Source organism: Streptomyces sp. NPDC093111 (assembly GCF_040683955.1).
In the GTDB taxonomy this organism is placed as follows: domain Bacteria; phylum Actinomycetota; class Actinomycetes; order Streptomycetales; family Streptomycetaceae; genus Streptomyces.
In genome coordinates this window covers 1-55,643 of the sequence record NZ_JBFBNW010000004.1, presented here as the reverse complement: position 1 = coordinate 55,643, position 55,643 = coordinate 1, and the positions used below count along the sequence as shown (strand labels likewise).

53 protein-coding genes (1 of these 53 running past the window's edge) are annotated in these 55,643 nt (G+C 73.1%); 32 read left to right on the top strand and 21 right to left on the bottom strand.

Annotation, left to right across the window (positions count from 1 at the left end):
- Window positions 1–943, bottom strand: the 5' portion of a protein-coding gene (locus tag AB0Q96_RS07350; protein WP_365322602.1) for an ATP-binding cassette domain-containing protein. It extends 80 nt beyond the left edge of the window; the window shows 943 of its 1,023 coding nt (coding positions 1–943); it begins with the start codon at window positions 941–943; the stop codon falls past the left edge of the window.
- A gap of 137 nt (window positions 944–1,080) precedes the next feature.
- Here AB0Q96_RS07350 and AB0Q96_RS07345 point away from each other — a divergent pair, with 137 nt between their 5' ends.
- From AB0Q96_RS07345 to AB0Q96_RS07330, 4 genes are all read left to right on the top strand, one after another.
- Entirely contained in the window at window positions 1,081–1,770 is a 690-nt protein-coding gene (locus AB0Q96_RS07345; RefSeq protein WP_365322600.1) for an ABC transporter permease, read from the top strand.
- Window position 1,771: 1 nt separating this feature from the next.
- Entirely contained in the window at window positions 1,772–2,425 is a 654-nt protein-coding gene (locus AB0Q96_RS07340) for an ABC transporter permease (protein ID WP_365322598.1), read from the top strand.
- 61 nt (window positions 2,426–2,486) lie between these two features.
- Complete coding sequence (locus AB0Q96_RS07335) at window positions 2,487–3,479, top strand: ABC transporter substrate-binding protein (RefSeq protein WP_365322596.1); 993 nt, start codon at window positions 2,487–2,489, stop codon at window positions 3,477–3,479.
- 130 nt (window positions 3,480–3,609) lie between these two features.
- Complete coding sequence (locus AB0Q96_RS07330) at window positions 3,610–4,704, top strand: hypothetical protein (protein ID WP_365322594.1); 1,095 nt, start codon at window positions 3,610–3,612, stop codon at window positions 4,702–4,704.
- Between the two features lie 20 nt (window positions 4,705–4,724).
- Here AB0Q96_RS07330 and AB0Q96_RS07325 read toward each other — a convergent pair whose 3' ends face one another.
- Both AB0Q96_RS07325 and AB0Q96_RS07320 read right to left on the bottom strand, forming a co-directional pair.
- Window positions 4,725–5,867, bottom strand: a complete 1,143-nt coding sequence (locus AB0Q96_RS07325) for an NADH-quinone oxidoreductase subunit D (RefSeq protein ID WP_365322592.1) — start codon at window positions 5,865–5,867, stop codon at window positions 4,725–4,727.
- Window positions 5,868–5,925: 58 nt separating this feature from the next.
- Window positions 5,926–6,903, bottom strand: coding sequence for an SAM-dependent methyltransferase (locus AB0Q96_RS07320; protein WP_365322590.1), 978 nt, complete (start codon window positions 6,901–6,903; stop codon window positions 5,926–5,928).
- 97 nt (window positions 6,904–7,000) lie between these two features.
- Here AB0Q96_RS07320 and AB0Q96_RS07315 point away from each other — a divergent pair, with 97 nt between their 5' ends.
- Window positions 7,001–8,203, top strand: a complete 1,203-nt coding sequence (locus AB0Q96_RS07315; RefSeq protein ID WP_365322588.1) for a sensor histidine kinase — start codon at window positions 7,001–7,003, stop codon at window positions 8,201–8,203.
- A gap of 14 nt (window positions 8,204–8,217) precedes the next feature.
- Entirely contained in the window at window positions 8,218–8,898 is a 681-nt protein-coding gene (locus AB0Q96_RS07310; protein ID WP_365322586.1) for a response regulator transcription factor, read from the top strand.
- 15 nt (window positions 8,899–8,913) lie between these two features.
- Here the strand turns inward: AB0Q96_RS07310 and AB0Q96_RS07305 are convergent, their stop codons facing one another.
- On the bottom strand, window positions 8,914–10,002 hold the full coding sequence (locus tag AB0Q96_RS07305) for a DUF5937 family protein (protein WP_365322584.1): 1,089 nt from the start codon (window positions 10,000–10,002) through the stop codon (window positions 8,914–8,916).
- A 100-nt stretch (window positions 10,003–10,102) separates the two neighbouring features.
- On the opposite strand from AB0Q96_RS07305, the gene AB0Q96_RS07300 reads away from it, so the two are divergent.
- A complete protein-coding gene (locus AB0Q96_RS07300; protein ID WP_365322582.1) occupies window positions 10,103–10,237 on the top strand; it encodes a hypothetical protein in 135 nt (44 codons plus the stop codon).
- Between the two features lie 25 nt (window positions 10,238–10,262).
- On the opposite strand, the gene AB0Q96_RS07295 is transcribed toward AB0Q96_RS07300, so the two are convergent.
- A complete protein-coding gene (locus tag AB0Q96_RS07295; protein WP_365322580.1) occupies window positions 10,263–11,450 on the bottom strand; it encodes a beta-eliminating lyase-related protein in 1,188 nt (395 codons plus the stop codon).
- 206 nt (window positions 11,451–11,656) lie between these two features.
- On the opposite strand from AB0Q96_RS07295, the gene AB0Q96_RS07290 reads away from it, so the two are divergent.
- The 10 genes from AB0Q96_RS07290 (at window position 11,657) to AB0Q96_RS07245 (ending at window position 19,500) form a co-directional block, all read left to right on the top strand.
- Entirely contained in the window at window positions 11,657–12,526 is an 870-nt protein-coding gene (locus AB0Q96_RS07290) for a DUF2520 domain-containing protein (RefSeq protein ID WP_365323285.1), read from the top strand.
- The gene (gene panC, locus AB0Q96_RS07285) at window positions 12,523–13,530 is read left to right on the top strand and encodes a pantoate--beta-alanine ligase (RefSeq protein ID WP_365322578.1); all 1,008 of its coding nucleotides are present in this window, start codon (window positions 12,523–12,525) and stop codon (window positions 13,528–13,530) included. The genes AB0Q96_RS07290 and panC overlap by 4 nt, the downstream gene beginning before the upstream one ends.
- Window positions 13,527–15,236 carry an L-aspartate oxidase gene (locus AB0Q96_RS07280; RefSeq protein WP_365322576.1) on the top strand — a complete coding sequence of 570 codons (1,710 nt, stop codon included), beginning with the start codon at window positions 13,527–13,529 and terminating at the stop codon, window positions 15,234–15,236. Before panC ends, AB0Q96_RS07280 begins: the two co-directional genes overlap by 4 nt.
- Window positions 15,233–16,246 carry a carboxylating nicotinate-nucleotide diphosphorylase gene (nadC, locus tag AB0Q96_RS07275; RefSeq protein WP_365322574.1) on the top strand — a complete coding sequence of 338 codons (1,014 nt, stop codon included), beginning with the start codon at window positions 15,233–15,235 and terminating at the stop codon, window positions 16,244–16,246. The genes AB0Q96_RS07280 and nadC overlap by 4 nt, the downstream gene beginning before the upstream one ends.
- Window positions 16,246–17,052, top strand: a complete 807-nt coding sequence (locus tag AB0Q96_RS07270; RefSeq protein ID WP_365322572.1) for a type III pantothenate kinase — start codon at window positions 16,246–16,248, stop codon at window positions 17,050–17,052. The genes nadC and AB0Q96_RS07270 overlap by 1 nt, the downstream gene beginning before the upstream one ends.
- 105 nt (window positions 17,053–17,157) lie before the next feature.
- Entirely contained in the window at window positions 17,158–17,760 is a 603-nt protein-coding gene (locus AB0Q96_RS07265) for a hypothetical protein (RefSeq protein ID WP_365323283.1), read from the top strand.
- 14 nt (window positions 17,761–17,774) lie between these two features.
- Window positions 17,775–17,951: a hypothetical protein gene (locus AB0Q96_RS07260; protein ID WP_165961975.1), complete on the top strand. Its 177-nt coding sequence runs from the start codon at window positions 17,775–17,777 to the stop codon at window positions 17,949–17,951.
- A gap of 131 nt (window positions 17,952–18,082) precedes the next feature.
- On the top strand, window positions 18,083–18,505 hold the full coding sequence (locus AB0Q96_RS07255) for a BlaI/MecI/CopY family transcriptional regulator (protein WP_365322570.1): 423 nt from the start codon (window positions 18,083–18,085) through the stop codon (window positions 18,503–18,505).
- Window positions 18,506–18,514: 9 nt separating this feature from the next.
- A complete protein-coding gene (locus AB0Q96_RS07250) occupies window positions 18,515–19,030 on the top strand; it encodes an amino-acid N-acetyltransferase (protein WP_132917747.1) in 516 nt (171 codons plus the stop codon).
- Between the two features lie 131 nt (window positions 19,031–19,161).
- A complete protein-coding gene (locus AB0Q96_RS07245; protein WP_365322567.1) occupies window positions 19,162–19,500 on the top strand; it encodes an Lsr2 family protein in 339 nt (112 codons plus the stop codon).
- Here the strand turns inward: AB0Q96_RS07245 and AB0Q96_RS07240 are convergent.
- Window positions 19,479–20,087: an SCO3374 family protein gene (locus AB0Q96_RS07240; RefSeq protein WP_365322565.1), complete on the bottom strand. Its 609-nt coding sequence runs from the start codon at window positions 20,085–20,087 to the stop codon at window positions 19,479–19,481. The two genes, AB0Q96_RS07245 and AB0Q96_RS07240, sit on opposite strands and share 22 nt — an antisense overlap.
- A 473-nt stretch (window positions 20,088–20,560) precedes the next feature.
- On the opposite strand from AB0Q96_RS07240, the gene AB0Q96_RS07235 reads away from it, so the two are divergent.
- Entirely contained in the window at window positions 20,561–23,083 is a 2,523-nt protein-coding gene (locus AB0Q96_RS07235) for an ATP-dependent Clp protease ATP-binding subunit (protein ID WP_365322563.1), read from the top strand.
- Between the two features lie 72 nt (window positions 23,084–23,155).
- Here the strand turns inward: AB0Q96_RS07235 and AB0Q96_RS07230 are convergent, their stop codons facing one another.
- Both AB0Q96_RS07230 and AB0Q96_RS07225 read right to left on the bottom strand, forming a co-directional pair.
- Window positions 23,156–25,921, bottom strand: coding sequence for an NACHT domain-containing protein (locus AB0Q96_RS07230; RefSeq protein WP_365322561.1), 2,766 nt, complete (start codon window positions 25,919–25,921; stop codon window positions 23,156–23,158).
- Window positions 25,918–26,271 (bottom strand): trypco2 family protein, encoded by a 354-nt coding sequence (locus tag AB0Q96_RS07225; protein WP_365322559.1) that lies wholly within the window; start codon window positions 26,269–26,271, stop codon window positions 25,918–25,920. Before AB0Q96_RS07225 ends, AB0Q96_RS07230 begins: the two co-directional genes overlap by 4 nt.
- A gap of 464 nt (window positions 26,272–26,735) precedes the next feature.
- Between AB0Q96_RS07225 and AB0Q96_RS07220 the strand changes: the two genes are divergently transcribed.
- A complete protein-coding gene (locus AB0Q96_RS07220; RefSeq protein WP_365322557.1) occupies window positions 26,736–27,425 on the top strand; it encodes a M23 family metallopeptidase in 690 nt (229 codons plus the stop codon).
- Between the two features lie 17 nt (window positions 27,426–27,442).
- On the opposite strand, the gene AB0Q96_RS07215 is transcribed toward AB0Q96_RS07220, so the two are convergent.
- Window positions 27,443–28,024 carry a helix-turn-helix domain-containing protein gene (locus AB0Q96_RS07215; protein WP_365322555.1) on the bottom strand — a complete coding sequence of 194 codons (582 nt, stop codon included), beginning with the start codon at window positions 28,022–28,024 and terminating at the stop codon, window positions 27,443–27,445.
- Window positions 28,025–28,113: 89 nt separating this feature from the next.
- Between AB0Q96_RS07215 and AB0Q96_RS07210 the strand changes: the two genes are divergently transcribed.
- Window positions 28,114–29,712: an MDR family MFS transporter gene (locus AB0Q96_RS07210; protein ID WP_365322553.1), complete on the top strand. Its 1,599-nt coding sequence runs from the start codon at window positions 28,114–28,116 to the stop codon at window positions 29,710–29,712.
- Window positions 29,713–29,884: 172 nt separating this feature from the next.
- On the opposite strand, the gene cseC is transcribed toward AB0Q96_RS07210, so the two are convergent.
- The 6 genes from cseC to AB0Q96_RS07180 form a co-directional block, all read right to left on the bottom strand.
- Window positions 29,885–31,198, bottom strand: coding sequence for a two-component system sensor histidine kinase CseC (gene cseC, locus AB0Q96_RS07205; protein ID WP_365323281.1), 1,314 nt, complete (start codon window positions 31,196–31,198; stop codon window positions 29,885–29,887).
- Window positions 31,199–31,243: 45 nt separating this feature from the next.
- Window positions 31,244–31,948, bottom strand: coding sequence for a two-component system response regulator CseB (gene cseB, locus AB0Q96_RS07200; protein WP_365322551.1), 705 nt, complete (start codon window positions 31,946–31,948; stop codon window positions 31,244–31,246).
- A gap of 18 nt (window positions 31,949–31,966) precedes the next feature.
- Window positions 31,967–32,641, bottom strand: a complete 675-nt coding sequence (locus AB0Q96_RS07195; protein ID WP_365322549.1) for a hypothetical protein — start codon at window positions 32,639–32,641, stop codon at window positions 31,967–31,969.
- Window positions 32,629–33,210, bottom strand: coding sequence for a SigE family RNA polymerase sigma factor (locus AB0Q96_RS07190; RefSeq protein ID WP_365322547.1), 582 nt, complete (start codon window positions 33,208–33,210; stop codon window positions 32,629–32,631). The genes AB0Q96_RS07195 and AB0Q96_RS07190 overlap by 13 nt, the downstream gene beginning before the upstream one ends.
- 308 nt (window positions 33,211–33,518) lie before the next feature.
- Window positions 33,519–34,445 carry an A/G-specific adenine glycosylase gene (locus AB0Q96_RS07185; protein ID WP_365322545.1) on the bottom strand — a complete coding sequence of 309 codons (927 nt, stop codon included), beginning with the start codon at window positions 34,443–34,445 and terminating at the stop codon, window positions 33,519–33,521.
- Between the two features lie 33 nt (window positions 34,446–34,478).
- Window positions 34,479–35,141: a phosphatase PAP2 family protein gene (locus tag AB0Q96_RS07180; protein ID WP_365322543.1), complete on the bottom strand. Its 663-nt coding sequence runs from the start codon at window positions 35,139–35,141 to the stop codon at window positions 34,479–34,481.
- 261 nt (window positions 35,142–35,402) lie between these two features.
- Here AB0Q96_RS07180 and AB0Q96_RS07175 point away from each other — a divergent pair, with 261 nt between their 5' ends.
- Complete coding sequence (locus AB0Q96_RS07175; protein WP_365322541.1) at window positions 35,403–36,227, top strand: hypothetical protein; 825 nt, start codon at window positions 35,403–35,405, stop codon at window positions 36,225–36,227.
- 81 nt (window positions 36,228–36,308) lie between these two features.
- Here AB0Q96_RS07175 and disA read toward each other — a convergent pair whose 3' ends face one another.
- Together disA and radA are read right to left on the bottom strand one after the other, a co-directional pair.
- On the bottom strand, window positions 36,309–37,367 hold the full coding sequence (gene disA / locus AB0Q96_RS07170; RefSeq protein WP_365323279.1) for a DNA integrity scanning diadenylate cyclase DisA: 1,059 nt from the start codon (window positions 37,365–37,367) through the stop codon (window positions 36,309–36,311).
- Between the two features lie 154 nt (window positions 37,368–37,521).
- Window positions 37,522–38,931 (bottom strand): DNA repair protein RadA, encoded by a 1,410-nt coding sequence (gene radA, locus AB0Q96_RS07165; protein WP_365322538.1) that lies wholly within the window; start codon window positions 38,929–38,931, stop codon window positions 37,522–37,524.
- Window positions 38,932–39,250: 319 nt separating this feature from the next.
- Here radA and AB0Q96_RS07160 point away from each other — a divergent pair, with 319 nt between their 5' ends.
- Entirely contained in the window at window positions 39,251–40,945 is a 1,695-nt protein-coding gene (locus AB0Q96_RS07160) for a hypothetical protein (protein WP_365322536.1), read from the top strand.
- Window positions 40,946–40,963: 18 nt separating this feature from the next.
- On the opposite strand, the gene AB0Q96_RS07155 is transcribed toward AB0Q96_RS07160, so the two are convergent.
- Window positions 40,964–41,767 (bottom strand): hypothetical protein, encoded by an 804-nt coding sequence (locus AB0Q96_RS07155; protein ID WP_365323277.1) that lies wholly within the window; start codon window positions 41,765–41,767, stop codon window positions 40,964–40,966.
- 149 nt (window positions 41,768–41,916) lie between these two features.
- Between AB0Q96_RS07155 and AB0Q96_RS07150 the strand changes: the two genes are divergently transcribed.
- The 4 genes from AB0Q96_RS07150 (at window position 41,917) to ilvD (ending at window position 46,400) form a co-directional block, all read left to right on the top strand.
- Window positions 41,917–42,852, top strand: a complete 936-nt coding sequence (locus AB0Q96_RS07150; protein ID WP_365322534.1) for a Ppx/GppA phosphatase family protein — start codon at window positions 41,917–41,919, stop codon at window positions 42,850–42,852.
- Window positions 42,853–42,938: 86 nt separating this feature from the next.
- On the top strand, window positions 42,939–43,769 hold the full coding sequence (locus AB0Q96_RS07145; protein ID WP_365322532.1) for a sugar phosphate isomerase/epimerase: 831 nt from the start codon (window positions 42,939–42,941) through the stop codon (window positions 43,767–43,769).
- On the top strand, window positions 43,766–44,377 hold the full coding sequence (locus AB0Q96_RS07140) for a TetR family transcriptional regulator (RefSeq protein ID WP_365322530.1): 612 nt from the start codon (window positions 43,766–43,768) through the stop codon (window positions 44,375–44,377). The genes AB0Q96_RS07145 and AB0Q96_RS07140 overlap by 4 nt, the downstream gene beginning before the upstream one ends.
- A 169-nt stretch (window positions 44,378–44,546) precedes the next feature.
- A complete protein-coding gene (ilvD, locus tag AB0Q96_RS07135; protein WP_365322528.1) occupies window positions 44,547–46,400 on the top strand; it encodes a dihydroxy-acid dehydratase in 1,854 nt (617 codons plus the stop codon).
- A 128-nt stretch (window positions 46,401–46,528) separates the two neighbouring features.
- On the opposite strand, the gene AB0Q96_RS07130 is transcribed toward ilvD, so the two are convergent.
- Window positions 46,529–48,658, bottom strand: coding sequence for a PQQ-binding-like beta-propeller repeat protein (locus AB0Q96_RS07130; RefSeq protein WP_365322526.1), 2,130 nt, complete (start codon window positions 48,656–48,658; stop codon window positions 46,529–46,531).
- Between the two features lie 155 nt (window positions 48,659–48,813).
- Here AB0Q96_RS07130 and AB0Q96_RS07125 point away from each other — a divergent pair, with 155 nt between their 5' ends.
- The 5 genes from AB0Q96_RS07125 to proC all read left to right on the top strand — a co-directional run bounded on the left by AB0Q96_RS07125 (window position 48,814) and on the right by proC (window position 52,331).
- Window positions 48,814–49,089, top strand: a complete 276-nt coding sequence (locus tag AB0Q96_RS07125; RefSeq protein ID WP_365322524.1) for an SH3 domain-containing protein — start codon at window positions 48,814–48,816, stop codon at window positions 49,087–49,089.
- 97 nt (window positions 49,090–49,186) lie between these two features.
- Window positions 49,187–49,678: a hypothetical protein gene (locus tag AB0Q96_RS07120; RefSeq protein WP_365322522.1), complete on the top strand. Its 492-nt coding sequence runs from the start codon at window positions 49,187–49,189 to the stop codon at window positions 49,676–49,678.
- A 51-nt stretch (window positions 49,679–49,729) separates the two neighbouring features.
- Window positions 49,730–50,587, top strand: a complete 858-nt coding sequence (locus AB0Q96_RS07115; RefSeq protein WP_365323275.1) for an ABC transporter ATP-binding protein — start codon at window positions 49,730–49,732, stop codon at window positions 50,585–50,587.
- Window positions 50,584–51,348 (top strand): ABC transporter permease, encoded by a 765-nt coding sequence (locus tag AB0Q96_RS07110; protein ID WP_365322520.1) that lies wholly within the window; start codon window positions 50,584–50,586, stop codon window positions 51,346–51,348. The genes AB0Q96_RS07115 and AB0Q96_RS07110 overlap by 4 nt, the downstream gene beginning before the upstream one ends.
- 173 nt (window positions 51,349–51,521) lie before the next feature.
- Complete coding sequence (gene proC / locus AB0Q96_RS07105; protein WP_365322518.1) at window positions 51,522–52,331, top strand: pyrroline-5-carboxylate reductase; 810 nt, start codon at window positions 51,522–51,524, stop codon at window positions 52,329–52,331.
- A gap of 31 nt (window positions 52,332–52,362) precedes the next feature.
- Here proC and AB0Q96_RS07100 read toward each other — a convergent pair whose 3' ends face one another.
- Window positions 52,363–52,971 (bottom strand): cysteine hydrolase family protein, encoded by a 609-nt coding sequence (locus tag AB0Q96_RS07100; RefSeq protein WP_365323273.1) that lies wholly within the window; start codon window positions 52,969–52,971, stop codon window positions 52,363–52,365.
- 84 nt (window positions 52,972–53,055) lie between these two features.
- On the opposite strand from AB0Q96_RS07100, the gene AB0Q96_RS07095 reads away from it, so the two are divergent.
- Window positions 53,056–54,051, top strand: a complete 996-nt coding sequence (locus AB0Q96_RS07095; RefSeq protein ID WP_365322516.1) for a helix-turn-helix domain-containing protein — start codon at window positions 53,056–53,058, stop codon at window positions 54,049–54,051.
- Here AB0Q96_RS07095 and trpS read toward each other — a convergent pair.
- The gene (gene trpS / locus AB0Q96_RS07090; protein ID WP_365322514.1) at window positions 54,018–55,016 is read right to left on the bottom strand and encodes a tryptophan--tRNA ligase; all 999 of its coding nucleotides are present in this window, start codon (window positions 55,014–55,016) and stop codon (window positions 54,018–54,020) included. The genes AB0Q96_RS07095 and trpS overlap by 34 nt on opposite strands.
- Window positions 55,017–55,643 lie beyond the last annotated feature (627 nt).

The window sequence follows — 55,643 nt, the reverse complement described above, 5'->3', positions numbered from 1 at the left end:
AGGGGTCACCGGGGGCGTGCACGGCGATCCGGCCGGCGTCGTGCTGGAGGAGCAGGGCGAGGGCCTCCTTGAGGGAGCCGCCCAGGGCGAGCGCCGGGACCGCGCCGCCGGGACCCGCCGCCGCGCCGTCCGGACCGTTCGCCGTACCGTCCGCCGCGCCGGCGCCGGCGGGTTCCAGGTCGGTCTCGGTGACCGGGGTGACGGCGAGCCGCTTGAGGCCGCGGTCCGCGCCGACGAAGTCGGCGACGTACGGGGTGGCGGGGGCGCCGAGCACGGTGGCCGGGGTGTCGAACTGCTCGATGCGGCCCTGCCCGTAGACGGCGATGCGGTCGCCGAGCCGGACGGCCTCCTCCAGGTCGTGGGTGACCAGCAGCACCGTCTTGCGGACGGTCGCCTGGAGGTTCAGGAACTCGGTCTGGAGCCGCTCGCGGACCACCGGGTCGACGGCGCCGAACGGCTCGTCCATCAGCAGGACGGGCGGGTCGGCGGCGAGCGCGCGGGCCACCCCGACCCGCTGGCGCTGGCCGCCGGAGAGCTGCTCGGGGTAGCGGTGCCCGTGGACGGCGGGGTCGAGGCCGACCAGGTCGAGGAGCTCAGCGGCGCGCTCGCGGGCCTTGGCCTTCTTCCAGCCGAGCAGCGCGGGCACGGTGGCGGTGTTGTCGAGGACGGTCCGGTGCGGGAAGAGGCCGACCTGCTGGATGACGTACCCGATGGTGCGGCGCAGTCGTACGGGGTCGACGGCGGCGACGTCCTCACCGCCGAGCAGGATCCGGCCCTCGGTGGGCTCGACGAGCCGGTTGACCATCTTCATGGTGGTCGTCTTGCCGCAGCCGGACGGGCCGACGAGGGTCACCAGCTCCCCCTCGGCGACCTCGAAGGAGAGGCCGTCGACGGCGGTGGTGCCGTCCGGGTACCGCTTGGTCACCTGCTCGAACCGGATCATGGTTCCCCATTCTGACCCTTCGCGGCCCGCATTGTGTGAAGGAAGTATTTCCACATTGTGGCGCCCTCGGTGATTGTCAGTGACCGGGGTTAGGGTCGCGGACAGATGTTCGTGAGGCGTGGGGGAAGGGGGTGCGCATGGCCACGGCGAACTGCCTGGTGACGAACGACTGGATCTGCGGGGAGTATCTGCGCACCCGTTCCCAGGAGCTGACCGACGCCACCGTCCAGCATGTGGGAATCACCGTGGTGTCGGTGCTCCTCGGGATCGCGGTCGCCTTCCCGCTCGCCCTGCTCGTGCGGGCCCGGCCCCGGCTGGCCGGCGCCGTCCTCGGTCTGACCACCCTGCTCTACACGGTCCCCTCGCTCGCGATGTTCTCGCTGCTGCTGCCCCTGCTCGGGCTGTCCTCGGCGCTGGTCGTCACGGGCCTGGTGCTCTACTCGCTGACCATCCTGGTGCGCGGCGTCCTGGCCGGCCTCGCGGCCGTGCCCGCCGACACCAAGGAGGCCGCGCGCGGCATGGGGTACGGCACGGGCAGGCTGCTGTGGGAGGTCGAACTCCCGCTCGCGCTGCCCGCGTTGATGGCCGGTGTCCGGATGGCGACGGTCTCCACGATCGCGCTCACCACGGTCGGCTCCATCGTCGGCCGCGGCGGCCTCGGCAATCTGATCGAGGACGCGCTGCCCACCTTCTTCAAGGCCCAGGTGCTCACCGCCTCCGTGCTGTGCGTGCTGCTCGCCGTCGCCGCCGACCTGCTGCTCCTCGGCCTCCAGCGGCTCCTGACGCCCTGGAGCCGGATACGGGCCGAGCAGGCGGGGGGTGCCTGAGATGGGGATCGTCGCGGACACCTGGTCCTGGCTGACCACCGGCGCCCACTGGGCGGGTGAGGGCGGCGTCTGGCACCGGCTCGCCGAGCACCTGTACGTGAGCGGGGCCGCGCTGCTCCTCGCCTGCGCCGTGGCGCTGCCCCTGGGCCTGTGGCTCGGGCACCTCGGCAAGGGCGGCACGCTCGCCGTCAACCTCTCCAACGTGGGCCGGGCGATCCCCGTCTTCGCCGTCCTGGCCCTCTTCATGGTCTCGCCGCTGCGCAACGCCGGCTACGTGCCGACGGTCGTCGCGCTCGTGCTCTTCGCGATACCGCCGCTGCTCACCCACGCCTACGTGGGCATGCGCGAGGTGGACCGCGCGGTCGTCGAGGCCGCGCGCGGAATGGGCATGTCCGGCGGGCAGCTCTTCCGCGGGGTCGAACTGCCCTTGGCCCGCCCGATGCTGATGACGGGTCTGCGCTCGGCCGCCGTGCAGGTGGTCGCGACCGCGACCATCGCCGCGATGGTCGGCCAGGGCGGCCTCGGGCGGATCATCACCGCCGGATTCAACACGTACGACACGCCGCAGGTGGTCGCCGGCGCCGTGCTCGTGGCCCTGCTCGCGCTCCTGGTGGAGGCGCTGCTGGTGGCCGCGGACCGGCTGCTGCGCCGGTGACGGACGCGCGGGGGACCGAAGCGCCGGTGACGGACGCGTCGGTGACGGACAAACGACTGGGATGGGTGATCTTGTGAGCAGGACCTCGCGTATCGCGGGTGCGGTACTCGGCACGGCGGCGCTGACGGTCTCGCTGGCCGCGTGCGGCGGCGACAGCCTGGAGAAGTCCCAGGCCGGCGGCGGCGCCTCCGCGGGCGGCGGCGGGGCCAAGGGCTCCCTGGTCGTGGGCGCGGCCGCGTTCACCGAGGCGAAGGTCCTCGGCGAGCTGTACGCCCAGGTGCTCGACGCCGCCGGATACGACGCGAGCGTCACCACGGTGAAGAACCGCGAGCTGTACGAGCCGTCCCTGGAGAAGGGCGAGATCGACGTCGTACCGGAATACGCGGCGACGCTCGCGGAATTCCTCAACGCCAAGGTGAACGGGCCGAAGGCGCCCGACGACAAGCCGGTCGCCTCCGGTGACCCGGCCGCCACCACGGAGGCGCTGCGGAAGCTGGCCGAGCCGCGCGGACTGAAGGTGCTCGCCGTCGGCGGGGCCGTCGACCAGAACGCCTTCGCGGTGAGCCGGGAATTCGCCGAGAAGAACAAGCTGAAGACCCTTTCCGACCTCGGCCGCGCCAAGCTGAAGGTGAAGATCGCGGCCGGTGACGAATGCGAGATCCGCCCGTTCTGCGCGCCGGGTCTGAAGAAGACGTACGGGATCGACGTCACCGGCGTCGACCCCAAGGGCGTCGGGACCCCGCAGGCCAAGCAGGCGGTCAAGGACGGGGTGGACCAGCTGGTCCTCACCACCACGACGGACGCCACCGTCGAATCCTTCGGACTCGTCTTCCTTGAGGACGACAAGAAGCTGCAGAACGCGGACAACGTACTGCCCGTGGTCAATGCCAAGGACGCCGGATCTCCCGAGATCGCCGCCGCTCTCGACAAGCTGACCAAGGTGCTGACGACGGCGGATCTCGCCGAACTCAACCGCAAGGTCGACGCCGAACGTGCGAAGCCGGAGGACGTGGCGAAGGCCTATCTGGAGTCGAAGGGGCTGCTCAAGAAGTAGGCACGGCACGAGGGGAATCGGAGCGATTCACTCCGGAATCGCTCCGGTCCGCCCCGCGGCGGCGAGAACTCGCCAAGAGATTGCCGGGCCGGGGCCCCATACGGCGCCTACGCACGGTAAATTTCAGGCCATGCCACGTGGACGCCACCGCCATTCCCAGCCCCTGCACAAGCTCCTGCCGCCCTCGGCGGTCGCCGGGGCGTCGGTCGTCTGTGCCGCGGGCGCCTGGCTGCTCGGTGACCCACTGGTGCTGCGGCTGCTGGTGGCCGCCGCGGCAGCCGCCGCCGTCACCGGCGCCGTCCTCATGCGCAGTTGGGACCAGAGCGCCGGCCGCACGGTCGCCGAGCTGAACCGCGCCCGCACGGCGGACCAGTGGAAGCACGACGAGCGCGTCGCCGAGCTGGAGTCCGACCTGGACGAGTCGCGCGAGCTGCGCACCCGCCTCGACGCCAAGCTGCGCGCCAAGCGCGTCGAGCTCGCCGGCCTCCGCACCGAGCACGCCGACCTCCTGCGCCGCTACGCCACCGCCGAGACCGAGCGCGCCAGCGCCCTGGAAGGCCGCCGCGTGCTCGCCCTGGAGGCGACCGCCCCGGAGACCAAGGCCCTGCCCCCCGGCGGCTCCACCCCGACCCCGGAGGCGTACCGCAAGGCGGCCGAGGCGCTGCGCAACCTCGAAGCACGGGGCGAGCACACGGACGAGACCGAGCCCGAGACGGGGACGGAGACGGACACAGCGGCCGAGACGGGGACGGAGCCCGAGGTCGAGGACACGACCGAGGACGCCACCGAGACCCCTGACGAGACCGTCGCCCACACGGAGCCCGGCGCGGAACTCCACCCGGAGCCGGTCACGGAGCCCGAGACGGCACCCGAGGCCCACACCGCCCTCGCCCCCATCCCCGCCCCCGCCGCGTCGGACGAGCACACCAAGGCGCCCGCGATGCGGCACGTGCCCGCCGCCGCCGCGATCGTCCCGTACGCCGCCCGTCGGCCGGTCCAGCGCCCCGCGGGCGGCTTCGACTACTTCGGCACCCAGAAGGCCGCCGCCGCGATCGAGGCCGTGCAGCACGCCGACCTCGCCGACGTCGTGGGCGAGGAGGTCCTCGCGGCCGTCGCGCAGCGCACCCCGGAGCAGCGGGCCATCGGCCAGGTCATCGACCTGACCGCGCACGACGAGACCGAGCAGCTCGACGTGGCGGAGCTGCGCGGAGCGGTCAACTCCTGACGGAGCCCGCCCCGCGCGCCCTACTTGTCGATGTCGCCGACGACGAAGAAGAGCGAGCCCAGGATCGCCACCATGTCGGCGACCAGCGTCCCCGGCAGCAGCTCGGCCAGCGCCTGGATGTTGTTGTACGACGCCGAGCGCAGCTTCAGCCGGTACGGGGTCTTCTCGCCCTTGGAGACCAGGTAGTAGCCGTTGATGCCCAGCGGGTTCTCGGTCCAGGCGTACGTGTGTCCCTCCGGCGCCTTGAGGACCTTCGGCAGCCGCTGGTTGATCGGCCCCCGCGGCAGGTCCTCGATCCGGTCGAGGCAGGCGTCGGCGAGCTCCAGCGCGTTGTGCGTCTGGTCGAGCAGGCACTCGAAGCGGGCCAGGCAGTCGCCCTCCGTGCGGGTCACCACCCGCAGGACGTCCTGGAGTTCCCCGTACGCGAGGTACGGCTCGTCCCGGCGCAGGTCGAAGTCGACGCCCGAGGCGCGGGCGATCGGCCCGGACACCCCGTACCCGTGCACGGCCTCCTGGGAGAGCACCCCGACGCCGCGGGTCCGGCCCCGGAAGATCTCGTTGCCGAGGACCAGCCGGTCGTAGACGTCCATCCGCGACCGCACGTCCGCGACCGCCTGCCGCGCCCGGCCCAGCCAGCCGGCCGGGAGGTCCTCCTTGAGGCCGCCGACCCGGTTGAACATGTAGTGCATCCGGCCGCCGGAGACCTCCTCCATGACGGCCTGGAGCTCCTCGCGCTCGCGGAAGGCGTGGAAGACGGGGGTGATGCCGCCCAGTTCGAGCGGGTACGAGCCGAGGAACATCAGGTGGTTCAGGACCCGGTTCAGCTCGGCGAGCAGGGTGCGGGTCCAGACGGCCCGCTCCGGGACCTCCATGCCCAGCATCCGCTCCACGGCCATGACGACGCCGAGCTCGTTGGAGAACGCGGACAGCCAGTCGTGCCGGTTGGCCAGCATGATGATCTGCCGGTAGTCGCGGGCCTCGAACAGCTTCTCCGCGCCGCGGTGCATGTACCCGATCACGGGCTCGGCCTCGCGCACCACCTCGCCGTCGAGCACGAGCCGCAGCCGGAGCACGCCGTGGGTGGAGGGATGCTGCGGCCCGATGTTCAGCACCATGTCGGTGCTCTCCGCCGCGCCCCCGATACCGACCGTCGTCTCCGTCATGCGGACCAGTATCCCCCCGAGCGGCGGGCGCCCCGGGCCGACCTCCCGCCGGGGCCGGTCACGCGCTGCCGGGCACCCGCTGGACCAGCCAGAGGAAGTCCCCGAGGCCCCCGGGCGCGGTGAGCTCCGCCGCCTCGCCCGCCGCCGCGAGGGCCCGCACGTACCCGGCCGGGTCGCTCGACGCGAGGGCCAGCGGCGGCCGTCCGCCGCTCACCCCGAGCTCCCGCAGCGCCTCCCGCTGGGTGACGACCGAGGGAGCGGGGCCCGGCACCGCCGCCGCGCACGCGTCCAGCGCCACGTGGGCCGTCAGATCGCGGCTCCCGTCCGGCACCGGCGCCACCTCGCGCCCCTGACGGAACGCGGCGAGCGTCCCGAAGGGCGGCCGGGCGTCCCGCAGGTGCGCGTAGTCGACGGCCACCGCCGTCCCCGCGGCGAGCGCCCCCACCGCCGCCGCCCACGCCGCGTCGCGCGGGCGCCCGATCTCCGCCCGCTCGCCGGGCTCCCGCAGCGGCCACCACCGCTCCAGCCACTCCGCGTCCGGACCGGTCACCACCGCGCCCAGCCGCTCCGTGCCGTCCGCCCGCACCTCGACGCGGCGGACGGCGCCGTCCGCGTCGGCCTGCGCCACGTCCACCGGCACGTTGTCCAGCCACTCGTTGGCGAAGAGCAGCCCCCGCTCCCCGTCCGGCACCCGGTCCGTCCACACGATCCGCGGGTCCAGGCCCGCCGGCCGGGCCGCGCGCTCCACCCCGTACGGGCGGACCCGCAGCCCCGGCGGGAGCGCGGCCAGCACCCCCGTCAGCAGCTCGCCCCGCCCCGCGCCCACGTCCACGAACGCGGGCTCGTCCGTGCCGAGCTCCTCCGCCACACGGGCGAGGAGCCGGGCCACGGCACCCGCGAACAGCGGCGAGGCGTGCACCGACGTGCGGAAGTGCCCGGCCGGTCCCTCCGGGCGCAGGAAGAAGCCCCCCGGGCCGTACAGCGCCCGTTCCGACGCCTCGCGCCACCCCTGCCACTGACACGTCTCATCCGTCACGTGCCCCAGTCTCCACCTTGGGGAGTACGGGCCTCACGGGAAGGATCGCCCCCACGGCTGACCCGTGCACCTGTCGGCTTTACCTACGCTGGGGCACGTGCAGCGCCTCTACGACTTCATCCGCAGACACCCGACGGGCGTCGACACCTTCTGGGCCGTCGTCCTCTTCGGGTTCTCCTTGCTGTGGGTGGGCTCCGGCTCCCCGGCGGGCACCAACGTCCCCGGGTATCTCGCCGTCGGCGCGCTCTACTCGCTCGTGATCGCGCTGCGCCGGCGCGCCCCCGAGAAGATGCTGGTCCTCACCGTCCTCCTCGGCCTCGTCCAGCTCGCCTTCGGGATCGTCCCGTTCATGGCCGACTTCGCCATGCTCGTGATCATCTACACGGTCGCCGCGCACGACGGGCCCCGCTGGGCGTCCCGGCTCGCCCTGGCCGGCGGCCTCTCCGCCGCCACGCTCTCCCAGCTGCGCTGGCCGCTGGAGCATTCCAGTTCCTCCGCCGCCACCGTCTTCTTCACGATCATCATGACCGTGCCGTTCGCCCTCGCCTGGGTGCTCGGCGACTCGCTGCGCACCCGCCGCGCCTACTTCGCGCAGCTGGAGGAACGGGCCTCCCGCCTGGAGAAGGAGCGCGAGGCCCAGGCGAAGGTCGCCGTCGCCGCCGAGCGGGCCCGGATCGCCCGCGAGCTGCACGACGTCGTCGCCCACAACGTGTCCGTCATGGTCGTCCAGGCCGACGGCGCCGCGTACGTCATGGACTCCTCGCCCGAGACCGCCAAGCAGGCCCTGGAGACGATCGCCGGCACCGGCCGGCAGGCCCTCGCCGAGATGCGGCGGCTGCTGGGCATCCTGCGCACGGGAGAGCACCAGGAGGCCGGGGAGTACGTCCCCCAGCCGGACGTCCAGCAGATCGAGGACCTCGTCGAGCAGGTCCGCGGGGCCGGCCTCGCCGTCGACTTCAAGATCGAGGGCACCCCGCGCCCGCTGCCCAGCGGCGTCGAGCTCACCGCGTACCGGATCGTCCAGGAAGCGCTCACCAACAGCCGCAAGCACGGCGGCCCCGACGTCGGTGCCAGCGTCCGCCTGGTCTACTTCGACGACGGGCTCGGACTGCTCGTCGAGGACGACGGGCGGGGCGCCCCGCAGGAGATGTACGAGGACGGCGGCGCCGACGGGCGCGGCCACGGCCTCATCGGCATGCGGGAGCGGGTCGGCATGGTCGGCGGCACCCTGGACGCGGGGCCGCGCCCCGGCGGAGGCTTCCGCATCAGTGCCCTGCTTCCGCTCAAGCCCGCTCACTGACCCGAAGGAACAGCATGTCCATCCGCGTGATGCTCGTCGACGACCAGGTGCTGCTGCGCACCGGCTTCCGCATGGTGCTCGCCGCCCAGCCGGACATGGAGGTCGTGGCCGAGGCGGGCGACGGCGTGGAGGCCCTGGAGGTGCTGCGGGGCGCCGAGGTCGACGTCGTCCTGATGGACGTCCGCATGCCCAAGCTGGACGGGGTGGAGGCCACCCGGCGGATCTGCTCCCGGCCCGACGCGCCGAAGGTGCTGATCCTCACCACCTTCGACCTGGACGAGTACGCCTTCTCCGGGCTGAAGGCGGGCGCCAGCGGCTTCATGCTGAAGGACGTGCCGCCGGCCGAGCTGCTGGCCGCGATCCGCTCCGTGCACAGCGGCGACGCGGTCGTCGCCCCGTCCACCACCCGGCGGCTCCTGGACCGCTTCTCGCCGATGCTGCCGTCCACGGGTCGGGAGTCCCGCGCCGCCGAGAGCGGCCTCGACCGGCTCACCGACCGCGAGCGCGAGGTCATGCTCCTGGTCGCCCAGGGGCTGTCCAACGGCGAGATCGCGGCGCGGCTCGTGCTGTCCGAGGCGACCGTGAAGACCCACGTGGGGCGGATCCTCACCAAGCTGGACCTGCGCGACCGGGTGCAGGTCGTCGTCCTCGCGTACGAGACGGGTCTGGTCAGGGCCGGCGGCGGGGCTCTCTGAGGCGCCTCGCGCCGCTCAGCGCAGGACCGACTCCAGGAAGTCGCTGCCCAGCCTCGCCACCACGGAGAAGTCCAGCTGGTGCAGGACGTAGCGGCCCCGGCGCTGGGTCGTCAGGAGGCCCGCCTTCTTCAGGACGGACAGGTGCCGGGAGACCTCCGGCGCCGTGATGCCGTACGCGTCGGCCAGCTCGCTCGTCGAGTACGGGCCGCGCGCCAGGTTCCGGCACAGGCGCATCCGCATCGGGTGGGCGATCGCCTCCAGGCGGGCCTTGACCGTCTCGGTGGGCTCGGCGCCGCCGACGTCCCGGGCGGCGGCCGGGTACTGGATGACCGGCTGCCAGCCGGGCGCGCTCGTCGCGAACAGGTGCGGCCAGCCGAAGGCCGTCGGCACCAGCGTCACCCCGGTGCCCCGGGCCTCCGCCCGGCCGTGCACCAGCTTGTCCACGACGATCCTGCTGCCGTGCGGGCCCTCCTCCAGGGCGAGCGCCGGGGAGGCCGCCGTCAGGGCCTCCGCGAGGCCCTTGCGGCGCAGCAGCTCCGTCTTGTGGCGGGCGTCGGCGGCGAGCTGCACGCGGACGCGGCGCCAGGTGTCGGCGAAGAACGCCTCGTCGCAGTCCTCCAGGAGGCGGCGTATCCAGGCGCGGACGGCGGTGGGCTCGGCCAGCATCCGTTCCACGAACGCGGCCTGGCGCGGGCCCCGCGCGGCGGCCAGGTCGAGGGCGCGGCGGCGGCTCTGCTCGTCGACCAGCGGGGACGGGATGCCCTCGGTGTAGCGGCTGCTGCACGAGATCTCCAGGGCGGCGCCCACGAACTTCTCGTCGTCCAGCCGGTCGAGGTCGTCCAGCTCCTCCTCCAGCGTCTCGCGCGGCTGGGCGGGCAGCAGGAAGTCGGACCGGGTGGACCGCCACATGAAGTCGGCCTCGTGGAGCCGGTCGGCCAGCTCGGGCCGCAGTCCGGCGGAGGTCGTGGTCGTCCAGGCGTGCAGCCGGGCGTGGTGGCCCGGCTCGGCCAGGGCGTGCAGGGCGTTGCCCAGCTCGGCCAGGGGCGAGGGGCAGAAGGCGATCCGCTCGTGCGGCAGTCCGGTGATGTCGATCGTCACGCTCACCCCCCTATGGTGCGGGGGCGGGCGGGGGTGCTGTCGCGCCATTTGACCAGGGGCGTCAATCGGCGGGCGGCGGCGGGCGGCCCGGGCGCACGGTGGGCCCATGAACGCCCTTCACCAGTACCTCTTCGACAGCTACCGGGCCGCCCAGCGCTGCGAGCCGCCGCCGCCCCGGCCCGGGACCCACGACGTGGCCGTGCTGCGCGCGGTGCTGCGGCGGCTGCTGCGGCGGGGGTAGCCCCGGCCGCGGCGGCCGCCGTCCCCTACCGCGCCAGCTTCCCCAGGAAGGCGCGGGCCGCCGTCCGTACGTCGTCCGCCGTCCACTCCAGGCCGGGCGCGCTGATCGTCACCTCGGTCGTCGCCACCCCGGGCGGGCCGCCCGCCGGGGCGGGGAACCAGCGCCGGAACAGGGCCGTGCCCTCCTCGGCGAGGGCCAGGGAGGCCGCCGTGAGGGCTTCGGGCGGGTACGGGAGCCAGACCTGGAACTGGTGGGTGTGCGGCTGCTCCGGGTGGACGCGGAACCAGCCGACGCCGGCCTCCTCGAACACCTCCCGCAGCACGGTCGCCGCCATCCGGGCGTGGGCCACGTACGCGGGCAGCCGGGGGAGCTCCGTCTCCAGGCCGCGCAGCGCCGACAGGGCGGCCGGGTACTGCTGGAACACGTCTCCGCCGTAGCGGTGGCGCCACAGGCGGGCCTCGGCGACCAGGTCCTCGGGGCCGGCGAGCGCGGCGCCCGACATGCCGCCGAGCGACTTGTAGAACGACACGTAGACGCTGTCGGCCAGGCCCGCGATCTCGGGGAGCTCGCGGCCGAAGCGGGTCGGCGTCTCCCAGAGCCGGGCGCCGTCGAAGTGGACCACGGCGTCCCGCTCGCGGGCCGCGTCGACCACGTCGACCAGTTCGTCCCAGGTGGGCAGCACGAAGCCGGCGTCGCGCAGCGGGAGCTCCAGCATCAGCGTCCCGAAGGGCTCCGGGTGGTCCCGCACCTCGTCCGCCGTCGGCAGCCGGGGGGCGTTCGTGGGGTGGGTCGTCCGCAGCCCGGAGACCGTCGGGAGGGCCTGGTCCTCGTGGACCTCCGGGTGGGCGAGCGGGTGGAGGGCGACGACCGGGTTCCCGGTCCGTCCGGCCCAGCAGCGCAGCGCCACCTGCTGGGCCATCGTCCCGGTGGGGAAGAAGGCCGCCGCGGGGAAGCCCAGCGCGCCGGCGACCCGCTCCTCGACCTCGGCGACGACGCCGTCGCCGTAGACGTCCAGCGGGGCGTCCGCGTGCGGGCTGCTCTCCGCCCAGTCGGCCAGCTCGCGCAGGCGCGCGGCGACCGTGCCGTCCGGGGAGGCGTCCCACAGCTTGCGCGGGGCCTCGCGCAGGGCCCGGCGCAGGGCGGTCGTCTCGTCCTCGGTCGCGTCCGGGGTCGTGTCCGGAACGCCGGTGTCGGTCTCGCGGTCTGTCTCCATGAGCAGATCATCACACCGTCGCCCACACCCTGTGGACAGCCACGGGTCCGCGCGAAACGCTGGCGTAGCATGACCAGAAATCGTCCGGTACCCCCCGCGGACTGGAACGGAAGGCCGACCCGATCGTGAACGCACCACCAGAGCGCGCAGCAGAAGCCAGGCAGCCCGGCCCCCACGCCGACCGGGCCGAGGACCGGCCCGCCCGGCTGACCGTCGGAGTCGTGGGCGCGGGACGGGTGGGACCCGTCCTCGCCTCCGCGCTGCAACTCGCCGGACACCGCCCGGTCGCCGTCTCGGCGGTCTCCGAGGCGTCCCGCCGCCGGGCCTCCATCCTGCTGCCCGACGTGCCCGTCATGGAGCCCGCCCGGGTCCTCGCCCGGTCGGACCTGGTGCTGCTCACCGTCCCCGACGACGCCCTGCCGGGGCTCGTCGAGGGGCTCGCCGACACCGGGGCGATCCGGCCGGGACAGCTGATCGTGCACACCTCCGGGCGGTACGGCGTGCGCGTGCTCGACCCCGCCCGCCGGGCCGGCGCGCTGCCGCTCGCCCTGCACCCCGCCATGACCTTCACCGGCACCTCCGTGGACGTCCAGCGGCTGGCCGGCTGCTCGTTCGGCGTCACCGCCCCCGACGAGCTGCGGCTCGCCGCCGAGGCGCTCGTCATCGAGATGGGCGGCGAGCCCGAGTGGATCGCCGAGGAGAGCCGCCCGCTCTACCACGCGGCCCTCGCCCTCGGCGCGAACCACCTGGTCACCCTGGTCGCCCAGGCCATGGAGCTGCTCCGCGCGGCCGGTGTCGGCGCGCCCGACCGGATGCTCGGCCCGCTGCTCGGCGCCGCCCTGGACAACGCGCTGCGGTCCGGCGACGCCGCCCTGACCGGGCCGGTCGCCCGCGGCGACGCCGGGACGGTCGCGGCGCACGTCGCCGAGCTGCACAAGCACGCGCCCGGCACCGTCGCCGGCTATCTCGCGATGGCCCGCGCCACCGCCGACCGGGCGCTCGCGCACGGACTGCTCAAGCCCGAGCTGGCCGAGGACCTGCTGGGCGTGCTCGCCGAGGGGGACGACCACCGATGACCATCACCCTGGTGCGTACGGGCGAGGAGCTGCGGGCGCTGGAAGGCGCCGGGCAGCGGGCCGTCGTCATGACCATGGGCGCCCTCCACGAGGGCCACGCGAGCCTGGTGCGGGCCGCCCGGGAGCGGGTCGGGGCCGACGGCACCGTCGTCGTCACCGTCTTCGTCAACCCGCTCCAGTTCGGCGCGGGCGAGGACCTGGAGCGCTACCCGCGCACCCTCGACGCCGACCTGGCGCTCGCCGCGGCGGCCGGCGCCGACGCCGTGTTCGCCCCGGCGGTCGACGAGGTCTACCCGGGCGGGGAGCCGCAGGTCCGGATCACCGCCGGGCCCATGGGCGAGCGCCTCGAAGGCGCGTCCCGGCCCGGCCACTTCGACGGCATGCTCACCGTCGTCGCCAAGCTGCTCCACCTCACCGGCCCCGACCTGGCCTTCTTCGGCCAGAAGGACGCCCAGCAGCTCGCCCTGATCCGCCGCATGGTCCGCGACCTGAACTTCCCGGTCGAGATCGTCGGCGTGCCGACCGTCCGCGAGGCCGACGGCCTCGCCCTGTCCAGCCGCAACCGCTTCCTGTCGGCCGAGGAGCGGCACACCGCCCTGGCGCTGTCCCGCGCGCTGTTCGCCGCCCGGGACCGGCTGGCCGCCCAGGCGGCGCTGCGCGCCCGCGCGCAGGCGCTGCCGGGGGCGCAGGGCCGGGGCGACGCCCGTGCGGAGGCGCTGTCCCGGATCGGCGAGGCCCGGGCGGCCGCCGACGCCCACGCGGTCGCCCAGGCGGCCGAGAGCGGGGGCGCGGAGGCCGTGCGGTGTGCCGCCCAGGGCTTCCTGGAGGACGCGGCGCGGGCCGAGCCGCCGCTCACCCTGGACTATCTGGCCCTGGTCGACCCGGCCGACTTCACCGAGGTCGAGGACGGCCACGACGGGGAGGCGATCCTCGCCGTCGCCGCGCGCGTGGGCACCACGCGCCTCATCGACAACATCCCCCTCACCTTCGGAGCCGTGAAGTGACCGGAATACGGCTGCAGGCGCCCGCCCCGGGCTGGTCCATCGACGCCGACGTCGTCGTGGTCGGCTCCGGTGTCGCGGGTCTGACCGCGGCCCTGCGCTGCACCGCCGCGGGACTGCGCACGGTCGTCGTCACCAAGGCCCACCTCGACGACGGCTCGACCCGCTGGGCCCAGGGCGGCGTCGCCGCCGCGCTCGGCGACGGCGACACCCCCGAGCAGCACCTGGACGACACCCTCGTGGCGGGCGCCGGGCTCTGCGACGCGCAGGCCGTGCGGGCCCTGGTCACCGAGGGCCCCGGCGCGGTGCGCCGGCTGATCGAGACGGGCGCCGACTTCGACCGCACGGAGGCCGGCGAGATCGCGCTGACCCGGGAGGGCGGCCACCACCGCCGCCGGATCGCGCACGCCGGCGGCGACGCGACCGGCGCCGAGATCTCCCGGGCCCTGGTCGAGGCGATCCGCGACCGGGGCGTCCGCACCATCGAGCACGCGCTCGTCCTGGACCTCCTGAAGGACGCCGAGGGCCGGACGGCGGGCGTGACCCTGCACGTTATGGGCGAGGGGCAGCACGACGGCGTCGGCGCCGTCCGCGCCCCCGCCGTGGTGCTCGCCACCGGCGGCATGGGCCAGGTCTTCTCCGCCACCACCAACCCGCCGGTCTCCACCGGCGACGGCGTCGCGCTGGCGCTGCGCGCGGGCGCGGAGATCTCCGACCTGGAGTTCGTGCAGTTCCACCCGACGGTGCTGTTCCTGGGCGTCGGCTCGGAGGGCCAGCAGCCGCTGGTCTCCGAGGCGGTGCGCGGCGAGGGCGCCCATCTCGTCGACGCCGACGGGGTGCGCTTCATGCTGGGGCAGCACGAGCTGGCCGAGCTGGCGCCCCGGGACATCGTCGCCAAGGCGATCACCCGGCGGATGCTGGAGCGGGGCACCACGCACATGTTCCTCGACGGCCGCCACTTCGGCGCCGAGATGTGGGAGCAGCGCTTCCCGACGATCCTGGCCGCCTGCCGGGCGCACGGCATCGACCCGGTCACCGAGCCGGTCCCGGTCGCCCCGGCCGCCCACTACGCCTCCGGCGGCGTCCGCACCGACCTGCACGGCCGGACGACGGTGCCCGGCCTGTACGCGTGCGGCGAGGTCGCCTGCACGGGCGTGCACGGCGCCAACCGGCTCGCCTCGAACTCGCTCCTGGAGGGCCTGGTCTTCGCCGAGCGGATCGCCGACGACGTCATCGCGCACGGCCCGCACCGCGAGGGTCTGCCGATCGTCGACGATCCGGCCGCGCCCGCCGGGGGCCGTACGGTGCTGACCCTGCTCGGCCCCGAGGTCCGGCGGGACATCCAGCGGACCATGAGCGAGGGCGCGGGCGTGCTGCGGTCCGCCGGCAGCCTCTCCGACGCCGCCGACGCCCTCGAAGCGCTGCGGCTGGACGCCGAGGGCGACCGCAAGGCGGCCGAGCCCGGCGTCGACTCCTGGGAGACCACCAACCTGCTGTGCGTCGCCCGGGTCCTGGTGGCCGCCGCGCAGGAGCGCGAGGAGACCCGCGGCTGCCACTGGCGCGAGGACCGGCCCGACCGGGACGACGCGCACTGGGGCCGCCATCTGGTGGTCCGCCTGACGTCCGACCGCCGACTGGTGGTCCGTCGCACCGCCACCGCAGACTTTCCGCCCGTAACCCCCGACGCATCCAGGGAGCCGCAGTCGTGAGCACGCCCGAAGAAGCACGTCCGCAGCCCGTGGACGTCCCCCTCATCCAGATCAACGCGCCCGCCGAGAGCGGCGGCTGCGGCGACGGCTGCGGCTGTGGCGACGCGGAGGAGTTCGAGTGCGGGCTCGACCCGGCGCTCGCCGAGCTGCTCGCCGAGGCGGGGCTCGACCCGGTCCAGGTCGAGGACATCGCGCACCTGGCCATCGCCGAGGACCTCGACGGCGGCGTGGACGTGACGACCGTGGCGACCGTCCCCGAGGAGGCCGTCGCGACCGGCGACTTCACCGCCCGGGAGGCCGGCGTGGTGGCCGGTCTGCGGGTGGCCGAGGCGGTGCTGTCCATCGTGTGCACCGACGAGTTCGAGGTCGAGCGGCACGTCGAGGACGGCGAGCGGGTCGAGGCCGGCGACAAGCTGCTGAGCGTCACCGCCCGCACCCGTGACCTGCTCACCGGCGAGCGCAGCGCGCTGAACATCCTGTGCCGCCTGTCCGGCATCGCCACCGCGACCCGCGCCTGGGCGGACGCCCTGGAGGGCACCCGGGCCAAGGTCCGCGACACCCGCAAGACCACCCCGGGCCTGCGCGCCCTGGAGAAGTACGCGGTGCGCTGCGGTGGCGGCGTCAACCACCGCATGTCGCTGTCGGACGCGGCCCTGGTGAAGGACAACCACGTGGTGGCGGCCGGTGGCGTCGCGGAGGCGTTCAAGGCCGTGCGCGAGCTGTTCCCGGAGCTGCCGATCGAGGTCGAGGTCGACACGATGCACCAGGTCCGCGAGGTCCTGGACGCGGGCGCCGACCTGATCCTGCTGGACAACTTCACCCCGGGCGAGACCGAGGAGGCCGTCGCGCTGGTCGCCGGGCGGGCCGTCCTGGAGTCCTCGGGCCGGCTGACCCTGGAGAACGCGGCGGCGTACGCGGCCACCGGCGTGGACTACCTGGCGGTGGGCGGCCTCACCCACTCGTCCCCGATCCTCGACATCGGGCTCGACCTGCGTGAGACGGGCGTCTGATGCTGCTCACGATCGACGTCGGCAACACCCAGACGGTCCTCGGCCTCTTCGACGGCGACGAGATCGTGGAGCACTGGCGCATCTCCACGGACCCGCGGCGCACCGCCGACGAGTGGGCGGTCCTGCTGCAGGGCCTGATGGGCATGCATCCGCTGCTCGGCGTCGAGCTGAGCGACGGCATCGGGGGGATCGCGATCTGCGCGACCGTCCCCTCGGTGCTGCACGAGCTGCGCGAGGTGACCCGCCGCTACTACGGCGACGTCCCCGCGGTCCTGGTGGAGCCGGGCGTCAAGACGGGCGTCCCGGTCCTCACGGACAACCCCAAGGAGGTCGGCGCCGACCGGGTCATCAACGCCGTCGCGGCCGTCGAGCTGTACGGCGGCCCCGCGATCGTCGTCGACTTCGGCACGGCGACGACGTACGACGCGGTCACGGCGCGCGGCGAGTACGCGGGCGGCGCCATCGCGCCGGGCATAGAGATCTCGGTGGAGGCGCTGGGCATCAAGGGCGCCATGCTCCGCAAGATCGAGCTGGCCCGGCCGCGCAGCGTGATCGGCAAGAACACCGTCGAGGCCATGCAGTCGGGCATCGTCTTCGGTTACGCGGGCCAGGTCGACGGCGTCGTCGGGCGGATGCGGCGCGAGCTGGCCGGCCCGAACGGGGACCCCTCGAAGGTCACCGTGATCGCCACCGGCGGTCTGGCGCCGATGGTGCTCGCCGACTCCAAGGAGATCGCCGCCCACGAGCCGTGGCTGACCCTGATCGGCCTGCGGCTGGTGTATGAGCGCAACGTCTCGCGGCTCTGATCCTCCCGGCGGGACCGACCCGCCGGGAAGATCGAAAAGCGGGAGATTTGTCCGATTAGCGCGTATCGTCGGTCCATGCCCACGCCCTACGGATCCCGCGGCGGCATGGCGTTCAGCGCGGACGAGCTGCGTGTCCTCCGCCGCGCCCTCGCCACCGCCCTCAACCCCGCCCCCCTTCACGACGACGACGTCCAGGACTGCCTGCGCCTGGCCGAGTCCGTGGACGAGTCGGTGGCCGAGGCCGGCCGGCTGCGCGCCTTCCTCCTCGCCGACCTGGTCCGCTACCGCCAGGCCCTCCCCGGCTCCCTGACGGGCTACCTGCAGCTCCTCCAGGACGCCCTGGCGGCCGGCTACGACCCCGGCGCCGACGACCTCGCGGCCCTGCGGGCGCTGCGCCACCACCCCGCCGCGGGCGCGCTGCTGGCCCGCTGCCAGGTGCTGGCGGAACGATCCGTCCGCGCCCGGCTGGCCCGCGTCGCCCAGGCCCAGGCCCCGGCCCGCGCCGTCACCGCCCCCCGCGCCCGCCTGCTGGCCCTGCCCGGCGGCCGTGCCGCGGGCGACGGCGGCTCCGGTCCGGGGGCGCCGGGGAAGCCCGCGCCCAAGCCGCCGGCGCCCGGCGAGCGCCCGGTGCCCAAGCCCTCCGAGGTCTTCCCGCCACGCCGACGGCCGGTACCCCCGCCCCCGCCCGAGGAACGCGTCGCGGGCTAGCTAGTCTGGACGCCATGGACTACGTATCCGCGCTCCTGCCCCCCGTGGTGATGGCCGTCTTCTTCATCGGCCTGGTCGTCACGATCGTGAAGAGCCAGGGAGGCCCGAACAAGGCCAAGGAGGACGCGATCGTGGACGCCGCCCTGGCCCGCGCCGAGTCCACCCGGCAGCAGGGCGGCACCGCCCCGTAAGGGGCCCGCAGCACCCGAGGACGTACGACCGCCGTCAGGCCGTACGTCCTTTTTGCGCTCTTACCGGGCGTTTTCTCCGTGAATGTGCGGCAATGGGGCAATATTCGGGCGCCGCGCACTAGGGTGGCGCTGTGCCCCGCCAATTGGGAGAGCTGGAAGACGCCGTCATGACCCGCGTCTGGCAATGGAACCGCCCGGTGACCGTCCGGGAAGTCCTGGAGGATCTCCAGCAGGAACGGTCCATCGCCTACACCACCGTCATGACCGTATTGGACAATCTCCATCAGAAGGGCTGGGTCCGCAGGGAAGTCGAAGGCCGCGCCTATCGATATACGGCGGTCTCGACCCGCGCCGCCTACTCGGCCGCACTGATGAACGAAGCCTGGGCGCAGAGCGACAACCCCGCCGCCGCGCTGGTCGCCTTCTTCGGCATGATGTCGCCCGAACAGCGCGAAGCCCTGAACGACGCCGTGCGTATGGTCCAGCGGGACAGTCCCGAGCCGAGTACGGCCCCTGAGCAGGGCGGCGCCGAACCGGGGGACCAGGGGCGATAACGTCCCCCCATGCCTTCCGCCAATGCCGTCACCGTACGCCGGGCCCGCACCTCCGATGTCGCCGCCGTGCGCCGTCTCGTCGACCCCTTCGTACGCCGCGGCATCCTGCTCGACAAAGCGACCGTGACGCTTTACGAGTCGATCCAGGAGTTCTGGGTCGCCGAACGCGACGACGACGCCACGGTCGTCGGCTGCGGAGCGCTCCACGTGATGTGGGAAGACCTCGCCGAAGTCCGTACTCTCGCCGTCGATCCCGACTTCAAGGGCGCCGGAGTGGGACATCAGGTGCTGGACAAGTTGCTGCACACCGCCCGATGGCTCGGTGTCCGCAGGGTTTTCTGCCTCACCTTCGAAGTGGACTTCTTCGCGAAGCACGGCTTCGTCGAGATCGGCGAGACTCCGGTCGACGGAGATGTCTACAGCGAGCTCCTGCGTTCCTATGACGAGGGCGTCGCCGAGTTCCTCGGTCTCGAACGAGTGAAGCCGAACACCTTGGGCAACAGCCGGATGCTTCTGCACCTGTGAGCCGGTGCCTATGTCCGAATCGCGCACGTTTCCCGCGTTGCCGGGGTTCTGAACCTCTCCCAGGGGTTTGTGTTTTTCCGGGAAAAGCGGTTTCCTTTCCGCGTACTGCATTTTCGATGAAAGGAAATCCGGTGGCACAGAAGGTTCAGGTCCTTCTTGTCGATGACCTCGACGGCGGCGAGGCGGACGAGACCGTGACGTTCGCGCTGGACGGCAAGTCCTACGAGATCGACCTCACCACCGCCAACGCGGACAAGCTCCGCGACCTGCTCGAGCCGTACGCCAAGAGCGGTCGTCGTACCGGCGGCCGCAGCGCCGGCGCCCGGGGCAAGGGCCGTGTCGTCGCCTCCGGCGGCAGCCCGGACACGGCGAAGATCCGCGCGTGGGCCAAGGAGAACGGGTACAACGTGAACGACCGCGGCCGCGTGCCGGCCGAGATCAAGGCGGCCTACGAGGACGCGAACCGCTGAGGCGCCGGCTGCCGGGCCGCCGGGCCCGCCCCTCGCGGGTGGTTCCGGACGGCACCCAGCAGCCGCACCCGGTGGCACTCCGCGGCGACCGCGGCCACCAGCCGGGCGAGACAGGGGGCGCCCGCACCGTCCCGCACCGCAGAGGGCCGCAGGGCCGGCAGCGAGGACTCCACCTCGCGACCGGGCTCCGGGGCCCTCAGCCACACCGGGGACCCCGGGGTGCCGGAACGGCTCCACCCAGGGGGAACGGGCGCGGCCATCCGGCCGTCGGCGCCCAGCGCGGCGAGATCCAGTGAGATCCCGCCCCACTCCAGCCACTCCAGCAGCCCGGGCAGCTCCTCCGCGCTCCCCGCTGCCACGAGCAGGCGCATCCTCCGCCCCATGAGGGCCACCGGTCCGGTGCCCGCGCCCACCCGGCGCAGCACTCCGCGACCGGCCGCGGCGGGCAGGTCGAGGACGTCGAAACGCAGTCCCGTCACCAGCTGCACCGGAGGCCCGGCCACCGCCGCCCAGCCGAGCTCGTGCTCGTACCATCGCGCCGAACCGCCGTCGAACGGCGAGCGGGGGAACGGGACGGTGAAGGGCATACCGGGGGAACGCCTCCGGGCGCTCCTTGGTTACGTGCCACGACCGCACCGGTGACGGAAGGTCCTCGTTCCGGTGCGCGGTGTGTCCATGATGGGGGCGTACGGGTGCATTCGAGAGCGCAAGGGTGTTCGCCCGTAGCGGAGGGAACCGGGGTGCGCCGCATGGAGTGTCCGTCCTTACGGGTAAGACATTCCATGTGAGGAGGGGTGACTCGCGGGCTTCCGCGTCTCACGTTCGCCATGGGCGTACTGGAGGTGTGGGTAAGTGCTTGGCCTGCGGGAACATCGTCTCGCACCATCGAGTTGGAGCATTTGTCGGCTGTTCGGCAGCAGGTCCCCCCAAGAAGTAAGGGGGTGATCCGGACGGATGTCGGCAGTTGGAATGAGCGGTCCCCGCTTGCGGGACTAAGCTGCGGAAGGACAGGGAGGGGATCGACCCCTAACTGACTGACCGCTCTGAGGAGCGATTAACGATGTTCGAGAGGTTCACCGACCGCGCGCGGCGGGTTGTCGTCCTGGCTCAGGAAGAAGCCCGGATGCTCAACCACAACTACATCGGCACCGAGCACATCCTCCTGGGCCTTATCCACGAGGGTGAGGGTGTCGCCGCTAAGGCCCTGGAGAGCCTCGGGATTTCGCTCGAGGCGGTCCGCCAGCAGGTGGAGGAGATCATCGGCCAGGGCCAGCAGGCCCCGTCCGGTCACATCCCCTTCACCCCTCGTGCCAAGAAGGTCCTGGAGCTGTCGCTCCGGGAGGCCCTCCAGCTCGGCCACAACTACATCGGCACCGAGCACATCCTGCTCGGCCTGATCCGCGAGGGCGAGGGCGTCGCCGCCCAGGTCCTCGTGAAGCTGGGCGCCGACCTCAACCGGGTGCGGCAGCAGGTCATCCAGCTGCTCTCCGGCTACCAGGGCAAGGAAGCCGCCACGGCCGGCGGTCCTGCCGAGGGCACCCCCTCGACGTCCCTGGTCCTCGACCAGTTCGGCCGCAACCTCACCCAGGCGGCCCGCGAATCCAAGCTCGACCCGGTCATCGGGCGCGAGAAGGAGATCGAGCGGGTCATGCAGGTGCTGTCCCGCCGCACCAAGAACAACCCGGTCCTCATCGGCGAGCCCGGCGTCGGCAAGACCGCCGTCGTCGAGGGCCTGGCGCAGGCCATCGTCAAGGGCGAGGTGCCCGAGACCCTCAAGGACAAGCACCTCTACACCCTGGACCTCGGCGCGCTGGTCGCCGGCTCCCGCTACCGCGGTGACTTCGAGGAGCGCCTGAAGAAGGTGCTCAAGGAGATCCGCACCCGCGGCGACATCATCCTGTTCATCGACGAGCTCCACACCCTGGTGGGTGCGGGCGCCGCCGAGGGCGCGATCGACGCCGCGAGCATCCTCAAGCCGATGCTGGCCCGTGGTGAGCTCCAGACCATCGGTGCCACCACGCTCGACGAGTACCGCAAGTACCTGGAGAAGGACGCGGCCCTCGAGCGCCGCTTCCAGCCCATCCAGGTCGCCGAGCCGTCGCTGCCGCACACGATCGAGATCCTCAAGGGTCTGCGCGACCGGTACGAGGCCCACCACCGCGTCTCCATCACCGACGAGGCGCTGGTCCAGGCCGCCACGCTGGCCGACCGGTACATCTCGGACCGCTTCCTCCCGGACAAGGCGATCGACCTGATCGACGAGGCCGGCTCCCGGATGCGCATCCGCCGGATGACCGCGCCGCCGGACCTCCGCGAGTTCGACGAGAAGATCGCCTCCGTCCGCCGGGACAAGGAGTCCGCGATCGACTCGCAGGACTTCGAGAAGGCCGCCTCCCTGCGCGACAAGGAGAAGCAGCTCCTCGCCGCGAAGACCAAGCGGGAGAAGGAGTGGAAGGCCGGCGACATGGACGTCGTCGCCGAGGTCGACGGCGAGCTGATCGCCGAGGTCCTCGCGACCGCCACCGGCATCCCGGTCTTCAAGCTGACCGAGGAGGAGTCCTCGCGCCTGCTCCGCATGGAGGACGAGCTCCACAAGCGCGTCATCGGCCAGAAGGACGCCGTCAAGGGTCTCTCGCGGGCGATCCGCCGTACGCGGGCCGGTCTGAAGGACCCGAAGCGCCCCGGTGGCTCGTTCATCTTCGCCGGCCCGTCCGGTGTCGGTAAGACCGAGCTGTCCAAGGCGCTCGCCGAATTCCTCTTCGGCGACGAGGACGCGATGATCTCCCTCGACATGTCGGAGTTCAGCGAGAAGCACACGGTTTCCCGTCTCTTCGGTTCTCCGCCCGGATACGTCGGCTACGAAGAGGGCGGCCAGCTCACCGAGAAGGTGCGTCGCAAGCCGTTCTCCGTGGTCCTCTTCGACGAGGTCGAGAAGGCCCACCCCGATATCTTCAATTCCCTTCTCCAGATCCTGGAGGACGGTCGTCTGACCGACTCCCAGGGCCGGGTCGTGGACTTCAAGAACACGGTCATCATCATGACGACCAACCTCGGGACCAGGGACATCTCGAAGGGCTTCAACCTGGGCTTCGCCGCCCAGGGCGACACGAAGTCCAACTACGAGCGGATGAAGGCGAAGGTCAGCGACGAGCTGAAGCAGCACTTCCGCCCGGAGTTCCTCAACCGTGTGGACGACATCATCGTCTTCCCGCAGCTGACCCCGGAGGACATCCTCCAGATCGTCGACCTGATGATCGGCCGCGTGGACGAGCGCCTGAAGGACCGGGACATGGGCATCGAGCTCTCCCAGTCCGCGAAGGAGCTGCTCTCCAAGAAGGGCTACGACCCCGTGATGGGCGCCCGGCCGCTGCGCCGGACGATCCAGCGCGAGATCGAGGACACGCTCTCGGAGAAGATCCTCTTCGGCGAGCTGCGCCCCGGTCACATCGTGGTCGTGGACACGGAGGGCGAGGGCGAGGAGCGCACCTTCACCTTCCGCGGCGAGGAGAAGTCGGCCCTGCCGGACGTGCCTCCGATCGAGGCGGCGGGCGGGGCGGGCCCGAACCTGTCCAAGGAGGCGTGACGCCGCGCTGAGCGGCTGAAGCTCTGAAGGGGCGGCCCCGGAACCTGTGGGTTCCGGGGCCGCCCCTTTTCGTCATGCGACGGTGAGCCGGTCGCCGAGGGCGGCGGCGCCGACGAGGTTCTTGCGGGGGACGCCGAAGAGGGTGACGCGGAGCTGGGGGAGCTCGCGGAGCGGCGTGAGGTCCAGCTGTTCCGTGGCCGTGTCCGTGTCCACGAGCTCCAGATCGCGCAGGGAGCGGATGTCGGCGAGGCTGTCGAGCCGGGGCAGCGGTCCGCCCATGACGTAGATCTTCCTGAGCTCCGAGTGGTTGATCGAGCGCAGGAGCTCCAGGTCGGTCAGGTGGCTGTTCAGCCCGATGGCCAGGTAGACGAGCGGACGCGCGTCGAGCGCCTCGGCCATGTCGGTCACGGCGAAGTCGCCCGCGAACATCACGCCGTTGACCTGGGGGAGCTCAGGGAGCAGCCGGAGCTGTTCGTACGTCCAGACGGCGACCGCGAAGGAGGGCTCCAGGTGGGTGAGGACCTCACCCGCGAAGGCCCTCGCGGGGAAGGACGACCAGTCGCTGGCGAACCGGGACGCCTCGCCGGCCTCGGCGAACACCCGGGCGTAGGGGAGTGCGGCCGTGCCGCCGATCGCGGAGATGAGCCGGGTGACGCCGTCGAGGGCCTCCTTCGAGACGTCCTGGGGCCCGGGCAGGAGCGGCAGCACGTACGCGCCGAGCCGGGTCAGCTGGGTCATCTGCTCCGTGTTCCGCGGCGGCACCACCGAGGTCACCGCCTTCTGCACCCGCCGCCGCAGCGTCTCGTCCAGCCAGGCCGCGTGCTGGGAGGCCAGCGCCGCCAGGACGTACAGCGTCGTCTTCAGGTCCCGTTTGCGGGTCGCGGAGCCCGCTTCGAGGAGGCCGGTCACCAGGACCGGCAGGTCGCGGCGTTTGCAGTGCCCGGCGGCGAGCAGCAGGACGTCGTGCCACTGCTGGTCGTGGGCGTGGCGGAGGCCCTCCGGGAGGGCGTCGTCCTCGACGAGCTCCTTCGCGGCCAGGAAGTCCTGGAAGGTGCGGTGGGCGAACTGGAAGACCTCGGCCGTGCGCTCCTGGAGGAGGCCGCTGCGGTTGATCAGATGGGTGAGGATCTGCTCCGTCGTGCCCTGGGCCTGGACGCGCGGCATCCCGGGCAGGGTCCGCTCCAGGCGGTCGAGGGCCTGCTCGCGGGTGAACTCGGTCTGGCCGACGCGGACCAGCCAGGCGGCGAAGCGCTGGAGGAGCTGGGTGTGCTCCTCGACCGTCATCCGGATGCCGTCGGGAGCGTCGATCCGGCGCCGTTCGTCGCGGGCGCCGAGGAGCATGGTGAGGGCGGAGTCGTACAGGGCCCAGCGGGTCTCGGGGAGGAAGCCCTCCCGTTGGCGGTGGAGGGCGCAGATCACCGCGCAGAGCAGCGGGGTACGGGCCAGTTCGGCGAGGTTCGGGTTGTGGCGGAACTGCTGGGCCAGGTCCTGTTCCAGGTCGGCCAGGTTCTCGCCGGGGGCCGCGTCGAAGCGGGCGGCCGCGTGCCAGGCGGCGACGAAGGCCTGGATGTCGTCGCCCCGCAGGGGGAGGAGGGTCAGCTCCTCGAAGCCCTCGGCGCCCAGCCAGTCGGCGGCCACGGCGTGCGGCCGTACGGTCGCCACGCAGCGGGTGCCGGGGTAGCGGGCCAGGAGGCCGCTGAGCCAGGTGTGGGCGTCCTCCCGGTCGGACTGGGTGACCTCGTCCAGGCCGTCGACGAGGAGCAGCCCCCGTCCGGCGGCCAGCACCCGGCCCGCCCAGCCCTCGGGGGCCGCGTCGATCATCAGTCCGGCGACCGTCGGCAGCTCCGCCGGGCCGGGAAAGCCGTTGCCTCGGGCCCGCAGGGAGCGCAGGGGGACGACGAAGGGGACGAGGCCGTTGAGCTCGGCGAGCTCCGGGCCGAGGGTGCCGACGGCGGCGTGGGCGGCCAGCCACCACATGAGCGTGGTCTTCCCGGCGCCCGCGTCGCCGCGCAGCAGGACGCGGGGGCGGGCGGCGAGCAGGTCGTCGATGCGGCGGGGGACGGGCACGGCCTCCTGGTCCCGGGAGGTGGCCTCCAGGGAGAGGTAGGCGGTGTCGAGATCCCACTCGGAGGCCCGCTTGCCGAGCTCGTCGAGCCCGAAGATCTTGGTGCGGCGGTAGGCGGCGCCGAGGGCGTCCCCGTACTCCTCCTCGTAGAAGCCGTCCCGGGGGTGGGCGCCGGTGGTCGCCACGGAGACGGCGGGGAGCCACTGGCGGGCCTCCTCGTCGGCGAGGACGGCGGCGAGGGAGACGCATTCCAGGCGCCGGTGGCCCCGGCCGCGCGGGACGGCGCGGACGATGCCGAGGAGCCTCCCGTCGGCGAAGACGGGGGCGCCGGAGAGGCCCGCCAGCGGGGAGGGCCCGTCCTCGTCGGTGACGGTGACGGGCGGGTGGTCCAGCTCGACGGTCAGGGCCCGGCGGAGGAGGCCGGCCATGGGCAGGACGGTGCCGGTGTACTGGTCGAGGTCCAGCTTCTGCCCGTCGTACCGCTGGATCCGGGGGTAGCCGAGGATCTCGCAGCCGGGTATCGGGCGGGCGGTGACGACCGTGCTGAGGGGCGGGGGAGGCACGACCCCCGTGGGGCCCTGGAGGAGTGCGGCGTCGAGGCGGTCGTCCGACCAGACCACCCGTAAGCGGGTCGGGCCCTGCCGCGGGGTCACGACCTGGGCACTGTGGGCGCCGTCGAGGACGTGGGCGCTGGTCAGGACCGTGCCCGGGGCCACCAGGACCCCGCTGCCCTGCTGTCGTCCGAGGACCGCGAAGACGACGTCCGCCGTCACCGGCCCTCAGCCCCGTCCCCCGCGCTCCCGAAGCCGGAGAGGTCCGCCGCCTCGTCGTTGCCCACGAGCCACGCCCCGCCCGTCGCCGCGTTCCGCGGCTTCAGGGTGAAGGCGACGCGGTGGGTCTCGCCCCGGGTGCGGGACGCGTCGGCGCCGGCTTCGACGACCCAGGCCTTGACCTTCGTGCCGCCCTTGAGCTCCTTGCGGAGTTCGATCGTGAACTCCATCTGGATGTCGCCGACCTCGAAGCCGACGGGTTGGCCGGTGGCGCGGGCGGCGGCGTCGACGAGCTGGTCGCGTACGGCGGCGATGGCGTCGGCGAGTTCGATCGTGGAGATGTCCTGGGTCATGTCTCGGAAGTTAGTGCCGCTCGGAGGGTGGCGGAGGGGGTTCCGGAGGGTTCGGTCGCGTGACCCAGGTCGCATCGGGGGCGTCGCCGTGGTGACAAGCCGCACAGGCGTTTCGGACGGTACTAAGCGGAATAGTCTTTCGTTCTCGCCGGAAAGAGGGACGTTTCGGGATCAACCTCCGGGACTTTGGTCCCGGAGGCCCCGAAGGGGACATCGTGCGGCCTTTCGGGCGGTTCGGGACGCTCTCGACGTGGGGTTAAACCGATCGATCAGGGAGGGTATGTCCGATTTCGCGTGCCTGATTCCCGGGCGTCAAGGTTCGATCTTCTCCGGAGATCGCTACGACGTGATGTCGTAGATGGGGTGTTTTGGGATGGCTGGGGGTCCGGGTTACCAAGGATGAGCAAGCCCGGCGCAGACCGCTGTCGCGTCGGGTCCCGTTCTGTCCGGAGGTTCTCCCCCGTATGTCGAAGCGCGTCATGAAGCCCAGCATCCGTCTCGCCGCCGTCGCCACCCTCGCCACCGCCGGCCTGGGAGCGTCGCTGGTGGCCGGAGCCGGGTCCGCCTTCGCCGCCGAGGGCACGGCCGCCGTCGCGTCCACCGCGACCGCCACGTCCGCCGCGATCGCGAACCAGGCCGCCGTCCAGGCCAAGGCCGCCACCCAGGTCAAGGCCGCGCAGGTGAAGGCCGCCGCCGCCAAGGCGCAGGTCAACACCGTGGCCGCCAAGAAGGCCGTCTCCTGGGTCAAGCCCGTCAGCGCCTACACCCTGAGCGCCAGCTTCAACCAGGGCGGCGCCATGTGGGCCCACAAGCACTCCGGCCAGGACTTCGCCGTCCCGGTCGGCACCCCGGTCAAGGCCGCCGCGGCCGGCACCGTCGTGAAGGCCGGCCCCAACGGTGGCGGCGACGGCCCGGCGTACGGCAACGCGATCGTCCTGAAGCACGCCAACGGCACGTACTCGCAGTACGCCCACCTGTCGAAGATCAAGGTGAACATCGGCCAGCAGGTCGCCGCCGGTCAGCAGATCGCCCTCTCGGGCAACACCGGCAACTCCTCCGGCCCCCACCTGCACTTCGAGATCCGCACCACCCCGAACTACGGCTCCGCCGTGAACCCGGCCGCCTTCCTGCGGTCCCACGGCGTCTCCATCTGACGCTGAGGTGAGAGCGGTCAGGCCCCCTGGTGGGTCTGACCGATGAGATCGAGGGCGACCTCGAGGACGGCTTCGTGCTTCTCCTCGGAGTCGCCCTCGATGTTTTCCATGAAGAAGGTCCCGGCGTGCATCGTGAAGATCGCGCTGACCGAGCGGACCTTGTCGGTCATGGAGAACTCCGGCTCCTGGATGAGGCCGACCATCGCGATCATGCGCTCCTTGAAGGTGAGGCCGATGCTCAGCTCGCGCACGGTGGCCTGGTTCTCCTGCATGAAGCGGAAGAGGGGGGCCGCGGCGAGCAGCGCCACCTGGTAGCGGCGCAGGATCTCCCGCTTGGTCTCCAGGGTGCGGGGCTGCTCGTTCCCCCAGGCGATCAGCTCGTCCATGGGACGGGTGAGGTCCTCGAAGATGCTGATCAGGATGTCTTCCTTGGTCTTGAAGTGGTAGTACAGCGCGGCCTTGGTGACGTCGAGGCGTTCCGCGATCTCCCGCAGCGAGGTCTTCTCGTATCCCTGCTCGGCGAAGAGTTCGAGGGCCACGTCCTGGATGCGCTGGCGGGTGTTTCCTCGGGCCTGGGCCATGGTCTCTCGCTTCCACATGAACTTACTTGACGACCGGCTAGTTGGGGGTCTACCTTCCCCAGTGTAGTAACTAGCCGGGCGGCAAGTAAGGAAACGGGGAACGCGACATGGCGACGAAACAGACTGGTCAGGAAGCAGCGGTGGACGAGGTCAAGCAACCTCGCAGTGTCCGCGTCGTCCTGCTCGCCCTCATGATCGCGATGTTGCTCGCGATGCTGGACAACATGATCGTCGGCACCGCGATGCCGACCATCGTCGGTGAGCTCGGCGGCCTGGAGCACCTCTCCTGGGTCGTCACCGCCTACACCCTGGCCACCGCCGCCTCGACCCCGATCTGGGGCAAGCTGGGCGACATGTTCGGGCGCAAGGGCGTCTTCCTCACCTCGATCGTCATCTTCCTGATCGGCTCCGCGCTCAGCGGCATGGCGCAGGACATGGGCCAGCTCATCGGCTTCCGCGCCGTCCAGGGCCTGGGCGCCGGCGGTCTGATGGTCGGCGTGATGGCGATCATCGGCGACCTGATCCCGCCCCGCGAGCGCGGCAAGTACCAGGGCATGATGGCCGGCGTGATGGCCCTCGCCATGATCGGCGGACCGCTGGTCGGCGGCTCCATCACCGACCACTGGGGCTGGCGCTGGTCCTTCTACATCAACCTGCCGCTCGGCGTCGTGGCCCTCGCGATGATCACCACCGTGCTGCACCTGCCGAAGAAGCAGCGCGACAGCGGCACCCGGATCGACTTCCTCGGCGCGGGCCTGCTGACCCTCGGCATCACCGCGATCGTGCTGGTCACCACCTGGGGCGGCACGGAGTACGCCTGGGGCTCGGCCACCATCGTCGGCCTCGCGGTCGGCGGCGTCCTGGCCCTCGCGGCCTTCCTCTTCGTCGAGACCCGCGCGAGCGACCCGATCATGCCGCTGCACATCTTCCGCAGCCGCAACTTCACCCTGATGTCCCTGATCGGCTTCATCACCGGCTTCGTCATGTTCGGCGCGGTGCTCTTCCTGCCGCTGTTCCAGCAGTCCGTCCAGGGCGCCTCGGCCACCAACTCGGGCCTGCTGCTCCTGCCGATGCTGCTGTCGATGATGGTCGTCTCGCTGGTCGTCGGCCGGGTCACCACCAACAGCGGCAAGTACAAGATCTTCCCGATCGTCGGCGGCGCGCTGATGGTCACCGGCCTCTACCTGCTCTCGACGATGGACACCGACACCACCCGGTTCGTCTCCGGCGTGTACATGGCCCTCCTCGGCGCCGGCATGGGCTTCCTGATGCAGATCACGATGCTCGTCGCGCAGAACAGCGTCGAGATGAAGGACATGGGCGTCGCGTCCTCCTCGACCACCCTGTTCCGTACCCTCGGCTCCTCCTTCGGCGTCGCCATCATGGGCGCCCTGTTCACCAACAAGGTCCAGGACGAGATGGCCGCCAGCGGCGGCGGCGCGGCGACCGCGCACTCGGCGCAGCTCGACGCGGCGAGCCTGGCGCGGCTGCCGGAGGCGGTGCGCGAGGCGTACCAGCACGCGGTGGCGTCCGGCACCCACTCCGCCTTCCTGGTCGGCGCGACCGTCGCCGTCCTCGGCTTCGCCCTCGCCTTCTTCGTCAAGGAGGTCGCCCTGCGCGGCACCGGCCCGGCCAAGCCGGAGAACGCCGAGACCGCCGAGTCGGCCGGGGCGGCCAAGGCCGCCGGGGTCTCCGAGACCGTCTGACCCGCTCGCCCCACGGCCCCCGTCGTCCCGCACCCGCGGACGGCGGGGGCCGTTGTCGTGGGCTCGGCGCAGGTGGCGCAGGTGGCGCAACGGGCCCGGCGCAAGCCACTCGGCGCAGGTGGCGCAACGGGCCCGGTGCAAGCCCCGGCCCGGCCCGGCCCCGCGCCCGCTCCTAGTCCGGCAGCCGCAGGATCGGGAAGCTGCCCGTGGCCGTCGGGGCGTGTTCCGGGAGCCACAGCACCGCGATCGCGCCGCCGGCGCCCTCCGGGGTGCCCTCGGGGGCCGCGTTGCGGAAGGTCAGCCGGGCGCCGAGGACCCGGGCCTGGCCGGCCGCGATGGTGAGGCCCAGGCCGTGGCCCTGGCCCGCGCGGTCGCTGCTGCCCGTACGGAAGCGGCTCGGGCCGTCCTGGAGCAGGGCCTCCGGGAAGCCGGGGCCGTGGTCCCTGACCCGGACCACGCGGCCCTCGACGGTGACCTCGACCGGGCCCTTGCCGTGCTTGGCCGCGTTGGCGAGGAGGTTGCCCAGGATGCGTTCCAGGCGGCGCGGATCGGTGCTCACCCAGGACTCGTGGACGACCCGTACGACCGCCTCCGGGTCGAGCACCCGCACCCGCCGCTCCACGAACTCGCCGAGCGCGACCTCCTGGAGTTCGGCCCGCTCGGACGCGCTGTCGAGCCGGGCCACCTCCAGCACGTCCTCGACCAGCGTCCGCATGGCCTGCGCCCGGTCCCGCACGAGCTCGCTGGGCCGTCCGGGCGGCAGCAGCTCGGCGGCCGTGAGCAGCCCGGTGACGGGGGTGCGCAGCTCGTGCGCGATGTCCGCGGTGACCCGCCGCTCGGCCTCGATCCGCTCGTTCAGGGCGTCGGTGAGGGCGTCGACGGCCCGGGCCAGTTCGTCGGTCTCGTCCCGTACGACACCGCCGATGGCGTCCCGCACCCGCACGTCGGTGTTGCCCTGGGCGACCCGGCCGGCCGCCGCCGCGGCCTTGCGCAGCCGCCGGGAGAGCTGGCCGCCGATGAGGACGCCGAGCGCGCAGCCGCCGAAGACCACCGACACCGAGCCGATGATCAGGGCCCGGTCCAGGTCCTTCATGATCGTGGCGCTGCGGTCGGCGAAGGGGACGTGCAGCGAGAGGACGTCGCCGTTGGCGAGCGGCACGGCCGCCCACACGTCGGGCGGGCCCTCGTGGTGTTCCTGGACGTAGGTGCCGCGCCGCTTGTCGCGCATCAGCTGGTCGAGCTGCGGCGGCAGCGCCGGGTCGTTGATCTTGGTGCCGAAGCGCGGTTCCTTCGGCTTGGACGTCTCGTACACCCGCTGGGCGAACAGCAGCCGCCACATCTGGACGTCGCGCGCGTTGTCGAGCATGGAGACGCGGGCCGCGTTGTGGACGACGAGGCTGAGGGTGACCGCGATGAGCGCACCGACCGCCGCGATGGCGACGGCGATCTTCCAGCGGACCCCCGTACGGAGGGCGAGCCCCTTCACCACCTGCTGACCTGCTTCATCCTGTTCCTCGACGACCCTGCCGGGTCAGCCCTTGAGCTTGTAGCCGAAACCGCGGACCGTCTCGATCCGGTCCTGGCCGATCTTCGTGCGCAGCCGCTGCACATGGACGTCCACCACGCGGGTGTCGCCGCCCCAGCCGTAGTCCCAGACGCGCTCCAGGAGCTTGTCGCGGGAGAGCACGGTGCCGGGCGCCGTGGAGAACTCCAGGAGCAGCCGCATCTCGGTCGGGGTGAGCGCGACCGGCACCCCGGCCCTGCGCACCTCCATGCCCTCGGTGTCGACCTCCAGGTCGCCGAAGGCGAGCAGCCCGCCCTCGGCGGCCTCCTCGCGCCCGCCGTCCCCGGCGCCCGGGCCGCCCGCGTGGCCGAAGCGGCGCAGCACGGCCCGGATCCGGGCCATCAGCACGGAGCCGTCGAAGGGCTTGGTCACGTAGTCGTCGGCCCCGGCCTCCAGGCCGAGGACCACGTCGATGGAGTCGGCCCGCGCCGACAGCATGATGACCGGCACCGTCGACTCGTCCCGGATCCGCCGGCACAGGCTGACGCCGTCCATCCCCGGCAGCATGACGTCCAGGAGCGCGATGTCGGGGCGGTTCGCCCGGAAGGCCTCCAGACCCGACAGTCCGTCGGGCATGGCGGTCACCGTGAAGCCGTCCCGCTCCAGCGCGAGCTGGGTGGCCTCACGGATGACGTCGTCGTCCTCGACGAACAGGACATGGGTCTCGGCCATGGTGCGCCTCGCCGCCCCTCAGTTCGCGCCGGGCTCGCTGGGCGCGGGCACCGTACCGTCGATACCGCCGTCGCCGACGGCCTTGCTGTAGTCGTTGTGCACCCAGTCGTGCTGGCTGAACTTGTTTCCCGACCAGCGGTACGTGATGACGTCCTCGCCCGAGGGATACGCCACCGGGTCGCCCTTCGCGTACACCTGCTTGGTGACGATCAGGTCGCCGCGGTCGATCGTGCCGTAGACGGCTGCGTCCTCGGCCATGAAGACGTTCGTGTACCGGTTGTTCTCCTCGCGGTACACGTACGTGCCGATGCCGACGGCGTCACCGCAGGTCATCACGTTGACGACGACGTCGGGTCCGGTCGAGTTCGTCAGGTTCCCGTACGAGGTGTCCACCGGGTACGCGTTCGCGGTGCACGGCTTCAGGTCCGCCTTCAGCCGCTCGCCGATCTTCGGGTCGGACTTCAGCAGCGCGATCGGGTCCACCCGCTCGGTGGTCGGCACGGCGCTCTCCACGGAGGCGGCGGGCGGCGAGGTCGTCGGGGCCGTCGAGGCGACCTCGTCGGACCGGGCCGCGCCCTCGTCGCGCGAGCCCGTCCCGCCGGTCGAGCAGCCGGCGGCGAGCACGCCGATGGCGGCGAGCCCGGCCACCGCCGTGAAGCCCGCCGCCCGATCTCTGGCACCTAGGCCGCGCACCGCTCCTGCTCCCGTTCGCCTCGTCCGGTCGTCGTCCGCTCCAGCACCCCCGCGGCGAGGGCGCGGGTGTCGCCCTCGGCGGCCCGGCTCTCCAGTTCCTGCCGCAGCCGGGCCAGCGCGCGGTGGAGCGTGCTCTTCACCGTACCGGTCGACATGCCGAGCGCGGCCGCGGTCTCCTCGGTGCTCATCTGCTCCCAGTGGCGCAGCACGACCACGCTGCGCTGCTTGGGCGCGAGCAACTTCAGGATGTCCATGAGCAGGGCCCGGTCGGCGTGCTGCTCGGTGGCGTCCTCGACGCGGGCGTCGGGCAGCTGCTCGGTGGGCACTTCCTCCAGCTTGCGGGCGCGCCACCACTCGGTCCGGGTGTTGATCATGACCCGTCGGAGGTAGGCGTCGGCCAGCGACTTGTCCGCGATGCCGTCCCAGCGGCCGAACGTCCGGACCAGCGCGGTCTGGAGGAGGTCCTGGGCGTCCACCGGATCGGGCACGAGACGACGTGCGCTGCGCAGCAGCGCGTCCTGTCGCGTGCGTACGTACTCCTCGAAATCGAGCACCTCGCCGTGCGCCATGCCGAACCGCCTCCGATCCCCGTGACCAGCCCTGTCTGCTTACGTCGAAGACGCTACGGAGCGCGTGTCACGGGGTTGTGCGTGGCAGCCGTCGGCGGACGCACGGCTGCCCATCGGTTGTGTAACAGCGGCGGTACGAGGATCCGGTACGAGGTTTAGGACGCCTGAAGGGGCGTACGGGGCGCGAGGGGTACGGGCCGCCCGCCGGCCCCGGGGCACGGCCCGGCCCCGAGGTGCGGGGCCGGGCCCGGGCCGGAAAGGGGCCGGACGGGGGCGGACGGGGCCAGACGGGGGCGGCGGCGGGGCCGTCAGGTGAGGGGCAGCCGGTAGCGGCCGTCGTCCAGGGGCTCGACCAGGCCGTCGGCGACCAGGCCGTCCAGGGCGCGGGCCCGCTGCACCGGCTCGTCCCAGACCGCGTCCAGCGCGGCCTGTTCCACCGGGTCAGCGGCCTCCCGCAGGACGGCGAGCAGCTTGCCCCGGACCTGCCGGTCGGTGCCCGCGTACGTCTGGCCGCGCCGCGGCGGACCGGTGTGGGCGGGCTTGCCGGACAGCAGCCAGGAACAGCGGTCGGCCAGCGGGCAGCGCCCGCAGTCCTCGTTCTTCGCGGTGCAGACGAGCGCGCCCAGCTCCATGGAGGCCGCCGCCCAGCGGGCCGCCGTCGCCTCGTCCTCGGGCAGCAGGGCACGGGCCAGCCGGCGCTCGGCGGCGGTGGTGGCGTTCGGCGGGTACTGCACGCCGGTCGCCGCCCGCGCGAAGACCCGGCGCACGTTGGTGTCGAGGACCGCGTGCCGCTGCCCGTACGCGAACGAGGCCACCGCGGCGGCCGTGTACTCCCCGATCCCGGGGAGCGCGAGCAGCTGCCCGTGGTCGGTCGGCACGTCACCGCCGTGCCGCTCCGTTATGGCCACGGCCGCCGCGTGCAGCCGCAGCGCGCGCCGCGGGTAGCCGAGCCGGCCCCAGGCGCGGACGGCCTCGCCGGGCGCGTCCGCGGCCAGGTCGGCGGGGCGCGGCCAGCGCGCCAGCCAGTGCTCGTAGACGGGCAGCACCCGCACCACGGGCGTCTGCTGGAGCATGAACTCGCTGACCATCACCCCCCACGCCCCGGCCTCGGGGCGGCGCCAGGGCAGGTCGCGGGCGTGCCGGTCGAACCAGGCGAGGACGGGCCCGTGCAGCTCGGCGGGGGCTGCGGGGGCGACGGCGGGGGTCTCGGGGGAACCGGGGAGAGTCGAAGTCATGGCACCCCCGATCCTGGCACGTCCGCCGGACGATCAGTACGCGCCGTGGCGCACGCCCCCGGGGCGTGCGGAGGCGTGTGCGGGGAGCCCGCGCCCCACACACCACACGACTGCGCCGTTGCGGCTGGAGCGGGCCGCCTGGACGACGGAGCCGACGGGCCGCTTCGCGGCCTTCACGACGACGAACGCGACCACCGCGCCGACCAGCAGGCCGACCGTCACGTCGTGCGGGTAGTGGACCCCGACGAACACCCGCGAGAAGGCCATCAGCAGCGCCATCGGCGCGGTCAGCCAGACGATGCCGCGCCAGGACAGGGCGAGCGCCACGGCCGCGGCGCCCGCGATGGCCGAGTGGTTGGAGGGGAAGGACCAGTCGCCGTGCGGCGGGCAGGCGACCAGCGAGGCGGGCGCCCCGGCGACCGCCCGGCACGGACGCTCCTCGTCCACCAGCGACTTCAGGCCCTCGCTCACCACATAGCCGAAGGCCGTCGCGAGCGGCGCGAGCAGCGCCAGCGCCATCGCCCCGTCCGATCCCCGGCGGGCCCGCCACCAGCCGGCCGCGAACAGCACCCCGAAGAGCAGCAGCCCGAGTTCCGTCCACACCTCCGCCAGTTGCTGGAACCAGTGCGGGGTGGCGTGGGCGAAGTCCGCGATGTCGAGATACAGGCCGTCGGAGAGGGCAGGGAGGTTGTCCATGGTCGTCGACGTTAACCGGCATCCGGAGCGCTCTGCTCCACACGAAGGGCCAGGACCGCCCTCGACGAAAGTAGGGGGTGCGCGGGGGCCCGAGGGGAACGGACGGCGCGGCCCGGGGGTTCCCCTCGGGCCGGGATGTGACACGGATGTGATCAGGGACGCGATCCGGGACGGATCCGGGATGTGATCATCGGCAAAACTTGGTGCCCGGGGCGGCGGGTGGGGCGGGAGTCGGCCGTGATCTCTCGTAAGGTTCGTGGCGTGGGATCTCTGCGCAATCCGGTCGGGCCGCTTCCCTCCTCCATCTACTGGCGTCGGAGGGCCGTGGCGCTGTGCCTGGTTGCCCTCCTCGCGCTGATCGCCCTATGGGCCGTCACCTCCGGTGGCGGGCAAGGGAAGAAGCCGAGCGACTCCGCCAACGGCTCTTCTCCCGCGCCCTCGATCACCCCCGGGCCCTCCGGCACCGGTCCGGCGATCAGCCAACGGCCGGGCGGGCGCGACGAGTCGGACGGCGGCGCCGGCACCGCGGGCGGTGACGGCACGGGCGGCGACGCGGGTACGGACCCGGGCACGGGCGCGGACGCGGGGGCCGCGACCGGCGGCAAGAACGGCGACACCGACGGGGCCGGCGGCGACGGCGGCGCGGGCACCGGCGCGGGACAGCAGGTTCCGGCCGGTTCGCCGCTGCCGAACTGCGCCCCGGGAGCACTCCAGTTGACGCTGCGCAGCGCCGAGGTCAGCTACGGGCCCGGCGAGAAGCCCCGCTTCCACCTGGTCGTCAAGAACACCTCGGCGGCGGCCTGCAAGGCCGATCTCGGTCCGGCGAACGCGGTGTTGACGATCAGTGACACCAAGAGCGCCGAGATCTGGTCCTCGAAGGACTGCCCGCGCCCGGCCGGTCCGCTGCTCCTGAAGGTCCCCGCGCGGACCACGATCACGCACACCGTGGAGTGGGACCGCAAGCAGAGCGCCCCGCGCTGCGCGACCGCCCCGGCGGGCCAGGTCGGCCCGGGCACCTACCTGGTGGAGGCCGCGATGCCGGGCGTGAAGGTGCTGCCGGCGTCGTTCACGCTGGCCAAGGACTGACCGGCGTCGTTCACGCCGGCCAAGGACTGAGCGGTACGGAGCCCGGCGGGACCGCCAGGGCCTGTCCGGCCCTAGACGTACCTAGACGTACCGCTCCAGGATCGAGGACTCCGCGAGCCGGGACAGTCCCTCGCGGACGCTGCGGGCGCGGGCCTCGCCGACGCCGTCCACGGTCTGGAGGTCGTCCACGCTCGCCGCGAGCAGCTTCTGCAGTCCGCCGAAGTGCTCGACGAGCCGCTCGATGATCGCGCCCGGCAGCCGCGGCACCTTGGCGAGCAGCCGGTAGCCGCGCGGCGAGACCGCCGAGTCCAGCGTCTCGGGGGAGCCGGTGTAGCCGAGGGCCCGCGCCACTATGGGCAGTTCGAGGAGCTCGGGGTGGGTCAGCGCGTCCAGCTCGGTCAGCGCCTCGGCGACCGTGCGCGAACGCTTGGCCGTGGGCTCGGGCACGTAGTCGCGGACGACCAGCTCGCGCTCCGGCTCGACGCCCGCGATCAGCTCGTCGAGCTGGAGGGAGAGCAGCCGGCCGTCGGTGCCGAGCTCGACCACGTACTCGGCGATCTCGGTGGCGATCCGGCGGACCATCTCCAGACGCTGGGCGACGGCGGTGACGTCCCGGACGGTCACCAGGTCCTCGATCTCCAGCGCGGAGAGCGTGCCGGCCACCTCGTCGAGGCGCAGCTTGTACCGCTCCAGGGTGGCGAGCGCCTGGTTCGCGCGGGACAGGATCGCCGACGACTCCTCCAGGACGCGCCGCTCGCCGTTGACGTACAGGGCGATCAGGCGCATCGACTGGGAGACCGAGACCACCGGGAAGCCGCACTGCTTGGAGACCCGGTCCGCGGTGCGGTGCCGGGTGCCGGTCTCCTCGGTGTGGATGGACGCGTCGGGCACCAGCTGCACGCCGGCCCGCAGGATCTTGGAGATGTCCTTGTCGAGGACGATCGCCCCGTCCAGCTTGCACAGCTCGCGCAGCCGGGTGGCCGTGAAGTCGACGTCGATGACGAATCCGCCGGTGCACATCGACTCGACGGTCTTGTCCATGCCGAGGACGATCAGGCCGCCGGTGTTGCCGCGCAGGATGCGTTCGAGACCGTCGCGGAGCGCGGTGCCGGGGGCGACGGCGCTGAGCGACGCACGCATCAGTGCCTCGTTGTCCTTGGCTGCCACTGCACTCCTCCGGCTCGTACGGATGGGCGAGACCAGGGCAAAGTCTAGCGACACCACCCCGCCGCCCTCCGCCGCGCGCCGGGGAGGCGACCCGGGACGGCCCCCGCACCGCCCCGCGCCGGGTCCGCTACCCGGCTCCCTGCCCCTCCTCGGGCGTCCGGGCGCGGCGCCCGCGCGGCAGGACCTGGAGGGCTTCGCCCACGTTGGCGACCTCGGTCACCTTCATGCCGGCCGGGACCTTGCCCGGGTCGGTCGGGACCAGGGCGTGGGTGAAGCCCAGCCGGTGCGCCTCGGCGAGCCGGCGCTGCACGCCGGTGACCCGGCGGACCTCGCCCGCGAGCCCGACCTCGCCGATCGCGACCAGGTTCTTCGGCAGCGGAGAGTCGCTGGCGGCCGAGGCCAGCGCGAGGGCGATGGCCAGGTCGGCGGCGGGCTCGGACAGCTTCACGCCGCCCACGGTCGCGCTGTAGATGTCCCGCTTGCCGAGGGCGCTGATCCGGCCCCGCTGCTCCAGGACCGCCAGCATCATCGAGACGCGGGAGGTCTCCAGGCCCGAGGTGGTGCGGCGGGGCGAGGGGATCTGGGAGTCCACGGTCAGCGCCTGCACCTCGGCGACCAGCGGCCTGCGGCCCTCCAGGGTGACGGTCAGGCAGGTGCCGGGGACGGCGACGTCACGGCGGGTCAGGAAGAGGCCCGAGGGGTCGGCGAGGCCGGTGATGCCCTCGTCGTGCAGTTCGAAGCAGCCGACCTCGTCGGTCGTCCCGTACCGGTTCTTCACACCGCGGACCAGGCGGAGCCGGGCGTGCCGGTCGCCCTCGAAGTGCAGCACCACGTCGACCAGGTGCTCCAGGAGGCGGGGTCCCGCGATGGCGCCGTCCTTGGTGACGTGGCCGACGAGCAGGGTGGACATGCCCCGCTCCTTGGACGCCCGGATCAGGGCTCCGGCGACCTCGCGGACCTGCGCCATGCCGCCGGGGGCGCCGTCGATCTCGGGGGAGGCGACGGTCTGCACCGAGTCGAGGATCAGCAGCGAGGGCTTGACCTCGTCCAGGTGGCCCAGGACGGCGGAGAGGTCGGTCTCGGCCGCCAGGTACAGATGGTCGCTGAGGGCGTGGATCCGGTCCGCGCGGAGCCGGACCTGGCTCGCCGACTCCTCGCCCGTCACGTACAGCGTGCGGTGCTGGTCGCTGGCGGCCTTGGCGGCGACGTCGAGCAGCAGCGTGGACTTGCCGACGCCCGGCTCCCCGGCGAGCAGCACGACCGCTCCGGGCACGAGCCCGCCGCCGAGCACCCGGTCCAGCTCGTCGACGCCGGTGGTGCGGGCGGTGGCCTGCCGGGCGTCGACCTGGCCGATGGGCAGCGCGGAGGTGGACACCCGCCCGGCGGCGGTGGTCCGCACGGCGGGCGCGCCGTACTCCTCGACCGTGCCCCATGCCTGGCATTCGGGGCAGCGGCCGAGCCACTTGGCCGTCTGCCAGCCGCACTCGGTGCAGCGGTAGGACGGCCGGTCCTTGGCGGTTTTCGTACGGGCAGCCATGCGCCCCACCGTATCGGCCACCACTGACAGGCCCCCCATGCCGGCGCCGTCCGGCTGCGGTCCGGCCCCGCGCGCCGCCGAGCGAGCCGAAGGGCGCGCCGGGGGAACGGTCCCGAGCGCGCGGAGGCCCGTGAGGAACGAGCGGGTCGAGCACGGTCGGGACCGTTCCCCCGGCTGAAAGCGCCCGGAGGCGAGCGAGGCCTAAAAAAAGGGGAGGCGGCCGGGTTCCTGTACCCCTTCGAGCGAAAGCTTCACCCGTACGGGTTAAAAGTGTGCAAGCGGTACGAAGAGTCCCCAGCCCCCTGCCTACGGTCGGCCCGTGACGAGCAGCAGGCTGGATTCCCCCGACCGAACCACCGACGGCGCACGCACCCTCGGCCAGCGCCCGCCCGCGCGCTACGAGGAATACCTCGACGGGCTGTTCACCTACTGCCTCTCGGTGCTGTGCGACCACGACACGGCCACTGCCGTCCTCGGCGACGTCCTCGCCATCGCCGAGCGCCACCACGGCCGCTGCCCCTCCGACGAGGGCGGGCGCCGGGCCTGGCTGTACGCCCTGGCCCGCTGGGCCTGTCTGCGCAGCCTCGGCGAGCAGCGGCGCCGGCGGCAGGGCGCCCACACCGGACGGCCCGCGGTCGCCGCGCCCGCGCCGCCCCGGGTCTCCCCGGAGGTCGCCGAGCGCCGCCGGCTCGAACTGGCCGCGCTCGCCTGGCCCGAGGCCGCCGGCACCACCCCGGAGCAGCGCGAGGCCCTGGAGCTGGCGGTCCGGCACGGGCTCGGACACCGGGAGCTGGCCGCCGTCCTCACGCTCGACCCGTCCGCCGCCCGCGACCTGCTCTCCTCGGCCGCCTGCGAGGTGGAGCGCACCCGGGCCGCCCTCGCCGTCGTCGAGACGGGCGACTGCCCGACGGTCGCCGGGCTGACCGGCGACCATCAGGTGCTGCTCTCGGCGGCGCTGCGCGCTGAGCTGGTGCGGCACGTCGACGACTGTCCGCGCTGCCGCCGGGCGGCCGAGCGGGCGGGCGCGGGCGGGGCGTGGCCCGGTGCGGTGGCGGGTCCGGCGGGCCGGCTGCCGCTGGTGGAGGCGCCGCGGGCCGCCGCCTACGTGGCGATGCTGCACGTGCCGCGCGCCCGGGCCGGCGCCCCGCGCTTCGGGCCGACGGGCTTCCCCATGGACCCCAAGGACCACGTGGCCCGCCGCGACCGGATGCGCGCCCGCGCCGTCACCACCACCGTGGTCGCCGCGGTCGTCGCCGCCCCGGTGCTCGCCCTGTGGGCGTCGTACCGGGGCACGCCCGAGATGGGGGAGGGGCAGGACGGGGCCAGGATCAGCGCCCGCGAGGCGGACGAGCCGGAGGGTGCGCAGGGCGCGGGCACCGGCGGCCGCCCGTACGAGCGGTACGAGAACGCGGGCAACGCCCGCACCACCCCCGACCCCCGCTTCACCCGCGGCAGCCGCTCCCCGGACGTCTCCGTCGAGGTGATCAGCCCCGGCGCGCCCGCCACCCCGACGCTGCCCGGGCGGCCGGCGCCCGCGCGGATCACGGTGGCCGCGCGCGGCAGCGGGGCGACGACCCTGCTCACCCTCACCAACGAGGGCGGCTCGCCCGCCGTCTGGTCGCTGTGGTCGGACGCCCCCTGGCTGTACGTGAGCCAGGGCTCCGGCACCCTGCGCCCGGGCGAGTCGGTCACGGTCCGGATCTCCGTGGACCGCTCCCGCGAACCGTCCGGCGCCTGGAGCGCCCGGGTCGGCGTCGACCCCTCGGGCGCGGTGCTGCGCATCGACGGCTACGGGGCGACCCGGCCGCCCGCCACGACCGGACCCGGCACCCCGGCCACGCCCGAGCCGACCACGCCGACGTCGGAGCCGACGACCACGCCCCCGACGACGGAGCCGACGACGGAGCCGAGCACCCAGCCCCCGACCACGGAGCCGACGACGGAGCCCACGCCCGAACCCACCGCCTCGGACGGCGGGACCCCGAGCCAGGACCCGGGCCCCGGCCCGTCCTGAGCGCCTTCCGGCCGCGGGCTAGCCGACCGGGTCGGCGGGGTGCGGTGCCACCAGCGGCAGCTGGGAGGCCAGCCGCGCCTCGCACAGGCCGACGAGGACCTCGTACGCCGCCTTGCCCATCATCTCGACGAGCTCGGGCCGGTACGAGACGTAGACCGGCTCGCCGCCGACGTGCGCGGAGCTGGCCGTCGTGCAGTACCAGTGCAGGTCGTGGCCGCCGGGGCCCCAGCCGCGCCGGTCGTACTCGCCGATCGACACCTGGAGGACCTTGGTGTCGTCGGGGCGCTCGATCCAGTCGTAGGTCCGCCGTACGGGCAGCTGCCAGCACACGTCCGGCTTGGTCTCCAGCGGCTCCCGGCCCTCCTTCACGGCCAGGATGTGCAGCGAGCAGCCGGCGCCGCCGGCGAAGCCGGGACGGTTCTGGAAGATGCAGGAGCCCTGCCAGCGGCGGGTCTGCCGGTCGCCGTCCTCGTCGAGCTGCACCCAGCCCGTCTCCGATCCGACGCCGTGGAACTGCCACAGCTCGGGCGTCAGCCGGTCCACGTACCCGGCGACCCGCTTCTCGTCGTCCTCGTCGGAGAAGTGCGCGCCGAGCGTGCAGCAGCCGTCGTCCGCCCGGCCTTCCTGGATGCCCTGGCAGCCGTTGCCGAAGATGCAGGTCCAGCGGGAGGTGAGCCAGGTCAGGTCGCAGCGGTAGACCTGCTCCTCGTCGTCCGGGTCGGCGAACTCCACCCAGGCGCGCGGGAAGTCGAGGCCCTTCTCGTCGGGCTCGTCGGCCTTGCCGCCCTTCTTGCCGGACTTCCCGGCCTTCACTGCTTTCACGGCCTTGGCCGCGTGCGCGGTCCTGGCCGACTTCACGGCGTCGTCGCCCCGGCTGGCGTGGTCCCCGGTGCTGTCTTTGCCCGGCTTCGCCTTTTTCGTCTTTGGCACAACGACAAGCGTATGCGGGTGCGCGCAGTAGCGTTCCGTCCATGAGACTCGGAGTCCTCGACGTCGGTTCGAACACAGTGCACCTGCTGGTGGTGGACGCCCACCCCGGCGCCCGCCCGCTGCCCGCCCACTCCCACAAGGCGGAGCTGCGCCTGGCCGAGCTCCTCGACGAGCGCGGCGCGATCGCGGACGCGGGGGTCGAGCGGCTCGTCGCCACCGTCCGCGACGCGCTCGTGGCCGCGGAGGACAAGGGCTGCGAGGAGGTGCTGCCGTTCGCGACCTCGGCGGTGCGCGAGGCCAGCAACGCCGACGAGGTCCTCGCCCGCGTCGAGGCGGAGACCGGGATCGCGCTGCAGGTCCTCACCGGCGAGGAGGAGGCCCGGCTCACCTTCCTGGCGGCCCGCCGCTGGTTCGGCTGGTCCGCGGGCAAGCTGTTCCTCCTGGACATCGGCGGCGGCTCGCTGGAGGTCGCCTTCGGCATCGACGAGGAGCCCGACACGGCGGTGTCCCTGCCGCTCGGCGCGGGCCGCCTCACCTCGGGCTGGCTGCCGGGCGACCCGGCGGACGCGGCCGACGTGAAGGCGCTGCGCCGCCACGTGCGGGCGCAGATCGCCCGGACGGTCGGCGAGTTCAGCCGCTTCGGCCGCCCCGACCACGTGGTCGCCACCTCGAAGACCTTCAAGCAGCTGGCCCGGATCGCCGGCGCCCCCGGCTCGGGCTTCGGCCTGTACGTGCAGCGGACGCTGTCCCGCAAGGCCCTGGAGGAGTGGGTGCCGCGGCTGGCCGCCATGACCGTCGGCGAGCGCTCCGCCCTGCCCGGCGTCTCCGAGGGCCGCGCCGCCCAGCTCCTGGCGGGCGCCCTGGTCGCCGAGGGCGCGATGGACCTGTTCGGCGTCGAGGAGCTGGAGATCTGCCCCTGGGCGCTGCGCGAGGGCGTCATCCTGCGCCGCCTGGACCACCTGCCGGACGAGCTGTAGGACCGCGGGCGGGCGGGAGGGTCCCGCTCCCGGGGGGTGACCGGAACCACCCCCCGGCGCCGCGGCCCGCCCCGTACCCTGTCCCCGTGGCAGAACCAGCGGTGCGCGTCCCGGATGCGAAGGTCGCCCTGTCGACGGCCTCGGTGTATCCGGAGTCGACGGCGACGGCCTTCGAGGTCGCCGCGCGCCTCGGTTACGACGGGGTCGAGGTCATGGTGTGGACCGATCCGGTCAGCCAGGACATCGAGGCGCTGCGGCGCCTGTCGGACTATCACCAGGTCCCGATCCTCGCCGTCCACGCGCCCTGTCTGCTGATCACCCAGCGGGTCTGGTCCACCGACCCGTGGGTGAAGCTGCAGCGCGCCCGCGCCGCCGCGGAGAAGCTGGGCGCCTCGACGGTCGTCGTCCACCCGCCGTTCCGCTGGCAGCGCCAGTACGCGCGCGACTTCGTGACCGGCATCTGGCGCATGGCCGACGAGACGGACGTCCGCTTCGCCGTCGAGAACATGTACCCGTGGCGGTACAAGGACCGCGAGATGCTCGCGTACGCCCCCGAGTGGGACGTCACCAAGGACGACTACCGGCACTTCACCGTCGACCTCTCGCACACGGCGACCGCCCGCGCGGACGCCCTCGCCATGGTCGACCGCATGGGCGACCGGCTGGGCCACGTCCACCTCGCCGACGGGCGCGGATCGGCCAAGGACGAGCACCTGGTGCCGGGCCGCGGCACCCAGCCGTGCGCGGAGCTCCTGGAGGGCCTGGCGCGCGGCGGCTACGACGGGCACGTCGTCATCGAGGTCAACACCCGCCGCGCGATGTCCTCCGCCGAACGCGAGGCCGACCTCGCCGAGGCGCTGGCCTTCACCCGGCTCCACCTAGCCGCCGCCCGGAACGGCAAGGCCCCCGGCCCGTGACCGAGCCGTCCCCCCGGCGGCGCGGCCGGCCGTCCCGTACCGCCGCCGACTCCGCGCCGGGCGCGCGCGAGCGGATCCTGGAGGCGGCCCGGAGCCAGTTCGCCGAGCGGGGCTACGACAAGACGTCCGTGCGCGGGATCGCGAAGGACGCGGGGGTCGACCCGGCGCTCGTGCACCACTACTTCGGTACGAAGGACGAGGTCTTCGCGGCGGCGATCGAGGTCTCCTTCGAACCGGCGACGGCGATCCCGCTGATCGTCGGCGGCCCGCGCGAGGCGATCGGCGAGCGGCTCGCCCGCTTCTTCCTCTCGGTGTGGGAGAACCCGGCGACCCGCGCCCCGCTGCTCGCCGTGGTGCGCTCCGCGCTGACCCACGAGGCGGCGGCGAAGGTGCTGCGGGGCTTCGTGCTGCGGCGGCTCCTGGAACGGATCGCCGCCGACCTGGACGTGCCGGACCCGAAGCTGCGGGCGGAGCTGGCCGCCTCGCACATGATCGGGATCGCGATCCTGCGGTACGTGATCCAGGTCGAGCCGCTGGCCTCGGCGGACCCGGAGGAGATCGTGGCCCAGGTGGCCCCGACGCTCCAGCGCTACCTGACCCAGGCGTGACCCGGGCAGGTCCCGGGTGCCGGGCCGGGGCACCCACAACGCGGGAAGCGGCGCGGCACCGGCCCGAAGACCGAACACCCGTCTCGAATGACGGACCCCGTGTCCAGATCTTGGAGGCGGGGCGTACGCTCGACTGCAAGCACACCCGTCACCGGAGGAGCGAGCGACGATGCCCGAGCTGAGGTCCCGCACAGTCACCCACGGCCGCAACATGGCGGGCGCCCGCGCCCTTATGCGGGCCTCCGGTGTACCGGGCGCCGACATCGGCCGGAAGCCGATCATCGCCGTCGCCAACTCGTTCACCGAGTTCGTCCCCGGCCACACCCACCTCCAGCCGGTCGGCCGGATCGTCTCCGAGGCCATCACCGCCGCCGGCGGCATCGCCCGCGAGTTCAACACGATCGCCGTCGACGACGGCATCGCCATGGGTCACGGCGGCATGCTCTACAGCCTGCCCTCCCGCGACCTCATCGCCGACAGCGTGGAGTACATGGTCGAGGCGCACTGCGCCGACGCCCTGATCTGCATCTCCAACTGCGACAAGATCACCCCGGGCATGCTGATGGCCGCCCTGCGCCTCAACATCCCGACCGTCTTCGTCTCCGGCGGCCCCATGGAGTCCGGCCGGGCGACCCTCGTCGACGGCACGGTCCGCACCCTCGACCTGGTCGACGCGATCTCCGAGGCCGTCAACGACAAGGTCTCCGACGAGGACATCCTCCGCATCGAGGAGAACGCCTGCCCGACCTGCGGGTCCTGTTCCGGCATGTTCACCGCCAACTCGATGAACTGCCTGACCGAGGCCATCGGCCTCTCCCTCCCCGGCAACGGCTCCGTCCTCGCCACCCACACCGCCCGCCGCGCCCTCTACGAGAACGCGGCCCGCACGGTCGTCGACATCACCCGTCGCTACTACGACGAGGACGACGCGTCCGTCCTGCCGCGCAACATCGCCACCCGCGCGGCCTTCGAGAACGCCATGGCCCTCGACATCGCCATGGGCGGCTCCACCAACACGATCCTGCACCTGCTCGCCGCCGCCCAGGAGGCCGAGCTGGAGTACGGCCTGAGCGACATGAACGAGGTGTCGCGCCGGGTGCCCTGCCTGGCCAAGGTCGCCCCGAACGTCGCCCCGGGCGGCACGTACTACATGGAGGACGTGCACCGGGCCGGCGGCATCCCCGCGATCCTCGGCGAGCTGTACCGCGCCGGGCTGCTCGACGAGGACGTCCACTCGGTCCACTCCCGCTCCATCAAGGAGTGGCTGGACACCTGGGACGTGCGCGGCGGCTCCGCCTCCGAGGAGGCCGTCGAGCTGTTCCACGCGGCCCCCGGCTGCGTGCGCTCCGCCGAGGCGTTCTCGCAGTCCGAGCGCTGGGACACCCTCGACGTGGACGCCGCCGGCGGCTGCATCCGCGACGCGGCCCACGCGTACTCGAAGGACGGCGGCCTCGCGGTGCTGCGCGGCAACATCGCCGTCGACGGCTGTGTCGTGAAGACGGCCGGCGTCGACGAGTCGATCTGGACCTTCGAGGGCCCGGCGGTCGTCTGCGAGTCGCAGGAGGAGGCCGTCGAGAAGATCCTCAACAAGCGGGTGAAGGACGGCGACGTCGTCGTCATCCGCTACGAGGGCCCCAAGGGCGGCCCCGGCATGCAGGAGATGCTCTACCCGACCTCCTTCCTCAAGGGCCGCGGCCTGGGCAAGACCTGCGCCCTGGTGACGGACGGGCGCTTCTCCGGCGGCACCTCGGGCCTGTCCATCGGCCACGCCTCCCCGGAGGCGGCCTCGGGCGGCACGATCGCCCTCGTCGAGGACGGCGACCGGATCCGCATCGACATCCCGAACCGCACGATCGACCTGCTCGTCGACGAGGCCACCCTCGCCGCCCGTCGCGAGGCGATGAACGGCGTGTACGCGCCGAAGAACCGCGAGCGCAAGGTCACGGCGGCGCTGCGCGCGTACGCGGCGATGGCGACGAGCGCGGACAAGGGCGCGGTCCGGGACGTGTCGAAGCTCGGCTGAACGGCCGGCTCGGTCTGAACGGCCACGTGCGGAAGGGCGGGACCCGAGGGGGTCCCGCCCTTCCGGCGTCTCCGGCCGCTGCCCGGCTGGTGCCCGGCCGCTGCCCCGGCCCGCTGCCCGGCCGTACGTCACCAGGCCCGCGGGTCCTTCGCGTCGACCGCGAAGACCGACCCGTCGGGCGCCGTCCCGAAGACCCGGCCGTCGGCGGGGACCGGGGCCGGGACCGACGGCGCGTAGGTGAGCCGTCCGTTCCGCAGCCGGGGCGCGGTCGTGCCGAGCAGCGCGCCGCGCACGGTGTCGACGGCGAGCAGCCGCCCGTCGGAGGAGGACAGGTACAGCCGGTTCCCGTCGGCGTCGACGACGGGCGGGGAGACGTTGGAGGTGCCCGTCTCCAGCTCCCACAGCACCCGTCCGCGCGCGGCGGAGGTGTCGACGGCGGTGAGCCGCCCGGCGGGGGTCAGCAGGTAGGCGACGTCGCCGTGCAGGACGAGGAAGGGCTCGTTGAAGACGTACTCCAGGGGCACCCGCCGTACGGCCTGCCGCGCCGGTTCGTAGCGGACCAGGGCGTCGGCGCGCCCGGCCCGGTCGGTGGAGAGCAGGACGACGGTGCCGCCGGGGGCGGTGCCGACCGGGGTGAGCACGCCGGTCAGCCGCTTCTGCCAGACGACCTCGCCGGTGCGCGGCCGGAGAGCGGTGACGCGGGTGTGGCCGCCGTCGGTGAGCGTCTCGGAGACGGTGAGCAGATCGGTGGCGGCGTCGTACGGACCCGGTACGGGGAAGGTGTGGCCGGGCAGCGCGCGGTGCCACAGCTCCCGGCCGCCGGCGCCGTCGAGGCCGCGCAGGGTGGGGCTGCCGTCGGAGAGCACCAGGGCGTCGCCGGCGGCGGTGAAGCGTTCGGGGCGGGCGGCGGCCTTGCGGTGCCAGCCCGGGGTGCCGTCGGCGGGCGCGTAGGTGCGCAGTTCGCCGGTGGCGGTGGCGGCGGCGAGCGGGCCGCCGGTGAGCGGCGCCGGGGCCTGCGGGCCGATCATGTCGGCCGGGCCGGGACGCGACCAGGCGACCTTGCCGGTGGCCGGGTCGAGCCGGGCGGCGGCGACCCCGCGGCCCGCGCAGTACAGGGCGCCCGCGCTGTGGGTGCAGGACGGCGCCGAGGGGTCGGTGCCCTTCCACAGGACGGTCTGCCAGCCGCTGAAGGTCTGGGCGGCCTCGGCCGGGTGGCGGGGCGTGGCCGGCCCGCCCTGCGAGAGCGCGGCGACGGTGCCGCCCGCGGCGAGCAGCAGGGCGACCCCGAGGGCGACCGGCAGCCGCTTGCGCCGGCGGCGCGGGGGAGCGGGGACCCGTACGGGGGTCGCGGCGTCCCAGGAGGGGGCCGGGCCGGGCGGCAGGGGCGGTGCGGCGGCGCGGCGCTGGGCCGGTATGAAGGCGGTGGCGTCGTACGAGGGGGGCTTGAGCGCCGCCATGATCTCGGCGGGGGTGGGCCGCTCGGCCGGCTCCTTGGCGAGGCAGCGCGCCACCAGCGGGGCGAGCTCCTCGGGGACGCCGGTCAGGTCGGGCTCGTCGTGGACGACCTGGTACGCCACGATGTACGGGCTGTCCGAGTCGAACGGGCCGTGGCCGGTCGCCGCGTGCACGAGCACCGAGCCGAGGGCGAAGACGTCCGCGGCGTGCCCGACCTCCCGGGGGCGCTGGAACTGCTCGGGCGCCATGAAGGGCGGCGAGCCGATCAGCTTCCCGGTCTCGGTGTGCAGATCGCTGTCGACGGGCCGCGAGATGCCGAAGTCGATGACCTTGGGCCCGGTGTCGGTGAGCAGGACGTTGCTCGGCTTCAGGTCCCGGTGCACCACCCCGGCGCGGTGGATGTCGCGGAGCGCCTCGGCGAGCCCGGCGGTCAGGCGCCGCAGTTCGGCGGGGGACAGCGGGCCGCTCCGCTTCACCTGGTCGGCGAGGGTGGGCCCGGGGACGTAGAGGGTCGCCATCCAGGGGCGTACGGCATCGGGGTCGGCGTCCACGACGGGCGCGGTGAACGCGCCACTGACCCGCCGCGCGGCGGCGACCTCCTGGCGGAAACGCGCCCTGAACTCGGGGTCCTCCGCGTACTGTGCGTGCACCACCTTGACCGCGAGCCGCAGCCCGGAGGCGGAGGTGGCGAGGTGGACCACGCCCATGCCGCCGGCGCCGAGACAGGCCTGGAGCCGGTACTCGCCCGCGTACTCGGGCCCTTCCGCTTCCCGGTCCGCACCGGTACTGCGCAACGGCGGCATCGCCGACCCCCGTGGGTTGCCCGTCCGAATCGCGCGCGTGCGCGACGCACGGAGCCTAGTCGATGGTGCGGCCGAAGTCGGTGGGGCTTGCTAGCCTGCGCGTCGCGGAGAGTGAATCTCGGCGGAGCGCTTTCGCGTCAACGGGGGAGTTTGCGATGAGCACCGAATCGGCCACGACGGCCACCACCCGCTACTCGGTCGCCCCGGGCACCCGGCTCAACGTCCGTTCGGGCCCGGGCACCCAGTATCCGGTCGTCCGCTCGCTCGCGGCGGGCAGCACGGTGGCGATCTACTGCCAGATGCCGGGCACCTGGGTCACCGGCCCGTACGGCACCACCAACATCTGGGACAACATCGCGCCGGGCGAGTATGCCTCCGACGCGTACGTCCACACCGGCAGCGACGGCTACGTGGCCCGCCGCTGCGGCTAGTCCCGGGCTTCCGGGGCCGGGCCCCGGGGCTTTCCCGGGGCCTTCAGGGGCCTAAGGCCTCACCGGTTTTCGTCGCCCACCGGGGATAATCGATCCCGTGAGCGACGAGAACCGCACCCCCGCAGGACCGCAGCCCGAAGAGATCCGCTTCTTCGGAACGAGCTGGGTCGACCACACCGACCAGTACGCGCTGCGCCGCGTCGGCGTGGCCGCCGGCTCGCTGCTGGCCGCCGTGGCGGGCTGCTTCGTGCTGCGCTTCGCGTACCAGGGCCTGGAGATCGCGCAGGTCGGCGGCTTCGTCAACACGCTGGTGGTCGTGATGTTCGCGGTCTGCAGCGCCATCGCCTTCCGCAAGACCTGGGAGGGCTTCGGCAGCCGCCCCGCCGACCCGGCCCGCGAGCAGTCGCTGCGCACCCTGAAGCTCATCGGCTTCATCGGCTCCCTCCTCGCGTACTTCGCCCGCTCCTTCACGGAGGCCCCCGGCGAGAAGCTGCGCCGCACGGAGTACGAGACGGCCCTCGCCCGCTTCGAGAAGCGCCGCGCGCGGAGCGCGGGCAACCCCTCCGCGCGCAAGAAGAAGAAGGGCTAGCCGCCCGGGGACTAGCCACGGGGCCCGACCCGGCCCATTATTCATCACATGATGAATAAGACGGGTGGTGCCGGCGACCCCACCGGCACCGGTGCCGTCGTCGCCTCCGGCCTCACCGTCGTACGCGGCGACCGCACCGTCCTGCGCGGACTCGACTTCACCGTCCCGGCCGGCCGCATCACCGGCCTCCTCGGCCCCTCCGGCTGCGGCAAGACCACCCTGATGCGCGCCGTCGTCGGCACCCAGGCCAAGGTCACCGGCACCCTCGACGTCCTCGGCCATCCGGCCGGCGACCCCGCCCTGCGCCCCCGCATCGGCTACGTCACCCAGGCCCCCTCCGTCTACGACGACCTCACCGTCCGGCAGAACCTCGACTACTTCGCCGCCGTCCTCACCCCCGGCCGCGCCCACCGCGCCGACCGCCGCACCGCCGTCGACCGGGCCCTCGCCGACGTCGCCCTCACCGGCCACGCCGACGCCCTCGCCGGCCGCCTCTCCGGCGGCCAGCGCAGCCGCGTCTCGCTCGCCGTCGCCCTCCTCGGCACGCCCGACCTGCTCGTCCTCGACGAACCCACCGTCGGCCTCGACCCCGTCCTGCGCCGCGACCTGTGGGAGCTCTTCCACCACATCGCCGCCGACCGGGGCACCACGATCCTGGTCTCCTCCCACGTCATGGACGAGGCCGAACGCTGCCACCGGCTCCTCCTGCTCCGCGAGGGCGCACTGCTCGCCGAGGACACCCCCGAGGCCCTGCGCCACCGCAACGACACCGCGACCGTGGAGGAGGCGTTCCTCCACCTCGTCGACGCGGCCGCCGCCCGCGCCACCGCCGCCGAGCACCCCGCCCCCGCAGCCGCGGGAACCGTCACCGCCTCCGCCTCCGCCTCCGCCGAGGAGCCCCGCCCATGAGCAGCGCCCGCACCCTCGCCACCGCCGCCCGCGTCCTGCGCCAGCTGCGGCACGACCCGCGCTCGATCGCGCTGATGCTCCTCGTGCCCTGCGTGATGCTCTTCCTGCTCCGCTACGTCTTCGACGCCTCCCCTACCTGCGGTGGGGAGACCCCATGCCCTTCGACGTTCGACGGCATCGGCGCCTCGCTGCTCGGCATCTTCCCGCTCATCACCATGTTCCTGGTGACCTCCATCGCCACGCTGCGCGAACGCACCTCCGGCACCCTCGAACGCCTCCTCGCCATGCCCCTCGGCAAGGGCGACCTCATCGCCGGCTACGCGCTCGCCTTCGGCCTCGTCGCCGTCGCCCAGTCCGTCCTCGCCACCGGCCTCGCCGTCTGGTTCCTCGGCCTCGACGTCGTCGGCTCCCCCTGGCTGCTGCTCCTGGTCGCCCTCCTCGACGCCCTCCTCGGCACCGCCCTCGGCCTCTTCGTCTCGGCCTTCGCCGCCTCCGAGTTCCAGGCCGTCCAGTTCATGCCGGCGGTGATCTTCCCCCAGCTGCTGCTCTGCGGCCTGTTCACCCCGCGCGACCGCATGGCCCCCGCCCTCGAAGCCATCTCGGACGTGCTGCCCATGTCGTACGCCGTCGACGGCATGAACCAGGTCCTGCGCCACACCGACGTCACCGGCACCTTCGTCCGCGACGCCCTGGTCGTCGCGGGCTGCGCCGTCCTCGTCCTCGGACTCGGCGCCGCCACCCTCCGCCGCCGCACCGCGTGACCGCCCGACGCGACCGTCCGACGCGACCGCCCGACGCGACCGCCCCATCCGACCGCCCCATCCGACCGCCCCCGCGTGACCGCCCCTCGGACAGCCGCCGCACCACCCGCCGCCCCGGTGCGAGGATGTCCCGCAGACGCACGCACAGGCCCCTCCGGCGAGGTGAAAGACCCATGACCCAGACCGTCGCAGTCCTCGGCACCGGCAAGATCGGCGAGGCACTCCTCAGCGGGATGATCCGCGCCGGCTGGCGCCCCGCGAACCTCCTCGTCACCGCCCGCCGCACCGAACGCGCCGAGGAGCTCCACGCCCGCTACGGCGTCGAGGCCGTCACCAACGCCGACGCCGCCAAGCGCGCCGACATCCTCATCCTCGCCGTGAAGCCCCAGGACATGGGCCGCCTCCTCGACGAACTCGCCCCCCACGTCGCCAACGACCGCCTGGTCATCAGCGCCGCGGCCGGCATCCCCACCGCCTTCATCGAGGAGCGCCTCGCCACGGGCACCCCGGTCGTCCGGGTCATGCCCAACACGCCCGTCCTCGTCGACGAGGGCATGTCGGTGATCTCCGCCGGCAGCCACGCCACCCACACGCACCTCGTCCACACCGAGGAGATCTTCGGCGGCGTCGGCAAGACCCTGCGCGTCCCCGAGTCCCAGCAGGACGCCGCCACCGCGCTCTCCGGCTCCGGCCCGGCGTACTTCTACTACCTCGTCGAGGCCATGACCGACGCCGGCATCCTCCTCGGCCTGCCCCGCGCCCAGGCCCACGACCTCATCGTCCAGGCCGCCATCGGCGCCGCCGTGATGCTCCGCGACAGCGGCGAGCACCCGGTCAAACTGCGCGAGGCCGTCACCTCCCCGGCCGGCACCACCATCAGCGCCATCCGCGAACTGGAGAACCACGGCGTACGCGCCGCCCTCATCGCCGCCCTGGAAGCCGCCCGCGACCGCAGCCGCGAGCTCGCCTCCGGCAACGGCTGACCGGCTCCCGGAAGCCGCTCCGGGCACCGCCCTAGGAGCGGCCCGCGCGCGCCGCGCCCTTCAGCACGTCCTGAGTGGTCACGACCCGGGCGAACTGCCCGCCGTGCAGCGACACCGCCGTCGCCCGGGTCAGCTCCTCCGCCGTCGCCGTCCACCCGAACGGCCCGGCCAGGTCGAAGGTGTGCATCGCGTCCAGCGCGAACACCACGTCGTACCCCAGGTTGCCGCCCATCCGCGCGGTCGTCTCGTTGCACATGTTCGTCTGGATCCCGACGACCACGATCTGCGCGACGTCTTCCCCGGTCAGCCAGACGTCGAGGGACGGCTGCCCGTAGAACGCCGAGTTCACCTGCTTCGTCACCAGCAGCTCGGGCCCCCGCCCCTTCCCCCGCCGCTCCTCGACGAAGTCCTTGAACGCGTTGCCCTCGCTCCCCGCCTCCAGCGGCGAACCCTCCCGCACCGAGTCGTGCCGCACGAACACCACCGGCCGCCCCGACTCCTGCCACCGGTCGATCAGGGCCGCGATGTTCCCCTCCGCGTCCGGGTTGTCCCGCCGCCCCCAGAACCCCGCGTCGTCGAACCCCTTCTGTACGTCGATGACGACCAGCGCCGCGTTCGCTTCGATCTCCAAGCTCTCCATGTTCTCCATGCCCACGATCCTGGCCCGCCCCCGCTCCCCGCCCCAGAGGGAGAAAAGCCAGCGACCGATGGTTAACTGCCAGCCATGGTTCCCCAGCGCATCGCCCTCCTCTCCTTCCCCGGCATCCGCGCCTTCGACGTCTCCGTCATCACCGAGGTCTGGGGCACCGACCGCACCACCCGAGGCGTCCCGCCGTTCGCCCTCCACCGCGCCGCCGCCGACCCGGCCACCCCCGTCCCCCTGCGCGGCGGCCTCACCCTCACCCCCGACCGCCCGCTCCGCTGGCTGACCGAGCTCACCCCCACGGACCTCGTCGTCGTCCCGGGCATCGAGGACCCGCACGCCGAGCTCCCCGCCGCCGTCCTGGAAGCCCTGCGCCAGGCCCACACCGCCGGCATCCCCGTCGCCGCGCTCTGCGCCGGCGCCTTCGTCCTCGCCCGCGCCGGCCTCCTCGACGGCCGCCGGGCCGTCACCCACTGGCAGCTCGCCCCGGAGCTGGCCGCCCGCCACCCCCGGGTCCGCGTCGAACCCGAGGCCCTCTACGTGGAGGACACCGGCATCTGGACCTCCGCGGGCACCGCCGCCGGCATCGACCTCTGCCTCCACCTCGTCCGCACCGCCCACGGGGCCGAGACCGCCGCCACCATCGCCCGCTCCATGGTCACCGCCCCCTTCCGCACCGGAACCCAGGCCCAGTTCATCGAGCACCCCACCCCGCGCGCCGACCGCGACGCCGACGCCCTCGCCGCCGTCCGCGCCCACGCGCTCGCCCACCTCGACCAGCCGCACACCGTCGCGAGCCTCGCCGCCCGCGCCGGCATGTCCCCCCGCTCCTTCGCCCGCCACTTCCAGGCCACCACCGGCACCACCCCGCTGCACTGGCTCATCGGCCGCCGGGTGGCCGCCGCGCAGAAGCTCCTCGAACGCACCGACCACCCCCTCCCCGAGGTGGCCCGCCGCGCGGGCTTCGGCAGCGAGGTCACCATGCGCCAGCACTTCGCCTCGCACCTCGGCACCAGCCCGCGCGACTACCGCACCGCCTTCCGTCACACGGCCGGCAGCAGCCCGACCGCCCGATAGGCCGCGTCGACCAACGGCCGCGCCATCCCGCGCGCCCGCTCCGCGCCCGCGCGCAGCACCCCGTCGACGTACCCGGGATCGGCCGCGAGCTCCGCGTGCCGCTCCCGCACCGGCCGCAGCAGTTCGACGACCGCCTCCGCCGTGTCCTTCTTCAGAGCGCCGTACGAGTCGTACGCGCCGGCCAGCCCGTCCGGACTCGCCCCCGTCGCCGCGGCCAGCAGATCCAGCAGGTTCGCCACCCCCGGGCTCGCCTCCCGGTCGTACACGACCTCGCGCCCGCTGTCCGTGACCGCCCGCACGACCTTCCGCCGCACCGTCTCCGCCTCGTCGAGCAGATAGACGATCCCGGCCCCGTTCTCGTGCGACTTCCCCATCTTCGACGTGGGGTCCTGCAGATCCATGACCCGCGCGGCCACCTCCGGGTGCGTCGCCTTCGGCACGGTGAACACCCGCCCGTACCGCTGGTTGAACCGCACCGCGAGATCCCGGGTCAGCTCCACGTGCTGCGTCTGGTCCGCACCGACCGGCACCTCGTCCGTCGCGTACGCCAGGATGTCCGCCGCCATCAGCGCCGGATACGTCAGCAGCGACAGCCGCACGCTCTGCCCGGCCGCCCGCGCCCGGACGCTCTTCTCCTTGTACTGGATCATCCGCCGCAGCTCGCCGTCGGTGGCCGTGCACTCCATCAGATAGGAGAGCCGGGCGTGCTCGTCCACATGACTCTGTACGAAGAGGGTGCACCGCTCGGGATCGAGCCCCGAGGCGAGCAGCAGCGTCGCCGCCTGCCTGCTCAGCCGCCGCACCCGCGCCGGATCGTGCTCCACGGTCAGCGCGTGCAGGTCCACCACGCTGAACAGCGCGTCGGCCTGGTGCTGGTCGACCTCGACCCACCGCCGCACGGCCCCGAGGTAGTTGCCCAGCGTCAGGTGCCCGGTCGGCTTGATCCCACTGAAGATCCGCGTCATCGCGTCCGTCTCCCTCTCTCCGAAGCGCCGCCGGCCCGTCGGCCGGCCTCCCGGAGGGGGAAACGCGAAACGGCCGCCGAGGCGGCGGCCGTTTGTGCATGCGTCAGTCAGGGCCGCCGGGTCAGGCGGCCCACCACTGGGTGGTGTGCGCATGCGTGGTCATACGGAGAGGCTACGCCCGAGGACCGGGGTTGACACGGGATTACCGGATCCGTAGTGTTCTCCGAGTTGTCCGACGTGAGCACCGACCCCGGTCGGCCCCGGACAGCCATTCCGCAAGACCCACTTGAGCACCAGACGGTGTCGATTCGTCGATGCCGTCATTGCTTTCCGTGCGTTTTTGCGAAATGAGGAATCCGCGTTCGAAGGATTGGGCGCGAGCCGCCCGATTCGCTTCGGGGGCAAGGAATCCGCTAAAGTCTCACTCGTCGGAACGGCCCAACAGCCGGGAAGACAAACCCCGCTGACTGGGAGTCAGGCCCGAAAGGATCTGATAGAGTCGGAACCGCCGGAAGGGCCCGGAGCGAAAGCGAAAGGGACCGGAAAGCACCGAGGAAATCGGATCGGAAAGATCTGATAGAGTCGGAAACGCAAGAACGAAGGAAGCGCCCGGAGGAAAGCCCGAGA

Excerpts from the sequence above, each read along its gene's own strand:
- AB0Q96_RS07215 (WP_365322555.1), bottom strand. The coding sequence starts at position 28,024 with ATGTGGAAGCGAGAGACCATGGCCCAGGCCCGAGGAAACACCCGCCAG.
- AB0Q96_RS07220 (WP_365322557.1), top strand. The coding sequence starts at position 26,736 with ATGTCGAAGCGCGTCATGAAGCCCAGCATCCGTCTCGCCGCCGTCGCC.
- AB0Q96_RS07260 (WP_165961975.1), top strand. The coding sequence starts at position 17,775 with ATGGACTACGTATCCGCGCTCCTGCCCCCCGTGGTGATGGCCGTCTTC.
- AB0Q96_RS07250 (WP_132917747.1), top strand. The coding sequence starts at position 18,515 with ATGCCTTCCGCCAATGCCGTCACCGTACGCCGGGCCCGCACCTCCGAT.
- disA (WP_365323279.1), bottom strand. The coding sequence starts at position 37,367 with ATGCGTGCGTCGCTCAGCGCCGTCGCCCCCGGCACCGCGCTCCGCGAC.
- AB0Q96_RS07185 (WP_365322545.1), bottom strand. The coding sequence starts at position 34,445 with ATGACTTCGACTCTCCCCGGTTCCCCCGAGACCCCCGCCGTCGCCCCC.
- ilvD (WP_365322528.1), top strand. The coding sequence starts at position 44,547 with ATGCCCGAGCTGAGGTCCCGCACAGTCACCCACGGCCGCAACATGGCG.
- AB0Q96_RS07095 (WP_365322516.1), top strand. The coding sequence starts at position 53,056 with ATGGTTCCCCAGCGCATCGCCCTCCTCTCCTTCCCCGGCATCCGCGCC.
- AB0Q96_RS07340 (WP_365322598.1), top strand. The coding sequence starts at position 1,772 with ATGGGGATCGTCGCGGACACCTGGTCCTGGCTGACCACCGGCGCCCAC.
- AB0Q96_RS07295 (WP_365322580.1), bottom strand. The coding sequence starts at position 11,450 with ATGGAGACAGACCGCGAGACCGACACCGGCGTTCCGGACACGACCCCG.
- AB0Q96_RS07110 (WP_365322520.1), top strand. The coding sequence starts at position 50,584 with ATGAGCAGCGCCCGCACCCTCGCCACCGCCGCCCGCGTCCTGCGCCAG.
- AB0Q96_RS07100 (WP_365323273.1), bottom strand. The coding sequence starts at position 52,971 with ATGGAGAGCTTGGAGATCGAAGCGAACGCGGCGCTGGTCGTCATCGAC.
- AB0Q96_RS07150 (WP_365322534.1), top strand. The coding sequence starts at position 41,917 with ATGAGACTCGGAGTCCTCGACGTCGGTTCGAACACAGTGCACCTGCTG.
- AB0Q96_RS07235 (WP_365322563.1), top strand. The coding sequence starts at position 20,561 with ATGTTCGAGAGGTTCACCGACCGCGCGCGGCGGGTTGTCGTCCTGGCT.
- AB0Q96_RS07225 (WP_365322559.1), bottom strand. The coding sequence starts at position 26,271 with ATGACCCAGGACATCTCCACGATCGAACTCGCCGACGCCATCGCCGCC.
- panC (WP_365322578.1), top strand. The coding sequence starts at position 12,523 with ATGACCATCACCCTGGTGCGTACGGGCGAGGAGCTGCGGGCGCTGGAA.
- AB0Q96_RS07125 (WP_365322524.1), top strand. The coding sequence starts at position 48,814 with ATGAGCACCGAATCGGCCACGACGGCCACCACCCGCTACTCGGTCGCC.
- AB0Q96_RS07325 (WP_365322592.1), bottom strand. The coding sequence starts at position 5,867 with ATGACGGAGACGACGGTCGGTATCGGGGGCGCGGCGGAGAGCACCGAC.
- AB0Q96_RS07330 (WP_365322594.1), top strand. The coding sequence starts at position 3,610 with ATGCCACGTGGACGCCACCGCCATTCCCAGCCCCTGCACAAGCTCCTG.
- radA (WP_365322538.1), bottom strand. The coding sequence starts at position 38,931 with ATGGCTGCCCGTACGAAAACCGCCAAGGACCGGCCGTCCTACCGCTGC.
- AB0Q96_RS07300 (WP_365322582.1), top strand. The coding sequence starts at position 10,103 with ATGAACGCCCTTCACCAGTACCTCTTCGACAGCTACCGGGCCGCCCAG.
- proC (WP_365322518.1), top strand. The coding sequence starts at position 51,522 with ATGACCCAGACCGTCGCAGTCCTCGGCACCGGCAAGATCGGCGAGGCA.
- cseB (WP_365322551.1), bottom strand. The coding sequence starts at position 31,948 with ATGGCCGAGACCCATGTCCTGTTCGTCGAGGACGACGACGTCATCCGT.
- trpS (WP_365322514.1), bottom strand. The coding sequence starts at position 55,016 with ATGACGCGGATCTTCAGTGGGATCAAGCCGACCGGGCACCTGACGCTG.
- AB0Q96_RS07130 (WP_365322526.1), bottom strand. The coding sequence starts at position 48,658 with ATGCCGCCGTTGCGCAGTACCGGTGCGGACCGGGAAGCGGAAGGGCCC.
- AB0Q96_RS07310 (WP_365322586.1), top strand. The coding sequence starts at position 8,218 with ATGTCCATCCGCGTGATGCTCGTCGACGACCAGGTGCTGCTGCGCACC.
- AB0Q96_RS07345 (WP_365322600.1), top strand. The coding sequence starts at position 1,081 with ATGGCCACGGCGAACTGCCTGGTGACGAACGACTGGATCTGCGGGGAG.
- AB0Q96_RS07190 (WP_365322547.1), bottom strand. The coding sequence starts at position 33,210 with ATGGCGCACGGCGAGGTGCTCGATTTCGAGGAGTACGTACGCACGCGA.
- AB0Q96_RS07335 (WP_365322596.1), top strand. The coding sequence starts at position 2,487 with ATGGGTGATCTTGTGAGCAGGACCTCGCGTATCGCGGGTGCGGTACTC.
- AB0Q96_RS07210 (WP_365322553.1), top strand. The coding sequence starts at position 28,114 with ATGGCGACGAAACAGACTGGTCAGGAAGCAGCGGTGGACGAGGTCAAG.
- AB0Q96_RS07180 (WP_365322543.1), bottom strand. The coding sequence starts at position 35,141 with ATGGACAACCTCCCTGCCCTCTCCGACGGCCTGTATCTCGACATCGCG.
- AB0Q96_RS07265 (WP_365323283.1), top strand. The coding sequence starts at position 17,158 with ATGGCGTTCAGCGCGGACGAGCTGCGTGTCCTCCGCCGCGCCCTCGCC.
- AB0Q96_RS07115 (WP_365323275.1), top strand. The coding sequence starts at position 49,730 with ATGAATAAGACGGGTGGTGCCGGCGACCCCACCGGCACCGGTGCCGTC.
- AB0Q96_RS07240 (WP_365322565.1), bottom strand. The coding sequence starts at position 20,087 with ATGCCCTTCACCGTCCCGTTCCCCCGCTCGCCGTTCGACGGCGGTTCG.
- AB0Q96_RS07270 (WP_365322572.1), top strand. The coding sequence starts at position 16,246 with ATGCTGCTCACGATCGACGTCGGCAACACCCAGACGGTCCTCGGCCTC.